Origin of the sequence: Alkalilimnicola ehrlichii (assembly GCF_003399765.1) — a bacterium.
Taxonomy (GTDB): Bacteria; Pseudomonadota; Gammaproteobacteria; order Nitrococcales; family AK92; genus AK92.
The window spans coordinates 171,798-225,891 of the sequence record NZ_NFZV01000001.1; the positions used below are offsets into that span (position 1 = coordinate 171,798).

60 protein-coding genes, 1 tRNA gene, 1 other RNA gene and 6 pseudogenes (2 of these 68 only partly in view) are annotated in these 54,094 nt (G+C 57.8%); 38 read left to right on the forward strand and 30 right to left on the reverse strand.

Annotated features, from left to right (window positions below; all coding sequences use genetic code 11):
• The 3 genes in view from gap to pyk are tightly spaced (at most 51 nt apart) and all read left to right on the forward strand, a layout consistent with a single transcriptional unit that may run on beyond the window.
• Positions 1 to 381: the final stretch of a type I glyceraldehyde-3-phosphate dehydrogenase gene (gene gap, locus CAI21_RS00795; protein WP_116300800.1), read on the forward strand. Its footprint begins 636 nt before the window's first position; 381 of the gene's 1,017 nt are visible here — the last part of the coding sequence; its start codon lies beyond the left edge, outside the window; the stop codon is at positions 379 to 381.
• 51 nt (positions 382 to 432) lie between these two features.
• Positions 433 to 1,626, forward strand: coding sequence for a phosphoglycerate kinase (locus tag CAI21_RS00800; protein WP_116300537.1), 1,194 nt, complete (start codon positions 433 to 435; stop codon positions 1,624 to 1,626).
• A gap of 26 nt (positions 1,627 to 1,652) precedes the next feature.
• The gene (pyk, locus tag CAI21_RS00805; protein ID WP_116300538.1) at positions 1,653 to 3,083 is read left to right on the forward strand and encodes a pyruvate kinase; all 1,431 of its coding nucleotides are present in this window, start codon (positions 1,653 to 1,655) and stop codon (positions 3,081 to 3,083) included.
• Positions 3,084 to 3,114: 31 nt separating this feature from the next.
• Here the strand turns inward: pyk and CAI21_RS00810 are convergent, their stop codons facing one another.
• Complete coding sequence (locus CAI21_RS00810; protein WP_220347707.1) at positions 3,115 to 4,011, reverse strand: phosphoribosylaminoimidazolesuccinocarboxamide synthase; 897 nt, start codon at positions 4,009 to 4,011, stop codon at positions 3,115 to 3,117.
• 1 nt (position 4,012) lies between these two features.
• Here CAI21_RS00810 and CAI21_RS00815 point away from each other — a divergent pair, with 1 nt between their 5' ends.
• From CAI21_RS00815 to trpC, 10 genes and pseudogenes are all read left to right on the forward strand, one after another.
• A complete protein-coding gene (locus CAI21_RS00815; RefSeq protein ID WP_116300540.1) occupies positions 4,013 to 4,375 on the forward strand; it encodes a metal-sensing transcriptional repressor in 363 nt (120 codons plus the stop codon).
• 189 nt (positions 4,376 to 4,564) lie between these two features.
• Positions 4,565 to 4,879: a TetR/AcrR family transcriptional regulator gene (locus tag CAI21_RS00820; RefSeq protein ID WP_181919204.1), complete on the forward strand. Its 315-nt coding sequence runs from the start codon at positions 4,565 to 4,567 to the stop codon at positions 4,877 to 4,879.
• Positions 4,843 to 5,160, forward strand: coding sequence for a TetR family transcriptional regulator C-terminal domain-containing protein (locus CAI21_RS00825; protein ID WP_147305011.1), 318 nt, complete (start codon positions 4,843 to 4,845; stop codon positions 5,158 to 5,160). Before CAI21_RS00820 ends, CAI21_RS00825 begins: the two co-directional genes overlap by 37 nt.
• Positions 5,161 to 5,408: 248 nt before the next feature.
• Positions 5,409 to 6,260 (forward strand): co-chaperone DjlA, encoded by an 852-nt coding sequence (gene djlA / locus CAI21_RS00830; RefSeq protein WP_220347708.1) that lies wholly within the window; start codon positions 5,409 to 5,411, stop codon positions 6,258 to 6,260.
• Positions 6,261 to 6,459: 199 nt separating this feature from the next.
• Positions 6,460 to 7,133, forward strand: a pseudogene (rpe, locus tag CAI21_RS00835) (ribulose-phosphate 3-epimerase).
• Positions 7,130 to 7,810 (forward strand): phosphoglycolate phosphatase, encoded by a 681-nt coding sequence (locus tag CAI21_RS00840; RefSeq protein ID WP_116300544.1) that lies wholly within the window; start codon positions 7,130 to 7,132, stop codon positions 7,808 to 7,810. The pseudogene rpe and the gene CAI21_RS00840 overlap by 4 nt, the downstream one beginning before the upstream one ends.
• 122 nt (positions 7,811 to 7,932) lie before the next feature.
• Positions 7,933 to 9,431 (forward strand): annotated as a pseudogene (gene trpE / locus CAI21_RS00845) (anthranilate synthase component I).
• Between the two features lie 19 nt (positions 9,432 to 9,450).
• Entirely contained in the window at positions 9,451 to 10,029 is a 579-nt protein-coding gene (locus CAI21_RS00850; RefSeq protein ID WP_116300801.1) for an anthranilate synthase component II, read from the forward strand.
• 125 nt (positions 10,030 to 10,154) lie between these two features.
• A pseudogene (gene trpD, locus CAI21_RS00855) lies at positions 10,155 to 11,188 on the forward strand (anthranilate phosphoribosyltransferase).
• A gap of 10 nt (positions 11,189 to 11,198) precedes the next feature.
• A complete protein-coding gene (trpC, locus tag CAI21_RS00860) occupies positions 11,199 to 11,999 on the forward strand; it encodes an indole-3-glycerol phosphate synthase TrpC (RefSeq protein ID WP_116300545.1) in 801 nt (266 codons plus the stop codon).
• 57 nt (positions 12,000 to 12,056) lie between these two features.
• Here trpC and crp read toward each other — a convergent pair whose 3' ends face one another.
• On the reverse strand, positions 12,057 to 12,695 hold the full coding sequence (gene crp / locus CAI21_RS00865) for a cAMP-activated global transcriptional regulator CRP (RefSeq protein ID WP_116300546.1): 639 nt from the start codon (positions 12,693 to 12,695) through the stop codon (positions 12,057 to 12,059).
• Positions 12,696 to 13,024: 329 nt separating this feature from the next.
• Between crp and CAI21_RS00870 the strand changes: the two genes are divergently transcribed.
• Complete coding sequence (locus CAI21_RS00870; RefSeq protein ID WP_116300547.1) at positions 13,025 to 13,441, forward strand: OsmC family protein; 417 nt, start codon at positions 13,025 to 13,027, stop codon at positions 13,439 to 13,441.
• A 150-nt stretch (positions 13,442 to 13,591) separates the two neighbouring features.
• Positions 13,592 to 14,407, forward strand: a complete 816-nt coding sequence (gene speD / locus CAI21_RS00875) for an adenosylmethionine decarboxylase (protein ID WP_258867935.1) — start codon at positions 13,592 to 13,594, stop codon at positions 14,405 to 14,407.
• 64 nt (positions 14,408 to 14,471) lie between these two features.
• Here speD and coq7 read toward each other — a convergent pair whose 3' ends face one another.
• From coq7 to CAI21_RS00890, 3 genes are read right to left on the reverse strand one after another with little or no spacing between them, the layout of a single operon-like run.
• Positions 14,472 to 15,116 carry a 2-polyprenyl-3-methyl-6-methoxy-1,4-benzoquinone monooxygenase gene (gene coq7 / locus CAI21_RS00880; RefSeq protein WP_116300549.1) on the reverse strand — a complete coding sequence of 215 codons (645 nt, stop codon included), beginning with the start codon at positions 15,114 to 15,116 and terminating at the stop codon, positions 14,472 to 14,474.
• 46 nt (positions 15,117 to 15,162) lie between these two features.
• Complete coding sequence (locus CAI21_RS23040) at positions 15,163 to 15,366, reverse strand: hypothetical protein (RefSeq protein ID WP_404840842.1); 204 nt, start codon at positions 15,364 to 15,366, stop codon at positions 15,163 to 15,165.
• Positions 15,309 to 16,433 (reverse strand): (Fe-S)-binding protein, encoded by a 1,125-nt coding sequence (locus CAI21_RS00890; RefSeq protein ID WP_116300551.1) that lies wholly within the window; start codon positions 16,431 to 16,433, stop codon positions 15,309 to 15,311. Before CAI21_RS00890 ends, CAI21_RS23040 begins: the two co-directional genes overlap by 58 nt.
• A 167-nt stretch (positions 16,434 to 16,600) precedes the next feature.
• Between CAI21_RS00890 and CAI21_RS00895 the strand changes: the two genes are divergently transcribed.
• From CAI21_RS00895 to CAI21_RS00910, 4 genes are all read left to right on the forward strand, one after another.
• A complete protein-coding gene (locus tag CAI21_RS00895; RefSeq protein WP_116300552.1) occupies positions 16,601 to 16,909 on the forward strand; it encodes a (2Fe-2S) ferredoxin domain-containing protein in 309 nt (102 codons plus the stop codon).
• A gap of 331 nt (positions 16,910 to 17,240) precedes the next feature.
• Positions 17,241 to 17,669, forward strand: a complete 429-nt coding sequence (gene rplM, locus CAI21_RS00900; protein WP_116300553.1) for a 50S ribosomal protein L13 — start codon at positions 17,241 to 17,243, stop codon at positions 17,667 to 17,669.
• A 41-nt stretch (positions 17,670 to 17,710) separates the two neighbouring features.
• Positions 17,711 to 18,100 (forward strand): 30S ribosomal protein S9, encoded by a 390-nt coding sequence (gene rpsI / locus CAI21_RS00905; RefSeq protein WP_116300554.1) that lies wholly within the window; start codon positions 17,711 to 17,713, stop codon positions 18,098 to 18,100.
• 30 nt (positions 18,101 to 18,130) lie between these two features.
• Positions 18,131 to 18,204 (forward strand) — tRNA-Gln (locus CAI21_RS00910).
• 124 nt (positions 18,205 to 18,328) lie between these two features.
• Here CAI21_RS00910 and CAI21_RS00915 read toward each other — a convergent pair.
• Positions 18,329 to 18,529 (reverse strand): DUF2905 domain-containing protein, encoded by a 201-nt coding sequence (locus tag CAI21_RS00915; RefSeq protein WP_116300555.1) that lies wholly within the window; start codon positions 18,527 to 18,529, stop codon positions 18,329 to 18,331.
• Positions 18,530 to 19,203: pseudogene (gene rpiA / locus CAI21_RS00920) on the reverse strand (ribose-5-phosphate isomerase RpiA).
• A gap of 294 nt (positions 19,204 to 19,497) precedes the next feature.
• On the opposite strand from rpiA, the pseudogene ilvA reads away from it, so the two are divergent.
• Positions 19,498 to 21,013, forward strand: a pseudogene (gene ilvA, locus CAI21_RS00925) (threonine ammonia-lyase, biosynthetic).
• Positions 21,014 to 21,113: 100 nt separating this feature from the next.
• Positions 21,114 to 21,326, forward strand: a complete 213-nt coding sequence (locus CAI21_RS00930) for a cold-shock protein (protein ID WP_116300802.1) — start codon at positions 21,114 to 21,116, stop codon at positions 21,324 to 21,326.
• A gap of 85 nt (positions 21,327 to 21,411) precedes the next feature.
• Here CAI21_RS00930 and CAI21_RS00935 read toward each other — a convergent pair whose 3' ends face one another.
• From CAI21_RS00935 to ccoN, 14 genes are all read right to left on the reverse strand, one after another.
• Positions 21,412 to 22,629 carry a pyridoxal phosphate-dependent aminotransferase gene (locus CAI21_RS00935; protein WP_116300556.1) on the reverse strand — a complete coding sequence of 406 codons (1,218 nt, stop codon included), beginning with the start codon at positions 22,627 to 22,629 and terminating at the stop codon, positions 21,412 to 21,414.
• 217 nt (positions 22,630 to 22,846) lie between these two features.
• Entirely contained in the window at positions 22,847 to 23,356 is a 510-nt protein-coding gene (locus CAI21_RS00940) for a DUF1269 domain-containing protein (RefSeq protein ID WP_116300557.1), read from the reverse strand.
• Between the two features lie 292 nt (positions 23,357 to 23,648).
• On the reverse strand, positions 23,649 to 24,398 hold the full coding sequence (locus tag CAI21_RS00945; RefSeq protein ID WP_116300558.1) for a sulfite exporter TauE/SafE family protein: 750 nt from the start codon (positions 24,396 to 24,398) through the stop codon (positions 23,649 to 23,651).
• Positions 24,395 to 24,574, reverse strand: coding sequence for a cbb3-type cytochrome oxidase assembly protein CcoS (gene ccoS / locus CAI21_RS00950; protein WP_116300559.1), 180 nt, complete (start codon positions 24,572 to 24,574; stop codon positions 24,395 to 24,397). The genes CAI21_RS00945 and ccoS overlap by 4 nt, the downstream gene beginning before the upstream one ends.
• On the reverse strand, positions 24,571 to 27,030 hold the full coding sequence (locus tag CAI21_RS00955; protein WP_116300560.1) for a heavy metal translocating P-type ATPase: 2,460 nt from the start codon (positions 27,028 to 27,030) through the stop codon (positions 24,571 to 24,573). Before CAI21_RS00955 ends, ccoS begins: the two co-directional genes overlap by 4 nt.
• Positions 27,031 to 27,054: 24 nt before the next feature.
• Entirely contained in the window at positions 27,055 to 27,297 is a 243-nt protein-coding gene (locus CAI21_RS25770; protein ID WP_116300803.1) for a FixH family protein, read from the reverse strand.
• Positions 27,207 to 27,554: a FixH family protein gene (locus CAI21_RS00965; RefSeq protein ID WP_116300561.1), complete on the reverse strand. Its 348-nt coding sequence runs from the start codon at positions 27,552 to 27,554 to the stop codon at positions 27,207 to 27,209. Before CAI21_RS00965 ends, CAI21_RS25770 begins: the two co-directional genes overlap by 91 nt.
• Position 27,555: 1 nt before the next feature.
• Positions 27,556 to 28,806 carry a cytochrome c oxidase accessory protein CcoG gene (ccoG, locus tag CAI21_RS00970; protein ID WP_309544932.1) on the reverse strand — a complete coding sequence of 417 codons (1,251 nt, stop codon included), beginning with the start codon at positions 28,804 to 28,806 and terminating at the stop codon, positions 27,556 to 27,558.
• The gene (locus tag CAI21_RS24450; RefSeq protein WP_258868873.1) at positions 28,704 to 28,958 is read right to left on the reverse strand and encodes a hypothetical protein; all 255 of its coding nucleotides are present in this window, start codon (positions 28,956 to 28,958) and stop codon (positions 28,704 to 28,706) included. The genes ccoG and CAI21_RS24450 overlap by 103 nt, the downstream gene beginning before the upstream one ends.
• The gene (locus CAI21_RS00975) at positions 28,955 to 29,245 is read right to left on the reverse strand and encodes a hypothetical protein (protein ID WP_116300562.1); all 291 of its coding nucleotides are present in this window, start codon (positions 29,243 to 29,245) and stop codon (positions 28,955 to 28,957) included. The genes CAI21_RS24450 and CAI21_RS00975 overlap by 4 nt, the downstream gene beginning before the upstream one ends.
• A 4-nt stretch (positions 29,246 to 29,249) precedes the next feature.
• Positions 29,250 to 30,158, reverse strand: coding sequence for a cytochrome-c oxidase, cbb3-type subunit III (gene ccoP, locus CAI21_RS00980; RefSeq protein WP_116300563.1), 909 nt, complete (start codon positions 30,156 to 30,158; stop codon positions 29,250 to 29,252).
• Positions 30,151 to 30,345: a cbb3-type cytochrome oxidase subunit 3 gene (locus tag CAI21_RS00985; RefSeq protein ID WP_116300564.1), complete on the reverse strand. Its 195-nt coding sequence runs from the start codon at positions 30,343 to 30,345 to the stop codon at positions 30,151 to 30,153. Before CAI21_RS00985 ends, ccoP begins: the two co-directional genes overlap by 8 nt.
• 4 nt (positions 30,346 to 30,349) lie before the next feature.
• A complete protein-coding gene (ccoO, locus tag CAI21_RS00990; RefSeq protein ID WP_116300565.1) occupies positions 30,350 to 30,961 on the reverse strand; it encodes a cytochrome-c oxidase, cbb3-type subunit II in 612 nt (203 codons plus the stop codon).
• An 11-nt stretch (positions 30,962 to 30,972) separates the two neighbouring features.
• Positions 30,973 to 32,391: a cytochrome-c oxidase, cbb3-type subunit I gene (gene ccoN, locus CAI21_RS00995; protein ID WP_116300566.1), complete on the reverse strand. Its 1,419-nt coding sequence runs from the start codon at positions 32,389 to 32,391 to the stop codon at positions 30,973 to 30,975.
• 243 nt (positions 32,392 to 32,634) lie between these two features.
• Here ccoN and CAI21_RS01000 point away from each other — a divergent pair, with 243 nt between their 5' ends.
• From CAI21_RS01000 to CAI21_RS24455, 3 genes are read left to right on the forward strand one after another with little or no spacing between them, the layout of a single operon-like run.
• A complete protein-coding gene (locus tag CAI21_RS01000; protein ID WP_116300567.1) occupies positions 32,635 to 32,838 on the forward strand; it encodes a SlyX family protein in 204 nt (67 codons plus the stop codon).
• A 20-nt stretch (positions 32,839 to 32,858) separates the two neighbouring features.
• On the forward strand, positions 32,859 to 33,500 hold the full coding sequence (locus CAI21_RS01005; protein WP_116300568.1) for a DUF1461 domain-containing protein: 642 nt from the start codon (positions 32,859 to 32,861) through the stop codon (positions 33,498 to 33,500).
• Positions 33,500 to 33,631, forward strand: a complete 132-nt coding sequence (locus tag CAI21_RS24455; protein WP_258868874.1) for a hypothetical protein — start codon at positions 33,500 to 33,502, stop codon at positions 33,629 to 33,631. Before CAI21_RS01005 ends, CAI21_RS24455 begins: the two co-directional genes overlap by 1 nt.
• Here CAI21_RS24455 and CAI21_RS01010 read toward each other — a convergent pair.
• The 5 genes from CAI21_RS01010 to CAI21_RS01030 all read right to left on the reverse strand — a co-directional run bounded on the left by CAI21_RS01010 (position 33,612) and on the right by CAI21_RS01030 (position 35,606).
• Positions 33,612 to 34,070, reverse strand: a complete 459-nt coding sequence (locus CAI21_RS01010) for an EVE domain-containing protein (RefSeq protein WP_116300569.1) — start codon at positions 34,068 to 34,070, stop codon at positions 33,612 to 33,614. The two genes, CAI21_RS24455 and CAI21_RS01010, sit on opposite strands and share 20 nt — an antisense overlap.
• Positions 34,071 to 34,093: 23 nt before the next feature.
• Positions 34,094 to 34,687 (reverse strand): 5-formyltetrahydrofolate cyclo-ligase, encoded by a 594-nt coding sequence (locus tag CAI21_RS01015; protein ID WP_116300570.1) that lies wholly within the window; start codon positions 34,685 to 34,687, stop codon positions 34,094 to 34,096.
• A gap of 32 nt (positions 34,688 to 34,719) precedes the next feature.
• A non-coding RNA gene (ssrS, locus tag CAI21_RS01020) (6S RNA) lies at positions 34,720 to 34,905 on the reverse strand.
• Between the two features lie 95 nt (positions 34,906 to 35,000).
• Positions 35,001 to 35,321 carry a cell division protein ZapA gene (locus CAI21_RS01025; RefSeq protein ID WP_116300571.1) on the reverse strand — a complete coding sequence of 107 codons (321 nt, stop codon included), beginning with the start codon at positions 35,319 to 35,321 and terminating at the stop codon, positions 35,001 to 35,003.
• Positions 35,322 to 35,390: 69 nt separating this feature from the next.
• A complete protein-coding gene (locus CAI21_RS01030) occupies positions 35,391 to 35,606 on the reverse strand; it encodes a TIGR02449 family protein (RefSeq protein ID WP_116300572.1) in 216 nt (71 codons plus the stop codon).
• A 216-nt stretch (positions 35,607 to 35,822) separates the two neighbouring features.
• On the opposite strand from CAI21_RS01030, the gene CAI21_RS01035 reads away from it, so the two are divergent.
• From CAI21_RS01035 to CAI21_RS01090, 12 genes and pseudogenes are all read left to right on the forward strand, one after another.
• Positions 35,823 to 36,398 (forward strand): UPF0149 family protein, encoded by a 576-nt coding sequence (locus tag CAI21_RS01035; protein ID WP_116300573.1) that lies wholly within the window; start codon positions 35,823 to 35,825, stop codon positions 36,396 to 36,398.
• Between the two features lie 110 nt (positions 36,399 to 36,508).
• Positions 36,509 to 37,816, forward strand: coding sequence for a Xaa-Pro aminopeptidase (gene pepP, locus CAI21_RS01040; RefSeq protein ID WP_116300574.1), 1,308 nt, complete (start codon positions 36,509 to 36,511; stop codon positions 37,814 to 37,816).
• A gap of 7 nt (positions 37,817 to 37,823) precedes the next feature.
• Positions 37,824 to 39,065: a 2-octaprenyl-6-methoxyphenyl hydroxylase gene (gene ubiH / locus CAI21_RS01045; RefSeq protein WP_116300575.1), complete on the forward strand. Its 1,242-nt coding sequence runs from the start codon at positions 37,824 to 37,826 to the stop codon at positions 39,063 to 39,065.
• Positions 39,062 to 40,276, forward strand: a complete 1,215-nt coding sequence (locus CAI21_RS01050) for a UbiH/UbiF/VisC/COQ6 family ubiquinone biosynthesis hydroxylase (RefSeq protein ID WP_116300576.1) — start codon at positions 39,062 to 39,064, stop codon at positions 40,274 to 40,276. The genes ubiH and CAI21_RS01050 overlap by 4 nt, the downstream gene beginning before the upstream one ends.
• A 110-nt stretch (positions 40,277 to 40,386) precedes the next feature.
• Positions 40,387 to 41,396, forward strand: a pseudogene (locus tag CAI21_RS01055) (Fe(3+) ABC transporter substrate-binding protein).
• Between the two features lie 51 nt (positions 41,397 to 41,447).
• A complete protein-coding gene (locus CAI21_RS01060; protein WP_116300577.1) occupies positions 41,448 to 43,100 on the forward strand; it encodes an ABC transporter permease in 1,653 nt (550 codons plus the stop codon).
• Positions 43,101 to 43,163: 63 nt separating this feature from the next.
• On the forward strand, positions 43,164 to 43,448 hold the full coding sequence (locus CAI21_RS01065; protein ID WP_116300578.1) for a DUF1244 domain-containing protein: 285 nt from the start codon (positions 43,164 to 43,166) through the stop codon (positions 43,446 to 43,448).
• Between the two features lie 85 nt (positions 43,449 to 43,533).
• On the forward strand, positions 43,534 to 44,616 hold the full coding sequence (gene gcvT, locus CAI21_RS01070) for a glycine cleavage system aminomethyltransferase GcvT (RefSeq protein ID WP_116300579.1): 1,083 nt from the start codon (positions 43,534 to 43,536) through the stop codon (positions 44,614 to 44,616).
• Between the two features lie 76 nt (positions 44,617 to 44,692).
• The gene (gene gcvH, locus CAI21_RS01075) at positions 44,693 to 45,085 is read left to right on the forward strand and encodes a glycine cleavage system protein GcvH (RefSeq protein WP_116300580.1); all 393 of its coding nucleotides are present in this window, start codon (positions 44,693 to 44,695) and stop codon (positions 45,083 to 45,085) included.
• A 128-nt stretch (positions 45,086 to 45,213) separates the two neighbouring features.
• Positions 45,214 to 46,575: an aminomethyl-transferring glycine dehydrogenase subunit GcvPA gene (gene gcvPA / locus CAI21_RS01080; RefSeq protein ID WP_116300581.1), complete on the forward strand. Its 1,362-nt coding sequence runs from the start codon at positions 45,214 to 45,216 to the stop codon at positions 46,573 to 46,575.
• 31 nt (positions 46,576 to 46,606) lie between these two features.
• Positions 46,607 to 48,070: an aminomethyl-transferring glycine dehydrogenase subunit GcvPB gene (gene gcvPB / locus CAI21_RS01085; RefSeq protein WP_116300582.1), complete on the forward strand. Its 1,464-nt coding sequence runs from the start codon at positions 46,607 to 46,609 to the stop codon at positions 48,068 to 48,070.
• 40 nt (positions 48,071 to 48,110) lie between these two features.
• Positions 48,111 to 49,043 carry a carbohydrate kinase family protein gene (locus CAI21_RS01090; RefSeq protein WP_116300583.1) on the forward strand — a complete coding sequence of 311 codons (933 nt, stop codon included), beginning with the start codon at positions 48,111 to 48,113 and terminating at the stop codon, positions 49,041 to 49,043.
• A gap of 29 nt (positions 49,044 to 49,072) precedes the next feature.
• Here CAI21_RS01090 and CAI21_RS01095 read toward each other — a convergent pair whose 3' ends face one another.
• Positions 49,073 to 49,939 (reverse strand): HDOD domain-containing protein, encoded by an 867-nt coding sequence (locus tag CAI21_RS01095; protein ID WP_116300584.1) that lies wholly within the window; start codon positions 49,937 to 49,939, stop codon positions 49,073 to 49,075.
• Positions 49,940 to 50,307: 368 nt separating this feature from the next.
• Here CAI21_RS01095 and ampD point away from each other — a divergent pair, with 368 nt between their 5' ends.
• Positions 50,308 to 50,862: a 1,6-anhydro-N-acetylmuramyl-L-alanine amidase AmpD gene (gene ampD, locus CAI21_RS01100; RefSeq protein ID WP_116300585.1), complete on the forward strand. Its 555-nt coding sequence runs from the start codon at positions 50,308 to 50,310 to the stop codon at positions 50,860 to 50,862.
• Positions 50,863 to 51,054: 192 nt separating this feature from the next.
• On the forward strand, positions 51,055 to 51,807 hold the full coding sequence (gene ampE / locus CAI21_RS01105) for a regulatory signaling modulator protein AmpE (protein WP_258868875.1): 753 nt from the start codon (positions 51,055 to 51,057) through the stop codon (positions 51,805 to 51,807).
• Between the two features lie 98 nt (positions 51,808 to 51,905).
• Here the strand turns inward: ampE and CAI21_RS01110 are convergent, their stop codons facing one another.
• The 3 genes from CAI21_RS01110 to tal form a co-directional block, all read right to left on the reverse strand.
• Positions 51,906 to 52,754: a symmetrical bis(5'-nucleosyl)-tetraphosphatase gene (locus tag CAI21_RS01110; RefSeq protein ID WP_116300587.1), complete on the reverse strand. Its 849-nt coding sequence runs from the start codon at positions 52,752 to 52,754 to the stop codon at positions 51,906 to 51,908.
• A gap of 32 nt (positions 52,755 to 52,786) precedes the next feature.
• Positions 52,787 to 53,170, reverse strand: a complete 384-nt coding sequence (gene apaG, locus CAI21_RS01115) for a Co2+/Mg2+ efflux protein ApaG (RefSeq protein WP_116300588.1) — start codon at positions 53,168 to 53,170, stop codon at positions 52,787 to 52,789.
• A 245-nt stretch (positions 53,171 to 53,415) separates the two neighbouring features.
• Positions 53,416 to 54,094 carry the 3' portion of a transaldolase gene (gene tal / locus CAI21_RS01120; protein ID WP_116300589.1) on the reverse strand. Its footprint extends 443 nt past the window's final position, so the window shows 679 of its 1,122 coding nt (coding positions 444–1,122); the start codon falls outside the window, past its right edge; it ends in the stop codon at positions 53,416 to 53,418.

Below are 54,094 nucleotides of genomic sequence, written 5' to 3' on the forward strand. Positions count from 1 at the left end.
ACAGGTGCCGCTGCGGCCGTTGGCTTGGTTTTGCCGGAGTTGCACGGCAAGCTGGATGGGTTCGCCGTCCGCGTACCGACAATTAATGTCTCGATGGTCGATTTAACTTTTACCGCCGGTCGCGAAACGTCGGCGGATGAGATTAACCAAGTAATGCAGTCTGCCTCGCAAGGCGTCATGAAAGGAATTGTCGAATATAACGATTTACCGTTGGTTTCGGTTGATTTTAACCATAACCCGGCTTCGTGTATTTTCGATTCGACGTTGACCAAGGTGGTCGGTGACGGGAGCTTGGTGAAAGTATGTGCTTGGTATGACAACGAGTGGGGTTTTTCCTGCCGAATGTTGGATGTCGCCGTTGCCTTGATGAATGCTCAGTAAACTTACAGAACCCGGCGGAGGCCGGGTTCTCGCTTTGTCAGGAATCAGCTCATGACCGTAATTAAAATGACCGATCTGGATCTTGCGGATAAGCGGGTGTTGATCCGCGAAGATCTTAACGTTCCCATAAAAAACGGCCGAATTACCGACGACACCCGCTTGCGTGCGTCCCTGCCGACGATTCGTCACGCGCTGGATGCCGGCGCACGGGTTATGTTAATGAGTCACCTGGGGCGGCCAAAGGAAGGTGTGTTCAGCGACGAGTTCTCGCTTGAGCCGGTGGCCGACTACTTGAGTAAAGCGCTGGGGCGCGAAGTACGTTTAGAGCGCGACTGGTTAGACGGCGTTGAGTTGGAGCCGGGCGATCTGGTGCTTTGCGAAAACGTTCGTTTCAACAAAGGCGAGAAGGCGGACGAAGAAGAGCTGGCGCGGACGATGGGCGGTCTATGCGATGTATTCGTGATGGACGCTTTTGGCACGGCCCATCGCGCGCAGGCCTCGACCCACGGTGTTGCCAAGTATGCGCCGATTGCCTGCGCTGGGCCGTTGCTAGCGGCCGAGCTGGACGCGCTCGGGAAGGCCCTAGAGCGGCCGGCGCGGCCGATGATCGCTATCGTCGGCGGTTCTAAAGTATCGACCAAGCTGACGGTGTTGGAGACCTTATCCCGCCAAGTCGATCAATTAATCGTTGGTGGCGGTATCGCAAATACCTTTATCGCTGCTGCCGGGCATCCGGTCGGTCGGTCTCTTTATGAACCCGACTTGGTGGACGACGCGAAGCGCTTGATCGAATCGGCGCGCGCTCAAGGGGCGGAAATTCCGGTGCCGACCGATGTTATCTGCGCCAAAGCGTTTGCCGAAGATGCCGATGCGTTTTGCCGGCGGGTGGAAGATGTCGAGGAGGACGACTTGATTCTCGATATCGGCCCGGAGACTTCGGAACGTTATGCCGCCTTATTGAAACAGGCAGGCACGATCGTCTGGAACGGCCCGGTCGGTGTGTTCGAATTCCATCAGTTTGGCGACGGTACCCGTAGCTTAGCGGAAGCGATTGCCGCAAGTTCCGCTTTTTCCATTGCCGGTGGCGGAGATACCTTGGCCGCGGTTGCCCAGTATGGCGTTGGCGATAAGATTTCCTACATTTCCACGGGCGGCGGGGCTTTTCTTGAGTTCTTGGAGGGTAAGATTCTGCCTGCCGTTGCCGTGCTCGAAGAGCGTGCGCAGGAGCAAACGGCCGCCGTTTAACTGCGGGAAATGCCTGGGAGGCACGGATGCCGAGGCGTACGAAGATCGTTGCTACTTTAGGGCCGGTGACCACGCAACCGGACGTGCTTGCCGAGATGCTGCGAGCCGGGTTGGACGTGGTCCGGCTCAACCTTTCCCACGGCGACAGAGTGGCGCATTGGCAGCAATTGCAGTTGCTGCGGGAAGCCGCGCAACGCGAAGCGCGTTGCGTCGGTATTATGCTCGATTTACAGGGGCCAAAGATCCGGATCGAGCGGTTTCGGGAAAAAGCGGTGGCCTTGAAAAAAGGCAACCGCTTTATCCTCGATGCCGAGCTCGCCACCGATGCGGGAGACGAGCGGCGGGTTGGCGTCTCTTATAAAGGTCTGCCCGGAGACGTTGCGCCGGGCGATATCTTACTGCTCGACGACGGCTTGTTACGGTTGCAGGTCGAGCGGGTCATCGGCTCTGAGATTCACACCGAAGTCTTAGTCGGCGGGCGGCTTGCCAACAGCAAAGGCATAAATCGCTTGGGTGGCGGTTTGTCGGTCGCCGCGTTGACGGCTAAGGATCGGGAAGACATCCGATTCGCTGCGGAAGCGGGGGCGGATTATCTCGCCGTTTCTTTTCCTCGTAACGCTGACGACATCCACGAGGCACGGCGCTTGTTGCGCGAGGCCGGCGGTCATGGCGGTATTGTGGCGAAGATCGAGCGGCGCGAAGCGCTGGATCATTTGGACGCTATTATCGACGCGTCGGACGCTGTCATGATCGCTCGCGGCGACCTGGCGGTGGAAATTGGCGATGCCGAACTGGCTGGTGTGCAAAAGGATCTATTGCAGAAAGCACAAACCAAGGATTGCGTCGTTATTACGGCCACCCAAATGATGCAATCGATGGTGCATAGCCCCCAGCCGACGCGGGCAGAGGTATTGGATGTCGCTAATGCGATATTGGATGGAACCGATGCCGTTATGTTGTCGGAAGAGACCGCTGCCGGCGAGCATCCTGTCGCGGTGGTTGAGGCCATGGCGCGGATATGTCAGGGTACCGAGCGTTATCAGCGCTTCCACCGAGGGCGAGAGCAGGGGCGAGGGTATCGCTATGTCGACGAAGCCATTGCGAAGGCCTCCATCGATACCGCTAATCGCTTACAAGTAAAGGCAATCGCCGCGTTCACCGAGTCGGGTTCTACGGCTCTTTGGATGTCCCGCATCGGGACCGAAGTGCCGATTTATGCCTTTACTCGCCATGACGCGACCCAACGGCGATTGAGCTTATACCGTGGCGTGTATCCGCGGCGGTTCGATATTACCGAAGCCGATCACTCGCAGGTTAATCGCGAAGTGGTCGGACAATTGGAGTCGGAGGGTGCGGTCGCAACGGGCGATTTGGTGATAATTACCAAAGGCGATCTTGCGGGTGTCGAAGGAGGCACCAACACAATGAAAATTGTCCGCGTTGGTGCCGTACCTTAATGGTGTTCGTGCGCTGTTCGTCGTTGCTTCTTCAATACTGGATCAAGCGCTCTTTGGCTTCGCGATATTTTGCTGCGGTCTGTTCGAGAATCGACTCGGGCAACCGTGGTCCAGGGGCTTTTTTATCCCAGTCCAGCGTTTCGAGGTAGTCGCGCACAAATTGCTTATCGAAGCTTGGCGGAGAGATGCCTTCTCGGTACTCGCTGGCGGGCCAGAACCTGGAGGAATCGGGCGTTAGCGCCTCGTCGATGAGAATCAGTTGGCCGCTTTCGTCGAGGCCAAACTCGAATTTCGTGTCGGCAATGATTATGCCTCGCGCTGCCGCATAGCGAGCGGCCTCTTGATACAGCTGAATGCTGATGTCGCGGATTCGGAAAGCGAGATCCGAGCCAATACTATCGACAACGTGGTCGAAGGCGATGTTCTCGTCATGGTCGCCGACAGCGGCTTTGGTCGACGGTGTAAAGATAGGCTCGGCCAGTTGTGCCGCCTGTTGCAAGCCGGAAGGAAGCTGGATGCCGCATACCGCGCCAGCGTTCTGATAGTCTTTCCAGCCGGACCCGATCAGGTAGCCGCGAACGATGGCTTCGACCGGTAAGGGAGACGCGCGGCGTGTGACAACGGCACGCCCGCGTACTCGCTCGCGCTCGGACGCGTCGGCGATGACGGCTTCCAACGGTACGTCGAGTAAATGATTGGGTACGATATGACTTAACCGTTTAAACCAGAAGCTCGAGACGGCGGTTAATACCGCACCTTTGCCGGGGACCGGATCGGGTAAGATAACATCGAAGGCGGATAGCCGATCGGTGGTAACGATCAACAGCCGTTGCTCGTCGATTGCGTAAACGTCTCTCACTTTGCCGCGATGGAGTAGCGGCAAGCTTTTTAGTTCAGACTCGTATAGGGCGCGGGGAGCTGTGGTCATCATGCTTCCTGTAAACTGCGGAGCTTCCGTTAGTTATAGCGTCAAGGGACTATTGTACTGCGTTCAATGGAGAGAATGTTATGGCTGCAATGCTGAGTCCAGCCGAAATTCAAAAAAAGCGCTGTTGGCGCGGTTGGCGCGGATTGAAGGACAGATCCGCGGAATACGAAGAATGATCGATGAAGACGAAAGCTGCGAAGCCGTAGCCCAGCAATTGGCCGCGTCGCGGAAAGCCTTGAATAAGGCGTTTTTTGAAATGATGGCGTGCGCGATGGAGCAAGGTATTGACCCTGACCGCGAGCTGCCGGGGGATTCCCGCGATACGCTGCATGAGCTGACGCGCTTGCTGGCCAAGTACGCTTAGCCGCTCTACGGCCGGCGGTTGCTGAGGACGACAAGCTTGCGGCATGGCGTGCTTCTCAACTTCTCACGCTTCGTATCGCCGGAGCGGTAAGGTCTTGCCGGTCCTGCGTCGAGGTCGTTCCGTAAACAATCTGCCTGACGCGGGTGGCGGTTCGTAGACGGTACCATTCTTAGTATAAGTGGAGCGCTTGTGGTTCGTTCGCGTAATACAAGACAGCAGATATTGGTAGCCGCCGAAGACTTATTACTCACGCGAGGCTTTCAAGGCTTTAGCTACCACCATATTGCCGAACGACTGGGTGTTCGCAATGCGGCTATTCATTACTATTTTCCTTCCAAGAACGACTTGGGCTTAGCCTTGTTGCGCCGCCACCGCGAGCACTTTCGCTGGTGGGCCTGGCAGTTGCAGAAGCAGAAGGCTTCGCCGATTAGTTGCTTAGAACGCTTTGTGGCCACTGAAAGGCGTTTTTGGAGGACGGCACCGCGTGCCCCTTGGGCGTGGTGACCGTTGAGCTGGAAGGTGTCTCGGCCGATATGCGCGCAGAGGCGCAAGGTTTGATGGCGGATGCCGCGCAATGGCTCTCCGGCGTATTAGATCTAGGGAGGCGGGAAGGCGATTTTCAGTTTGCTGGCGATGCCTATGCTCGCGCTTTGCTGATTCTTGCCGCTTTGCAAGGCGCGTTGCAGTTGTCCCGTTTAACGGAGCGGGCGGCGTTTGAGCGTGTTCTGCAACAAATCTGGGGCGATCTTGGAGTCGCTTTGCCTCGAACTTCGCCGGCAAAGTAAGTAGGCAGCGCTTGCTTACCCTGCTCGTAGGCCCCTTTCCAGGTTCCTTTCTGTGGGTAGATCGACCGCTAGGCGAGCTTTCCGCTTGCTCAAGGAAACTTCGAACCTGGCGCTATCTTAACGGGTGCCGCTCCATGGCCGCTCTTAACCTATGGCTGCAAGGGCATAATTCACACTCTGTCTGCCGCTTTCGTAGCATATTAGGCTTTTGTATACGGCTGTTAATGGTATAACGGATCTTTGTCTTCTTGAGTCGGCTTATAGTAAGTACGGGTTTCCTGTTGGCACGATCGATTACAAAACTAAAGGCATTGTTCGCGCCGCGCTGGGGCCGAATGCTTGCCGCTATTGTCGGTTGGCTGGTGGCGGGGCTGTGGGGCGCGATTATCGGCCTTGTTTTCGGTACTGCGTTCGATTATGCCCGGCTGTTGTGGCGGTTTGGCGATTACAGTTGGCGTTCGGCAGAACGTTCGCTGCGCGAACGACGGTATTTGATTGGACTATTCGCGGTTATGGGCCAGCTTGCCAAGGTGGATGGCCGCGTTAGCGAGTATGAGGTTGCCGCCGCCCGAGCGATTATGTCCGAGCTGGGGCTGAGCGAGGACGAACGCCGCCGGGCGGTTAATTTGTTTACCTGGGGAAAACGGCCAGGGCTGCCGTTACGGACCCTGGTTGTCTATACGCGCCGAAGTTGCGCCGACGGGGCCGATCGGGAGCGCTTTTTGAATTTACAGGTTCGGGTAGCTTTGGCAAATGGCTCCCCGGCGCCGGAGCAAGTGAAAGTGTTGAAGCGAATTTGTCGAGGATTGGGAATCAATCCGGTGCGCCTGGACCAATTGTTGCGACGGCAGCGTGGCGGTCAGGATGCGCCCCGCAAGGTTATCCGCCAGACGTTGCAGAAAGCGTACGATTTACTAGGGATTCCGGAAACCGCTACGGACCAAGAAGTAAAGCGTGCGTACCGGCGCTGCGTCAGCCGGCATCATCCGGACCGGATGGTGGCGCAGGGCTTAAGCGATAGCGAAGTGCAGGCCGCCGCGCGGCGGACCCATGAGATCCGCGAGGCGTACAATGAGATTCGGCGGGTGCGCAACCTGTAGGCTCTGAACCGGCAAAGCAAAAGGCGATCGGCCGCTTTTAGGCTGCTGAAAATGATTTTTCCGCAGCCTGACTAGGTGTTGCGGCTAATTGCCCATACAGGCTAAGGGAGCTGTTTAGTGCTTTCTTAAGGGCTGTAATCTAAAGGCTGCTGCGGTAAAGTCCGGCTCGAGCCCAGCCAATTAAGCTAGAGTAGGAACCATGCGGGATTACAAGATCGCTCCTTCGATTCTGTCAGCCGATTTTGCAAGCTTGGCGAAGAGGTGGAGGCTGTTTTGGCAGCCGGTGCCGACATCGTGCACTTCGATGTGATGGACAACCATTACGTGCCCAACCTCACGATCGGGCCGATGGTGTGCAAAGCGTTGCGCAATTATGGCATCACGGCGGATATCGATGTGCATCTGATGGTGAAGCCGGTCGATCGCATCATTCCCGATTTTGCCGCTGCGGGCGCCAACTATATTACTTTCCACCCCGAGGCGAGCGAACACGTCGATCGCAGTCTGCAATTGATTCGCGATCAAGGCTGTAAGTCGGGCCTCGTGTTTAACCCGGCAACGCCGCTCGATTACTTGAAGTACGTCATGGATAAAGTCGATATGATACTGCTCATGTCGGTGAATCCGGGCTTTGGCGGTCAAGCGTTCATTCCTGCTACGTTAGATAAGCTGCGTGAGGCGCGCCGCTTAATCGACGACAGCGGATACGATATTCGCCTTGAAGTAGACGGCGGTATTAAAGTAGATAATATTGCGGCGGTGGCCGAGGCCGGCGCCGATACGTTCGTTGCCGGCTCGGCTATTTTTGGCAAGCCTGATTACAAGGACGTTATTGCGCAGATGCGCAAGGAATTAGCAAAGGTGAGCGCATGAGCTTAGTCGGTATCCGCGGTTTCTTGTTCGACTTGGATGGCACATTGGTCGATAGCGTACCGGATCTGGCTGTGGCGATCGATCGCATGCTGGCCGACTTCCGGCGGGCGCCGGCAGGCGAGGAGAAGGTTCGTACCTGGGTCGGTAATGGATCGAAGAACCTCGTTAAGCGGGCGCTGTCCGGCGCCTTGGACGGCGAGGTGCCCACAGATTTGCTAGAAGATGCGCTAGCGCGCTTTTTTGTACATTATGAAGCAACGCTTTGCATTCATAGCCGGCTCTACGAAGGGGTGGCGGAAGGTGTAGCTCAGTTGCAGGCGGACGGCTATGCCATGGCGGTGGTGACGAATAAGCCGGCGCGTTTCGCCAAGCCGTTGCTCGAAGCGCTTGGCATTGATGGCTGTTTCTCGGCTATTATCGGAGGCGAATGCCTGCCGCAAAAGAAACCGCATCCGGCTCCTTTGTTGCACACGGCCGAATTAATTGGGTGCGTGCCGGCAGAAACGTTGATGGTGGGTGACTCGGTAAACGACATCGAAGCGGCCCGCCGGGCGAATATGCCGGTGGTATGCGTTCCCTATGGTTATAATCACGGCAAGGATATTCGTGATTTTAAGCCGGATGTCGTCATTAACGGAGTGCATGAGTTGCCGGCTCTGGTCAACGAAGCAGCGTGACATGTTAACGAAGGTCAATCACGGAATCATTGCGGCGCGGCAGGTTCGCCGGGGGCGATGGCGGAGCTAACGGAGATAAGCTCGGCGAAACCCTCTATTGTATTTTGATTTTGTGGTGACTTATGGATCAGCACGCATTCGATGCTCTGGCTGCTCAGGGCTATAACCGTATACCTTTAGTTCGCGAAATTCTGGCGGACCTCGATACCCCTCTAAGCACTTACCTGAAGCTTGCCAAAGGGCCGTACTCCTTTCTGTTCGAGTCCGTCCAGGGCGGGGAGAAATGGGGGCGTTACTCCATTATCGGTTTGCCTTGTCGGCAGATTCTCTCGGTGCGTGGTCATGCAGTCGAGTTACGATTCGACGGCGAGCTGATCGAGCAGGAGGAAGTGGCCGATCCGCTGGCCTGGATCGAGGCATTCCACGAGCGTTTTCGTGTCGCCCCCCGCCGGGGTTCCCGCAAATGCCCCGCTTCCTTGGCGGGCTGGTGGGGTATTTCGGCTATGATACGGTTCGTTATATAGAGCCTCGCCTGGGAGAGTGCCCTAACCCCGATCGTTTAGGTGTGCCGGACATTCAGTTCATGGTCGCCGACGAAGTGTTGGTGTTCGACAATCTTGCCGGAAAGCTATATCTGGTGGTTCATGTCGACCCGAGCGAGCCGGAGGCATTCGGCCGTGGTCAAACACGTTTGCGTGACTTGGCCGAACGTCTGCGGCAGTCTGACAGTGTCTACCGTGGTCAACGGCCGCCGCGGCAGGTGGCCGAGGCCGATTTTCGGTCCAGTTTCGGCCAAGCCGAGTTCGAAGCGGCGGTCGAGCGAATCAAAGATTACATTGTAGACGGCGATGTGATGCAAGTCGTGCCGTCTCAGCGTATGAGCGTACCGTATCCGGGCGAGCCGCTGGATCTTTATCGAGCGCTGCGTTCCACGAACCCGTCCCCGTATATGTTTTTTCTCGATATGGACGGGTTCCAGGTGGCCGGTTCGTCGCCGGAAATTCTCGTTCGTCTGGAAGAAGGCGAGGTGACGGTACGTCCGCTAGCGGGTACCCGTAAGCGTGGCGCCACTGCCGAGCAGGATGCCGATCTGGAGCGAGAGCTGCTGGGCGACCCTAAAGAAATAGCCGAGCACCTGATGCTGATCGACCTCGGGCGTAACGATATCGGCAGAGTTTGCGAGATCGGCTCGGTAACCGTCACCGACCAGATGGCGATCGAGCGTTACTCGCACGTGATGCATATCGTCTCGAACGTCAGCGGTCGCTTGCGCCCTGGTGTGGGGATGATGGATGTGCTGCGTGCGACCTTCCCGGCCGGTACGCTTAGCGGCGCACCGAAGATTCGCGCTATGGAAATCATCGACGAGGTCGAGCCCGTGAAACGGGGGATATACTCCGGCGCTGTCGGCTATCTGTCCTGGTCCGGCAATATGGACACGGCGATAGCGATTCGTACGGCAGTGATCAAAGATGGCGAAGTGCATGTGCAAGCCGGTGCCGGCGTGGTGGCGGACTCCGTACCGCGACTGGAATGGAAGGAAACCCTAAATAAGGGGCGAGCTTTATTCCGGGCGGTGGAAATCGCGGAGCGGGGTTTAGATAACCCGGATGATGAGTGAAGGGGCGGAGGCAACCAGCATGCTGTTAATGATCGACAATTACGACTCCTTCACCTACAACCTGGTGCAGTACTTCGGCGAATTGGGTGCGGAGGTCGTCGTCCACAGGAACGATGCTATCGGCATCGAAGATATCGAGGCGATGGCGCCCGAGCGTATCGTCATCTCGCCCGGCCCTTGCAGTCCCAACGAGGCGGGTATTTCTCTCGCCGTGGTCGAAAGGTTTGCCGGGCAAGTGCCTATCCTGGGTGTTTGTCTAGGGCATCAGACGATAGGGCAAGTGTTTGGCGGTAAGGTGGTTCGGGCCGGCCAAGTCATGCATGGCAAGACTTCGCAGGTCGTGCATCGTGGCGAAGGCGTATTCGCCGGCTTGCCAAACCCCTTGGTGGCTACGCGCTATCATTCTTTGGTGATTGACAAACGTAGCTTGCCGGAGTGCCTGGAGGTAACGGCGTGGACGAATAACGCCGAGGGCGAGTTGGAAGAAATTATGGGTGTGCGCCACCGCGATCTCGATGTCGAAGGCGTGCAGTTTCACCCGGAGTCGATTCTAACCGAGGCAGGCCATGACCTGCTGGCCAATTTTTTGCGGCGTTAGGCCTGTCTAACGGAAGCGCTGGATGTTGCTTGCCGCCTTGGGGGCAAGCGGCCTAATAGTATCTGCACGCCTTTGTGGCCTGCTTAGGACGAGCGGCGCTCAGCGTATCCTTAAGGGAGAAGCAAATGAATATCAAACAAGCCATTGCCACGGTGGTCGACCACATCGATTTGTCGACCGAGCAAATGCAGGCGGTCATGCGCGATGTTATGACTGGGCAGTGCACCGATGCCCAGATTGGCGCTTTCTTGATTGCCTTGCGTATGAAAAGCGAAAGCCTCGACGAAATCGTTGGCGCCGCCACGGTCATGCGAGAGCTGGCGACGCCGGTGGAGATCGATGTACCGCATTTGGTCGATATTGTCGGTACGGGGGGGACGGCGCCAACACGTTTAATGTTTCCACAGCCTCCTCTTTTGTTGCGGCAGCGGCAGGTGCGCAGGTTGCCAAGCACGGCAACCGGGCGGTTTCCAGTCGTAGCGGTAGTGCCGACCTGCTGGAAGCAGCCGGTGCAAGCCTGGATTTGAGCCCCGCTCAAGTGGCCGAGTGCGTGCAGGAGGTCGGGGTCGGTTTTATGTTTGCCGTGGCTCATCACAGCGCGATGCGGCATGCCATCGGGCCGCGTAAAGAGCTGGGGCTGCGGACGATTTTTAACATTCTCGGCCCTATGACCAACCCCGCTGGGGTGCGCCGACAGGTACTCGGGGTGTTTAACGGGGCTTTATGTCGGCCGTTGGCGGAGGTTCTTAACCGTCTGGGAAGCCAACACGTAATGATCGTGCATGCCGAGGACGGGTTGGACGAAATCAGCTTAGCGACGCAGACCCATGTTGCCGAATTGCGCGACGGCGGTATTACCGAGTACACCGTAAAGCCCGAGGATTTTGGCATCGAGAGCCAAAGCCTTATCGGCTTGGCGGTTGAGGGTCCGCAGGACTCTCTTGAGCTGATTAAAGAGGCGCTTGGCGGGAGCCCCACCGGCCGAGCCGCCAAAGCGGCGGATATGCTGGCCCTCAATGCAGGGGCGGCCGTTTATGTTGCAGGTGTCGCGGAGACATTGCCGGATGGTATCGCCAAAGCCCAAGCGGCGATTGCTTCGGGGCAGGCACTGCAACGCTTGCAGCGCTTTGTCGAATTCACCAACCGTTTTGCTGCGTGAGGCTGCCGCTATGACTCAGGAAACCCCCGATGTCTTGAAGAAAATTCTGCGTCGAAAAGCGGAGGAAGTCGGTGAGCGCAGTCTGGCCATCGATTACAAGACCTTGCAGGCGCGGGTGGCGGATCTGCCTCCGCCACGTGGCTTCGTGGCACAGTTGCAGCGCCATATCGCAGCGGGTCGCGCCGGTGTGATCGCCGAGATAAAGCGTGCCTCGCCAAGCAAAGGCTTGATCCGCGAACATTACGATCCGGCGGCGATTGCAAGAACATATGAGGCGGCCGGCGCGAGTTGCTTATCGGTATTAACCGATCGCGATTTCTTTCAAGGTTCCGATGAGCATTTGCAGGTAGCGCGAGAAGCTTGTTCGCTACCGGTATTACGTAAGGACTTCGTGATCGATCCTTACCAGATTTACGAAGCGCGGCTATTAGGCGCGGACTGCGTGCTGCTCATCGTTGCCGCCCTGGGCGATCCTTTGCTGAGGGAGCTTTACGAGATAGCCCGCAGTTTACAGCTGGATGTCTTGGTAGAGGTTCATGATGCCGAGGAAATGGCGCGTGCTTTGGCTTTGAACCCGCCGATGGTAGGGGTCAATAACCGTAATCTGCGGACCTTCGACACCGATATCAAAACGACCTTAGCGTTGCGGGGACAGGTGCCCGCCGGCGTGACCTTAATCACCGAAAGCGGCATTCACACCCGAGAAGAGGTCGAGTTAATGACCGAGAACGGCATCCACGGCTTCCTTATCGGAGAAAGCTTTATGCGTTCTAGCGATCCGGGCGAGAAGCTGCGGGAGCTGTTTTCCTGATAAGCAACGCGCTGCCACGACAAACGCTTGCCAAGGCAGCGCGGCTTATTCTTTGGTTTAGCGGGTATTGAAGACGACGATCGTCTTACCGCTAACCGAAATCAGCTCTTGCTCTTCTAGGTCTTTTAATACTCTGCCGACCATTTCCCGAGAGCACCCCACAATCCGGCCAAGCTCTTGGCGCGTAATGCGGATCTGCATGCCGTCCGGATGGGTCATCGCGTCTGGCTCCTTGCAGAGGTCCAGCAGCGTACGGGCAATTCGCCCCGTAACATCGAGAAATGCAAGATCGCCGACTTTCCGACTGGTTTTACGCAGGCGGTCGGCCATTTGCCCGACAACCGGGAACAAAATGTCCGGATCGGTTTTGGCGACTTGCCGGAATCGGCTGTAGCTGATTTCCGCCAGCTCGCACTGCGTTCGGGTACGAACCCAAGCGCTACGCGTGCTGCTTTCCCCGAATAAACCCATTTCCCCGAAAAACGCGCCCGCATTGAGGTAGGCCAGTACGATCTCGTGGCCGTTCTCGTCTTCCATCAATACGCTGACAGAGCCCTCAATAATATAATAGAGCGCGTCGGATTGATCTCCGGCATAGATGACGCCGGTTTTGGGGGGATAACGGCGGCGATGACAGTGCTGTAGGAGATTGTCGATCGACGTATTACCCGTCGGTTTCTGCGCTGGTTGTAGCATTCTCCGTCCTTTCCGTCGCGCGATTTATAACAGAATGCCTTCTGCTATCTTCTCTATTAGAACATCGTTTGCTATTTGGCAACACCCTTTAGCTCTATCGGCATGTTTGGAAAATCTTTAAGCGGCGACTTTCAGGGGCGGCACAGAAATAGCTATACTGCCCCGCCTAAATTTAGGTGAGGGTGTCTAAATGCACAGACAAGTCCTCACGGTAAGCGTTCAAAGGAAATGCTGCCGACGCTTGCGTTTCCTATCGGCACGATAGGTGAGCGCGGAGTCCGGCCTTTCCGTTATTTTCCACGCCAAATCGGACAACGTGTGGGGGCGGTATGCGGGCAACAGTAAAATGGGTAGAAGAAGCCACTTTTGAAGGCACCGCGGGGAGTGGGCATAAAGTGATCATGGACGGCCCTCCCGATGCGGGTGGCCGCGACCTCGGCGTTAGGCCAATGGAAATGCTGCTACTTGGTCTTGGGGGGTGTACGGCTTTTGATGTCGTTTATATTCTCAAGCGCGGACGCCACCCTGTAGAGGATTGCACGGTGGAAATCGAAGCGGAGCGAGCCGAGACGGAGCCTAAGGTATTTACTCGTATCCACCTTCACTACAAGGTGGCAGGGAACGGCTTGAAGGAGCCGGCTGTCAAACGAGCCGTCGAGCTGTCGGCGGAGAAGTACTGTTCCGCGTCGATCATGCTCGGCAAGGTGGCGACCGTTACTCATAGCTACGAGTTGGCCCCTGCGTAACGAAAATTGTTCACAAGTACTGGCGCCGCCAAGTGATTTGTGCATAATGGCGCGCCTCGGTTCAAACTCTCCGCTTGCATGTGTCGGGAGTCGGAGCGAGGAATCTCAATCCATTCAGAAGGTCGCTGTTCGACATTGGAGGGCGGGCATTTGGTTCAGCCAAGCAAGCTGAAGCTCCACGGTTTCAATAACCTCACCAAGTCGCTGAGCTTCAACATCTATGACGTGTGCTATGCGAAAACCGCCGAGCAGCGTCAGGCCTATATCGAATATATCGATGAGGTTTATAACGCCGAACGGTTGACGCAGATTCTCAGTCAGGTGGCGGATATCATTGGCGCGAATATTCTCAATATCGCGCGCCAGGATTATGAGCCGCAAGGGGCGAGCGTTACGATTCTGATCGCCGAAGAGGAGCTGGTCGAAGAGTCTGAGGTCGACGCCGACCCTGCGCCCGGTCCGCTGCCGGAGACGGTGCTTGCGCATTTGGATAAGAGCCATATCACCGTGCATACCTATCCGGAAAGCCACCCCGATCATGGCGTCAGTACCTTCCGGGCCGATATCGACGTGTCGACCTGCGGCGTCATTTCGCCGTTGAAAGCGCTGAATTATCTCATTCACAGCTTCGACTCCGACATCGTGACCGTGGATTATCGGGTGCGCGGATTTACCCGCGACGTCGAAGGGCGGAAGCACTTCATCGATCACGAGATCAATTCGATACAAAACTATATGTCGGAAGACACCAAGCAGCAGTATCGAATGATCGACGTGAACGTCTACCAAGAGCACCTCTTCCACACCAAGATGATGCTGAAAGAGTTGGAATTGGATAATTATTTATTCGGTGAAAGCTCTGAGAATCTGGCGCCGGAAGAGGAGCAGCATATCCTCAAGCAGTTGCGGCGCGAGATGGCGGAGATCTTTTACGGCCGCAATACGGAGCCCGGTCAGGAAGTTTAGGCGCTCCGCGACGTTTGCCGGAGCGGGCGCAATAGGGTCTTTGTCGCCCTGCTCCGGGATCTCCTTACATCCAGTAGGTCGTGCTTGTCATGACCCGAGAGCTTGCCGTCATCAGGTCCCGAATCGGGCGTGGCAGGTCGGCGGCTCCCGAAGCCACGGCCGCGCTAGCGTGCTCTCCCTCGTCTATTTTCATCTGCTCGACAATAGCCCGGCTTTTGGCATCGGCTTTTGGCAGGCGTTCGAGATGTCCTTCCAGGTGGCGTACGACTTGCCGCTCGGTTTCGGCCAGAAATCCTAAGCTCCAGCGATCCCCCGCAATACCGGCAGCCACCCCAATCGTCAACGAACCTAGATAGAAGAGCGGGTTTAGGTAGCTGGTGTGGCTGCCAAGCGCCGCAACGCGTTCCGCGCACCAGGCTAAGTGGTCGTTCTCCTCGGCGGCCGCGTGTTGCATCGTCTCGCGAATCGAATCGTCCCGGGCTGTTAGCGCTTGCCCTTGGTACAAGGCCTGCGCGCAGACTTCGCCGGTGTGGTTGATCCGCATGAGCCGTGCCGACTCTTTTTGTTCCGCGTCCGATAACGCGCCTTCCTCTGTCTGTGCCGCCGGATGGGCTCGCCCCGTTTGGGGAGGGCTGCCAAACAACGTGCGTAGCGCCGTGTCGAAATTCATGAGAATGCCATCTAATGGCGTGTAATCGCGTGCGCTCATAATCCTACCTTGTGATCCATGCTGAATATGCTGTTTGACCAAGAGCCTACTGTGTCGGATCGGGTTGGAGAGCCCGTGCCAAGAGGTCGATAGGGTGTATCGCCTCGATCGAGTGGCCGTTGGCGCGCAGGCCGGCGCTGAGATGCAACGCGCAACCGATGTTGGACGACAATAGATACTCGGTGTCTGTGTTCACGTGTGCCAGCGCAGCGGCGCGCAAGCGGTCAGCCATGTCTGGCTGTCGAAGCATGTAGCTCCCGGCCGCTCCGCAGCAGGTAGCTTTTTTAAAACCCGAATACGTAAGTCTGGAATGCGTTCCAAAAGTGCGTGCGTTGCCTCCGCTGCCCCGGCCGAATTGTGGAGACTGCAAGGGTGATGCAGTGTCGCCGTTGTCGGGAGAGGGTTAAGCTGCATTGCCTCCGGCCATGGCGTATCGGCTAGAAATCGGCCGATCTCTACGACTTTGACGCGAAAGCGTGCGCCGGCTTCGGGAGCTTCGTCGGACGCGTAGCTTTTCAGCTCCGCACCGCAGCCGCTAGCAAAGTGAATAATATGATCGATATCGGGTTCGGCAAATGCTGCAAGGTTGCGTCGTCTCAGCGCGGCTGCGGCGCCCGTTTGGCCTGCATGCGCGTTCAGCGCCCCGCAGCAGCCTTGCGACTGGGGAACGTGCACGTCATAGCCCAAACGCGTTAACAGCGTAATGGCACTGGCGAGCGTACCGGCGGCGAGCGCTTCGCCTGTGCAACCGGTAAAGAGTGCGACGCCGCCGCGCCTTTTGCCCCGTGCCGGGTGGAAGGGTTTGGGCTTCGTCGGCGCGAGCAGTGGTTGCGGCAAGTAGGTATCCGCTCGTGCCAGCCCCAATCGTTGCGGTAATCGTAGGCGTTTGGCTACGGTTTGCAAACCGCTGCGCTGGTAGGCAAACAAGGCCCAGCTTGCGCCTTTGAGAAGGCGGCGATGAGAAGGGAGCCGGTAGCCGAGGCGGCCTACCCAGGTCGGACGCAGTGCCCCCCGATCGGCGAGTTCGGCGCGTCCAAGCTGCAGAATCTCGCTATAGCGGACCTTCGCCGGGCAGGCAGCTTCGCAAGCGCGGCACCCCAGGCAGCGATCAATGTGCCCGGCCAGGGCGGGTGTCGGTTCCAGCGCGTTGAGCGCAAGCCCTTGCAACAACGAGATGCGCCCCCGCGGGCCTTCGCTCTCGTCTTCGGTCTCGCGGTAGGTCGGGCAATGCGGTAAGCATAAGCCGCATTTGACGCATTGATCGGCTAAAGCCATTAGCTGCTGGCTGCGGCTTTGGTGTGCTGGGCTATCGGACATGAGTGAACAAATGCCTGTCTCGGCTTGCCATGAGCGTCCTCATACTACTATTCTCGCGGACGTATCGGGTAGTCTCCCGTATTTGGAAGGCAGTATCGGCTCGGTGCCGACTCGCTTTCTGCCCTGTTGCACAGGGCGATCGAAAAAGTGAAGGATCGAATTGCCTCATGTCGTACTATCGCCATCACGTATTTTTCTGTACCAATAAGCGTGACGATGGTCGCGAATGCTGCCAGGATCACGATGCGAGCGGCGCCCGCGATTACGTCAAACAACGCATCAAAGCGCTAGGTCTGAGTGGAAAAGGCGCCATCCGTATTAACAATGCAGGCTGTCTGGATCGTTGCTCGGAGGGGCCGGTGTTAGTCGTGTACCCGGATGAAACCTGGTATACCTTCGTCGATCGCGACGACCTCGACGAAATCATCGAGGAGCATTTGGTGCACGGCAGAGTGGTGGAGCGCCTGCGGCTATAGTCGCAGGAAGCGGCGAAAACCGGCGGACCTTTGTATTGGCAATTGTGTGATGCCGGTTGACATTTGTCCCTTCGCGACAGACAATTAGGCGCGTCCGGCCGTTGTGGCGGCCGAGACCCCTCCATCCTCCTTTGGTGTTTTCTTGAGCGCGGCCCCTGTAAGGCCGCGTTTTTTCTTGGGTGGAGAGACGACGGCGCCCTTATTTATACAGTCGGATGGACGGGGTAAGTGCTCCGCCTCTTGGCGTTTGAGCCTATCACTTGTATGATGGCGCGCCTTCTTATATTATTTTCGCCCTTCTTATGGAAGCGAACGCTTCGGAGAGAGGTTCATGAAGACCTTCAGCGCAAAACCTGCTGACGTAAAACGGGATTGGTACATCGTTGATGCCGAAGATAAGACTTTGGGTCGTTTGGCGTCCGAGATCGCCCGTCGCTTGCGTGGCAAGCACAAGCCCGAGTACACCCCGCACGTAGACACCGGGGATTACATCGTCGTGGTGAATGCCGAGAAGGTGCGGGTAACCGGCCGTAAGGCAACCGATAAGGTTTACTATCACCACACCGGCTACATCGGTAACTTGAAGAGCATCAGCTTTGACAAACTGATCGAAAAGGCGCCTGAGCGCGTTATCGAAAAAGCCGTCAAAGGCATGTTGCCGAAGAACCCGCTGGGTCGCGCGATGTTCAAGAAGTTGAAGGTCTACGCGGGCACCGAACACAAGCATACCGCTCAGCAGCCGAAGCCGCTGGAGATCTGAGCGCTGCCCTTTTAGCGAATTGATAATCGGCGGATTTTAGAATGGCAGAACAATTCTACGGCACCGGTCGACGCAAAACTTCCGCGGCTCGCGTGTTCCTACGCGTAGGTAGCGGCCAGATTAAGGTTAACGGCAAGCCGCTGGATACCTACTTCGGTCGTGAAACGGCGCGCATGGTTGTCCGTCAGCCTCTGGAGTTGATGGAAATGACCGACAAGTTCGATATCGACGTCACCGTGCGCGGTGGCGGTTCCACCGGCCAGGCCGGTGCAATCCGCCACGGCATCACCCGTGCTCTGATGGAGTACGATAACGAAATGCGCGGCACGTTGCGGAAGGCCGGCTTCGTTACGCGCGATGCTCGTATGGTCGAACGTAAGAAAATCGGTCTGCACAAAGCCCGTCGGGCGACCCAGTACTCCAAGCGTTAATTGGAGCACTTGGCGCAGCCAAGGTTTTCTTGGGGGATCGTCTAGCGGTAGGACTACGGACTCTGACTCCGTCAACCCAGGTTCGAATCCTGGTCCCCCAGCCACTACTAACAAGGGGCTATGCCTGAAAGGCATAGCCCCTTGTTTTTTGGTTCTTCGCGCTTTAACGGATTATCGTTTGGGTGGCTGTTGCCGCTTACGCTAGCCAAGCGTGCGCACCCCGCGGGGTTACTTGCGGAAAAACCAGAACAGCAGTGTTAACAAAATACTGATGATGATCGACGTCATGATGGGGAAATAAAAGGTCATCCCCTCGCGTCGAATGAGAATGTCGCCGGGGAGTCGCCCCAGCCCTAGCTTCGATAGATAGGGCCAGAGCAAACCGACAACGATGAGAATAATGCCTAGGGTAACCAGTATCCGAGTCATTTAGCCTCGATCGTTCGCGGTAACGGTTTTCACACCTTCGCTGCCGCCTAACAGTAAGACATCGGCAGGGCGCATGGCGAATAGCCCGTTGCAGACAACGCCGGGGATATCGTTAAGCGTTGACTCCAGTTTGATCGGTTCCATGATTTGCAGGTCATGGATGTCCAGAATGATATTGCCGTTATCGGTCGTAAAACTTTGGCGCAATACCGGACGACCGCCGATCCGTTTGGTGATTTGGCGAGCGACGAGCCCACGCGCCATGGGGATGACTTCCACCGGCAGTGGAAAACTGCCCAAGGCCGGGACGAGTTTCGATTCGTCGGCGATGCAGACAAAGGTCCGGCTGGCGGAGGCGACGATCTTCTCGCGGGTGAGCGCGCCGCCTCCGCCTTTGATAAGTTGCAGAAAGCGATTGGCCTCATCGGCGCCATCGACGTAAATGGGAAGGTCGGAGACGCTGTTCAGATCCAGCACCTCAATGCCGTGTTGGCGCAGGCGCGCACTCGATGCCTCCGAACTCGACACGCGCCGGCAATATCGTCTCGCCGTTCCGCCAAGGCGTCGATGAAGTGGTTCACCGTAGAGCCGGTGCCGACGCCGACGACCATTCCAGGTTTAACGTAATCTAGCGCTGCTCGGCCGACAGCGCGCTTTTGTTCGTCCGCTGACATAAAGTGCTCCCGTGGTGGGGGTAATTTTCTCGTAATGATACGTACCCGCCGGTCGGGCGAAAAGCCTTTCCGAAACTTCCCTTCCCCCCTTACGACCACTAGCGCGCCTTCACGCCGAGATTTGCCGGTTTAGAATCCTTTTGCGGGTTCCAGGCCAGACGCGGCTCGTCGGCAATGGCCGGCAGTTGTAGCGCAAAAGCGGAATTTCGTATTTCCTTATGCGTAACGCATAGCATCCAGGGGCTATGTTTTCGTACACTGTGTGGTTCCCTCTGGAGAGCGAAAACATATTTCATGACAGCCGCATACCTTGAAAAGATCCTAACTGCTTGTGTCTATGACGTGGCCGAGCAGACGCCGCTTGATTACGCGCAGAACCTTTCCGTGCGTCTCGATAACGAGGTGCTGTTAAAGCGGGAAGATCTGCAGCCGGTTTTCTCGTTCAAGCTGCGTGGGGCTTATAACAAGATTTCCCAATTGCCGGCCGAGGCGATGGCACGCGGTGTCATTTGCGCGTCCGCCGGCAATCATGCCCAAGGGGTTGCACTGGCCGCACAACGGCTTGGGATTAAGGCCACCATCGTTATGCCGAAGACGACGCCGCAAATTAAGGTGCAGGCAGTGCGTAATCGCGGCGGTCGGGTGGTATTGCATGGCGACAGCTACGACGACGCGGCCGAGCACGCGCAGAAGCTGGTGGCGGAGAAGGATATGACGTATATCCCGCCGTACGACGACGACGCAGTGATTGCGGGTCAGGGTACCGTAGGCATGGAGATACTCCACCAGCACCAGCGCAAGCTGCACGCAATTTTCGTCCCGGTCGGCGGTGGTGGTTTGATCGCTGGAGTGGCTGTCTATGTCAAACAGCTCCGGCCCGATATCAAGATTATCGGTGTCGAGCCCGAGGATGCACCAAGCCTTCATCATGCATTGGCCCGCGGGCGCCGTATCGTCTTAGATCAGGTTGGCTTGTTTGCCGATGGGGTGGCGGTTCGTCAAATCGGTAAAGAGCCGTTTCGTATTGCGCGTAAACACGTCGACGAAGTCGTTTTAGTATCGACTGACGAGATTTGTGCGTCGATCAAGGATATCTTCGATGACACTCGGTCCATCGTTGAACCGGCCGTGCCTTGGCGGTGGCCGGTCTGAAAAATATGTCGAGCGCGAAGGCGTGCGCGGCGAGAGCTTAGTCGCCATCAATAGCGGCGCCAATATGAATTTTGGCCGCTTAGCGCATGTGGCGGAGCGGGCCGAGTTGGGGGAGTCGCAGGAGGCCGTCTTGGCCGTTACCATTCCCGAGCGGCCGGGCAGCTTTCGGCGATTCTGCCAAGCCCTCGGACATCGCCAGATTACTGAGTTCAATTATCGGTTTGCGGATCCGCAGGAGGCCCATGTTTTTGTCGGCATCCAGCTCAATAACGGCGCGACAGAAAAGGACGAGGTAATCGAAGAGCTCAGGCAGCAAGGTTATCCCGTGCTGGATCTTACCGACGACGAAATGGCCAAGGTGCATGTGCGCCATATGGTTGGCGGCCGCGGTCACGATCGCGTCGAGAACGAAATCATTTACCGGTTCGAGTTTCCCGAGCGGCCGGGAGCCTTGCTGAAGTTCTTAACTCGCATGGGCATGCGTTGGAATATCAGTCTCTTTCACTATCGGAATCACGGCGCTGCCTATGGTCGGGTTTTGGTCGGTGTCCAGGTTCCAGAAAAGCAGCAGGTGCGGTTTCGCGAATTTCTCGATAAGGTTGGCTTTCGTTTCGTCGAGGAAACGGATAATCCTGCGTATCGCCTGTTTTTGAGTTGACCGGAGTTGGCCGCCTCGGGGCCGGCCGCTACTCTTTCGCTTGCCGTACTCAGGATTTAGGCTATGTTTACAGCGGATACTTTTTTTGAGGTTGTTGACAGTGGCAGAGCGTGAGACTGGTACGGTTAAGTGGTTTGATAACGCAAAAGGTTACGGATTCATTTGTCGCGAACAAGGAGAGGACGTTTTCGTCCACTTCCGGTCGATTCGAGGCGATGGCTTTAAAACGCTTGAAGAAGGCCAGCGCGTTGAGTTTAGCGTGACAAAAGGGCAAAAAGGTTGGCAGGCGGATGACGTCGCGCCAATGGCTTAACGCACATCTTAATCCCCTTGTGGATGCGTTCAGAGGCCTGTTGGGCGGCACTTAGCTCGTGCCGCCTGTCGCCAAGCCGACAGTGTTACTGCTCGTAATGTTGCAGGAAATGATGCAATTTCCCGATCGCTTGCTCTAACGTTTCTACCCAGGGTAGAAATACCATCCGTAGATGGTCGGGGCGCGGCCAGTTAAATGCAGTGCCTTCGACTAGCAGCAGGTGCTCTTGTCGTAGTAAGTCGAGCACCAGTTGGCGGTCGCTTGCAATGGGGTAGACCTTAGGGTCTAGGCGCATGAATAAATACAGCGCCCCCCGGGGTTTGACGCAGGACACGCCGGGGATTTGATTGACTAACTCCCAGGCGCGGTCGCGTTGCTCGCGGAGGCGGCCGCCGGAAGCGATCAGTTCGTTGATGCTTTGATAGCCGCCGAGGGCGGTTTGTACCGCGTGCTGCGAGGGCACATTTGCGCATAAGCGCATGGACGAGAGGATATTCAGGCCTTCGATATAGTCTTCGGCCTGGTGCTTGGCGCCGCTGATGATCATCCAACCCGAGCGAAACCCTGCGACTCGATAGACTTTCGATAAGCCGCTGAAGGTGATGCAGAGCGCATCTTCGGTCAACGATGCGATAGGAATGTGTTGGGCGTCTTCGTAGAGAATCTTGTCGTAGATCTCGTCGGCAAACAGAATTAAATCGTGCTTTTCCGCTAAGCGGGCAATGCCTTCCAGCGTCTCCTTGGAATAGACGGCTCCGGTCGGATTGTTCGGGTTAATAATGACGATGCCGCGGGTGCGATCCGTGATCTTGGCTTCCATATCGGCCAAGTCCGGCTCCCAGTCTGATTGCTCGTCGCAGAGGTAGTGCACCGGCTTACCGCCGGAAAGACTGACGGCGGCGGTCCATAACGGATAATCCGGCGCCGGAATGAGCATTTCGTCGCCGTTATTAAGCAGCGCCTGCATCGTCATGACGATGAGTTCGCTAACGCCGTTACCGAGGTAGATATCTTCCAGGTCTACATTCGCAATGCCGCGTTGTTGGCACTGCTGCATGATGGCTTTGCGCGCCGAGAAAATCCCTTTCGAGTCGCAGTACCCTTGTGCGGTGGGCAGGTTCAGCAAGACATCCTGCAGAATCTCTTCCGGTGCTTCGAAACCGAACGGTGCAGGGTTGCCGATATTGAGTTTTAGTATTCGGTGCCCTTCTTCTTCCAGCCGCTTGGCTTCTTCCAACACAGGGCCTCGAATGTCGTAACAGACATCGGCTAGCTTATCGGATTTGCGGATTATTTGCTTCATATACCTCAGGCTCGCCCGAAGAGTGGTTGTTATCAGGCTGGCGAAATTGCCCGTTTCAGGACCGTCTAAGCAAAGGCAGAAATAGCCGCAGGCTGTTTCGGTACCTATGGCCTGAGTATATCAGCAGCGGATCTAGCAGGTTGCTGAAAAAGTCCATTCATGGCGTTTTTCAGCTCGCGGGCTCCCGGCGCCAGGAGAGATCCTGGCGCGGCGGAGATTACGGAAAGACCGGTTTATCGGGTTCGGTACCCGCAATATCGGCTTCGGGGTGGTGTTTTTTAATCATGTCCTCGATTTCGTGAATGCGGTCTTTAGGAACGTCGACCAGCATGAGGAGCTGACCTTTTTCGATGTCGTCTTGAAACTGAGTCAGTTGGGAATTGGGGGTGGAGATGCCTTGTAGGCTGGAGGCCCAAGCACCTACCCCGCCGCCCAAGGCGGTGAGTGCTAGTACGGTGCCGCCGCCAACGACGAGGCCCAAGCCCGGTAGGGCGACAGCGGCCAAGCCAGCCAGAGCACCGGTGGCGCCCCCGATAGCGGCTCCTCGCTCCAGTGCGGGTATTAGATCGCTGCTTTCTCGCAGGCGGGCTTCCGGCAAATCTTCCAGTGGCGTTCCTTCTTTCGCTATGACATGAATTTTTTCTTCCGGCACGTGATTAAGCAGTAGCTCTGTAACAATCGCTTTTGCGCTCTCCACGCTCGGAACCAGAAAGTATAGGCGTCTCATCGTAACCTCCCGCGCTGACGTCCCTTGGCCGAATCAGCGCTCGCTTGTCCGGAAACGCTGACAACCGTCTTCGCATTCAGCGAATGCCGGTATCGATAGCGTTGCGCCCAACCTATTCCTTCGTCCTCTCCCGTAAAGGGTGTGAAGGAAATTCAGCGTTTCGTCCTAGGACATGAGGGAGGCTGCGGATTTTTTCCAGCCGCGTGGGTAATGAGCGAACTTCTCGCTTAAGCAACGCTGCTGTCCGTATCCCGTCGCTGCTCGCCCTGCCGGAGGCATGAGTTATGACGTGCTATTGATGCAGATCGTGGTGCGACGGCTCGCGGCACTGAAATGTCGCTTCCGACGAATGCGCATGTGCGTGCGGTTGTACGAGGTGGGCGATGGGGCTGGCGAGCGTCCAGGTGCCGTAGAGAAGGATGGCGCCGCCGGCTAGCCGTTTGAGCGGTTGGCGCGGCAGCCGCCCGAGTAAGCCGCTGCCGGTGGCAACCGCGAGCATAGCCGGGGCGGTGCCGAGTCCAAAAGCGAGCATGACCAGGGCGCCTTGAAGCGGGCTGCCGCTGGCGGCCGCTGCCAGCAGGACGGAATAAACCAAGCCGCAAGGCAGCCACCCCCACAGCGCACCTAAGGCGGTTGCGTGCCAGGCACTGCGAACCGGTAGCAGGCGGCGGGCAAGTGGTGCCAGACGTTGCCAGAGGCGCCCGCCGATACTTTCTAAACGGCGAATGCCTTGCCAATCGATAAGCAAATGTAAACCAATCGCGAGCATTAAAATGCCCAAGGCTAGCCGTAGGCCCAGGCTCAGCCCCAGTAAATCCAAGCCGCTGCCGAGCCACAGGCCGACGGTGCCGGCCAGAAGCCCGGCAAAGGTGTAGCTGCTTATGCGGCCGAGGTTGTAGGCCACGGCCTTTGCCGTGAGCCCGCCGCCTGGCTTGCTGCCGCTCATTAGCGCCGCGCTGATTCCGCCGCACATAGCGAGGCAGTGCGTGCTGCCGAGAAAGCCCAGCAAAAAAGCGGCGGCCATTGTCAGTTCCGCGTTCACGCGCTGTCGTCCTTTTGGTCGTTGCTAGGCTCTTCGTTTTCCTCTTCCATGAGCACGCTGTAAGCCGGGCTATCCAAGTCGTCGTATTGGCCGCTGTTAACGGCCCAGAAGAAAGCAACGATCGCCAGCCCGACCAGCAGAATGCTGAAGGGAATGGATACCAGAATAATGTTCATGCCCGAGCCTCCTGAGGGGGTGTAGGTAGCGGTAAAGGGCAGCTTTGTTCTGTCAGCGCGCGACGTCGATGAAGGCGGCTGGCATTCATGACCACGACTAAAGAGCTTAATGTCATGCCAATGGCCGCAGCCCACGGCGGCAGAATGCCAAGGGCGGCGAGCGGCAACACGGAGGCGTTGTAGCTGACCGAAATCAGCATGTTCTGTCGCATGATACGCAAGGTACGGCGAGCCCCGTCGATGCCTTCGGTGAGAGGATTGAGCGTTTCGGCTAGCAGTACCATCGAAGCCGAGGTTTGTGCCAGCGCCGTGCCGCTGTTCATGGCGACGGAAACGTTGGCGCCGGCTAACACGGGCGCATCGTTAATGCCATCGCCTACCATCGCGACGACATGGCCCTCTTGTTGTAACTGGCGCAAGTGAGCGAGCTTGTCGGCGGGCGTCTGACGGCCGCGCCAGTTCTCGATACCGAGATCGTCCGCGAGGCTGGCCACTACCTGCGGGTCGTCGCCGCTGGCTAGCGAAACGCCGATGCCTTGCGCTTGCAGGCGCTCGATGACGGTATTTAGGCCGGGGCGTAGGCGGTCCTGCAAGCGGAACAAAGCTAAACCGCCTTTCGTATCGCCCAGGGCAATCCAGCTGCCGATCTCGTCGGGCGTCTGCAACGATGTGGCGCTTAAGGCTCCGACAAATGCTGGCGTGCCCACGCGATAGCGTTCGCCGTTGACGACTCCCTCGATCCCTTCGCCAGGGACGGTCGTAACTTCGGTTGCATCGAGCTCTCGGCCGCGGTCCTTGAACGCCAAGGCGATGGGGTGTTCGGAGTGGCGCTCTAGCGCTCCTGCAAGCTCAAGGCAGTCGTCTTTGTCGAGACGGTTCAGGGGTAGGCAGCGTTCGAGGCTCAGTTCGCCATAGGTAAGCGTTCCCGTTTTATCGAAGACCACGTGAGAAACGCGATCTAGCGTTTCCAACGTGTCGGGGCGAGTAATCAGCAATCCGTTAGAGGCTAACCGATTAGTGCCTGCCGCTAAGGCGGTGGGGGTTGCCAGCGAAAGCGCGCAAGGGCAAGTGGCGATTAAAACAGCCAGAGTGATCGGGAATGCCTGTGCCGGATCGATGTGCCACCAAACGGAGAACACGACGGCGGAAACGATAAGGATGACCGTTACAAAACGGGCACCGACCTTTTGCGCTAATTGGGCAAGGCGCGGCCGTTCGGCCTGCGCCCGCTCCAGCAGTTGGCTGATCTGGGACAAGATGCTTTCCTGTCCCAGCCGCTCAACGCGGATTTTGACGGCGCCGCTGAGGTTTAGGGTTCCGCCGATAACCGCATCGTTGCAACGGCGTCGCTGCGGCATCGACTCGCCGGTTAACATAGCCTCGTTAATGTTCGTTTCGCCCCAGACGATGGTGCCGTCGGCGGGTATGGTTTCGCCGGGCTTGACTAACAGGAGGTCGCCTTCTTGCAATTCCGTCACGGCGACTTGAGTCTCCGTGTTTCCATCCAAGCGGGTGGCGGTGGCAGGTAGCAGCCGGGCCAGCGCGTCGGTGGTCTCATTGGCCTTGTGGCGCGAGGACATTTCAACAAAGCGGGCCACTAGCAGGAAGAAGGCGAACATCGTGATGGAGTCGAAGTAAACGTGCTCGCCATCGGTAATGGTAAACCACACACTGGCGAAATAGCCGCCAAAGATAGCCAGGCTAACCGGCACATCCATGCCTGGGCGAGCATTGCGCAGGTCGCGCACGGCGCCTTGGAGAATAGGAAGCGCGGCGTATAACACGACCGGGGTGGCGACCAGCAAGCTGACGACACGCAGGAATTGCTGATGCAGCGGCTCCATGTCCTGGTAATAGCCAAGGTAGAGTGCAACGCCGAACATCATCGTTTGCATCATCCCTAGGCCTGCAACCACTAGCCGTCGTAGCGCGGCTCGGCGTTCCCGCATGACTGCCGATTGCGCCTCTGCGGATTGAACCGGAAATGGACGGTAACCGAGTTGAGCGAGGGTACGTAAGAGGTGGCTCAGGGGAACGCGGTCGCTATCCCAGCTGATCAGGGCACGGCCTGTGGCGGGGTTGACACGGATATCGAGGACGCCCTCGATTCGTTGCAGGCAGTGTTCGATCAACCACCCGCAAGCGGCGCAGTATAGGTTCTCGAAGAGAAAAGAAGCTTCGCGGCGATTATCGGTGCCGCGGACGAATTCCCGTTGCACTTCGGGGCGATCGTAGGCGGCCCATTGATCGCGGTTGTCTTCCGTCTCATCCTCCGGCCGTGCCCCGGGCCCGGTGCGAAAACGATAAAAGGCTTCTAACCCATTACCCAGGATTAAGCCGACTACCGCTTCGCAGCCGGCGCAGCAGACTGGCCTTTTTGCTCCGTTTACTTCAACGCTCCGATTCTCCCCTTCGGGTATCGGTTCGCCGCAGTGAAAACAGCAGGTATCCGTCATGGCGTAGCCCTCGTGCGGTAAACGTCAGCGCCCAGCTCGGAGGTTAAGTTCTTGCCGTTCCGGGTCCATCTGACCGACCAAGCGCCATTCGCGGCTTTCCGGCTCCAGGGAAATATACCAACGGCCGGGTTGCCACCGCTCGTACTCGCTGCGGTAAACGCCGGCGGCGTTTTGCTCTAAGGTGAGTGCGATGTCGCGCTCGGCATGGGTCGGATGGGAGAGCAGCAGGTGAATACGGGTAGGTGGTGTTTCCAGCCCCTGAACGATGGCGCTAGCGCGGCCTCATCCAGGTACAAACGGGCAGAGACGCCCAGATCGGCGGCGAGTTCGTCGCGGGCTAAGTACTTGTGCATCGCCCGCCCGACTTTGGCGTAGTCGTCCACCACCATACTGTCGCTATGTATAACGGAAGCGACAATCAGACTGCCGCCGGCAAAGAAAGAGGCGATCGGCGGCGCCATGACCAGCCAGAACCAGAACTGGCGGTACCAGGGGCGGTTATCTTCGGTGTTGTGAGGTGCCATCTTAGGGTCTCCGCAGTGGGCCGTGGAAGCGGGTTTGAGTTTCGGTCGAGACGGCCGGATCGTCGGCTTTGCTTAAGCGGAACAGAATGTCGGCGCCCGGCCGCTGTAGCGCGTCGGCTTCAACGCGTACCCACGCTGTAGCAGTGGCAACTTGGCCGGCGGCGACTCGCAGTTCGTTGGGGCGGGTCGTGACTTCCAGGCCTGGAATGCCGCTGGCTGTTAAGGTGAAAACGCTGTCCTGCTGACCTTTGTTCATGATGGTCAGCGTGTAGATGTTTTCGATACGGCCATCGTTGAGCTCGCGGAAGAGCACGTTTCGATCGCCCTGGACTTCCAGATTGATCGGGCTGCGCAAGGCGATCGAGACGACAAAGGCGCTCGATAGTGCCAGTAGCAACAGAGCGTAGACGATGACGCGGGGGCGCAGCAGGCGAACCGCCCGGCCCTGGAGTGCGTTTTCGCTGGTGTAGCGAATGAGCCCCGGCTGATAGCCCATTTTATCCATGACGCTGTCGCAGGCGTCGACGCAGGCGGCACAGGCAATGCACTCGTATTGCAGCCCTTGGCGGATGTCGATACCGGTCGGGCAGGCCTGCACGCAGAGATTGCAGTCGATGCAGTCGCCAAGCCCGCGACTGGCTGGATCGATACCGCGCTTACGCCCGCCCCGCGGTTCGCCGCGGCCGGCATCGTACGAAATAATAAGCGAGTTCTTATCGAACATGACGCTTTGAAAGCGTGCGTAGGGGCACATGTAAAGGCATACCTGCTCGCGCAGATAACCGGCATTGCCGTAGGTGGCCAAGCCATAGAATATGCCCCAGAACCACTCCCAAGGGCCGAGCTGGAGCGTGATTAAGCCCTGCCAGAGTTGATCTACTGGCACGAAGTAGCCGACGAAGACGAAACCGGTAAAGCCGGCAAACCCGATCCACAATGTTTGTTTCGCGGTTTTGCGCAGTAGCTTCTCTCGCGTCCAGGGGCTTTCGTCAAGTTTGATGCGTTTATGGCGCGGACCTTCGGTAATACGTTCCAGCCACAGAAATACTTCCGTCCAGACCGTTTGCGGACAGGCATAGCCACACCAGAGGCGGCCGGCCAAGGCGGTAAAGAAGAATAAAGCCAGGGCAGCGATAATCAGTAGCAGGGCTAGGTAGAAAAAATCCTGCGGCCAAAAATCAGGCCAAATACATAGAACTTGCGTGCCGGCAGATCGAACAGTACGGCTTGCCGGTCGTCCCAGCTTAGCCAGGGTAAGACGTAGAACAGGCCCAGTAAGGCAAACACAGCCAGCGTACGTAGGCGTTGAAAGCGCCCTTGCACTTCTCGCGGGTAGATCTTTTGCTGCGAGGCGTAGAGCGAGCCGTCGTTATCTGCCGCCGCTTGCCGGCGTCGTTTACTCATGCGGCGTTCCTATCGTTGTCGGGGGGAGCAGCATCCGCAGGCGCCGGCTTTTGCAGTAACAGCAAGGTCAGGGCGCTGGAGAAGGCGGTGGCGCCCCAAAACATAAAAAAGCCGACGGCATAGCCGGCCATCCGGCTGATCTCCCAGCTTGGCACGGTGGCGGCGCGTAAGGTTTCCGGGTCGATATTAGCGAAAAAAATGCCCGCCGCGACCCCTGCACTGAGAAACGAAGGCCAGAGGACGCTGCCTAGTCGTTGGACCAATGAGGGGTGCGGTTGGATGGACATGGCGTTACTCCTGCTCTGTGTCGCGCTCGGCCGACAGGCTGTACACGTAGGCGGCTAACAGGTGCACGCGATCCTCGCCGAGCAAGGCCTGTTGGCCAGGCATATCGCCGCTGCGGCCATCGCGAATGCTGGCGCGGATAGCCTCTAGCGAGCCGCCGTAAACCCAGTTCTCGGTGGTCAGGTTAGGCGCACCGAGTGCTTTGTTGCCGGTGCCGTCGGCGGCATGGCAAACCGCGCAGTGTTGCTGGAACTTGGCGCGGCCAGCGTTCACCAGGCGGTCGGGCGCACTGCGGCCGTTGAGGCTATAGACGTAGGTGGCGATCTCGTCGACTCCGCGCTCTCCGAGCACGCCGCCCATCGGCGGCATAAAGCCTTGCCGGCCGTGCATGATGCTGTGTTTTATCGCTTCCGGGCTGCCGCCGTACAACCACTCGTTGTTGGTTAAGCTCGGAAAGCCGGGGGCGCCGCCGCCGTCGGCGCCGTGACAAACGGCACAGTTATTGCCGAATAGGCGATGGGCGGTTTGCATGGCTTCGCGATCCGTTGCCAGCTCCGTGATCTCGCGCTCGGCATACGCGGCGAACAAGGGCGCGTAGCGTGTTTCGGCTTGTTCTCGCTCCGTCGCGTAAGCGGTTTCGGCGGACCAGTTCAGGACGCCGGGATAACGGCCTAAGCCCGGGTAGAGAATAAGATAAATCAAGCTGAAAACGATGCTGATGTAGAACATCCACAGCCACCAGCGAGGCATGGGCTTGTTGTACTCGCTTAAGTTCTCGTCCCACACATGGCCGGTGGTTTCATCTTGAGCTGCCTCTCCGGGCCGCGGTTTAGCCGTCCAGCGGATAAGCCACCAACAGGCAAGGATGTTCGCCACCACAATGATGGTGATGTACCAGCTCCAGAAGCTATTCATGGTCTTTGCCCTCCCCGCCGTGACGACGCTCGGCCGGCTCTTGCTTTGATTCGTTCTCGTCCAACGGTAGTCGCGCCGCTTCATCGAAGTCCGATTTGCGCCGGCTGCTGTAGGCCCATAGCACGATACCGATGAAGATAACCATCAGTACCACCGTGATCAGGCCGCGAAAGGTGTTGATATCCATCGGCTTATCTCCGCTCCGGTAGGACGGTTCCCAGCCCTTGCAGGTAGGCGATCAGCGCCTGCATTTCGGTGACGCCGTCGAGTTTGGCCGGTGCTTCGGCGATTTGTTCGTCGCTGTAGGGCACGCCGAGAAAACGCTGTTTTGCACGCATACTGCGGGCTACGCGTTCGCCGTTGACATAGCGCTCGTCGAGCCAGGGGTAGGCCGGCATATTGGATTCAGGCACCACCTCGCGCGGATTCATCAGGTGCACGTAGTGCCAAAGATCCGTATAGCGGCCGCCAACGCGCGCCAGGTCCGGCCCCGTACGCTTTGAGCCCCACTGGAAAGGACGGTCATAAACAAATTCGCCGGCTACCGAATAATGGCCGTAGCGTTCCGTCTCGGCGCGAAAAGGCCGAATCATCTGCGAATGACAGGCGTAGCAGCCTTCACGCACATAGACGTCTCGCCCGGCTAAACGGATCGCGTCGTAAGGTTCGATGCCCGGTAGCGGTTTGGTGGCTTCGGCCTGGAAGAACAGCGGTACGATCTGTACCAGGCCGGCGACACTGATCACGATGGCAATCAGGATTGCCATCAGCCCGATGTTTTTCTCAACGACTTCATGACTCATGGCGGGCTCCTTTAAGCGGCCTGAGCGGCGGCTTTGGCTACGGGCTCTTGTTCAGGCAAGGCTGTGCGCCAGACGTTGTAGGCCATCATCAGCATGCCGACGAAGAACAGAATCCCGCCGACCAAGCGGACGATGTAGTACGGATAGGTCGCGCTCAGTACTTCGATGAAGGTGTAGGTTAGCGTTCCGTCGTCGTTGACGGCGCGCCACATCAGGCCCTGCATAACGCCGGCGATCCACATCGAAGCGATATAGAGAACGACGCCGAGCGTGGCGATCCAGAAATGTGCTTCGATGAGCTTTACGCTATGCATTTGCTTCTTGCCGTACAGGGGCGGGATGAGGAAATAGATCGCCCCGAAGGTGATGAAGGCAACCCAACCCAAGGCGCCGGCGTGTACGTGACCGATGGTCCACTCGGTGTAATGCGACAACGCGTTGACGGTCTTGATCGACATCATCGAGCCTTCGAAAGTGGCCATGCCGTAGAACGAAAGGGATACGACCAGGAATTTCAGGATCGGGTCGGTGCGGAGCTTGTGCCAGGCACCCGAGAGCGTCATGATGCCGTTGATCATGCCGCCCCAGCTCGGTGCGAGCAGGATGAGCGAGAAGACCATGCCGAGCGACTGTGCCCACTCCGGTAATGCGGTGTAGTGCAAGTGGTGAGGCCCGGCCCACATGTAAATGGAGATCAAGGCCCAGAAATGGACGACCGAGAGTCGGTATGAGTAGATCGGGCGCTCGGCTTGCTTCGGTACGAAGTAGTACATCATGCCGAGGAAGCCGGCCGTTAAGAAGAAGCCGACGGCGTTGTGGCCATACCACCACTGCGCCATGGCATCGACGGCACCGGCATAGACCGGATACGAGTGGGTCCAGCCCACCGGGATCGCTAGGTTGTTCACCACGTGGAGTAACGCTACAGCGATGATAAAGGCACCGTAGAACCAGTTAGCCACGTAAATATGCTTGGTCTTACGTTTGGCAATGGTACCGAAGAAGACATACGCATAGGTGAGCCAGACCGCTGTGATCAGAACCGCGATCGGCCACTCCAGCTCCGCATACTCTTTGCCTTGAGTAATGCCGAGGGGCAAGGTAATTGCTGCCAGCACGATCACCAGTTGCCAGCCCCAGAAGGTGAAGGCAGCCGCTTTATTGGATATTAGCGGGACTTGGCAGGTGCGCTGCACGACCCAGTATGAAGTGGCTATTAGGGCGCAGCCGCCAAAGGCGAAGATGACCGCATTAGTGTGCAGAGGGCGTAGGCGGCCGTAGGATAACCAGGGGACATCGAAGTTGAGGGCGGGCCAGATCAACTGTGCGGCGATGATAACGCCGACCAGCATCCCGACCACGCCCCAAACGACGGTCATGACAGCGAACTGTCGAACGACTTTCTCATTGTAGGCGGTTGTGGCGCTCATAATTTTGATCCGCTGGGTGGCTGTATCCTGCCGTCCTCCCGCCGTGGCTGCGGAGCCGAGTTAGGGAGGCGGAGACAGGCGGTAAATACGCGGGGTGGCTCCGCATGATGCGTTCCGCCGAGGGCGTGCAGTCGTTGCCGCCTTCGCGGGTAAGAAAATTTTCGGCTGCTGCGGCAGCGTGTGTCTTGATGTAGATCAACTCGCTACCTTTTTTATTGTGCAAAGCGGCATGAGAGGTGTCTTATGGATGATCGCTTGGTCGATTTGGAGACGCGGATTGCGTTTCAAGAGCAGGGAATACAAGATTTAGAGGCAGTAATTTTGCGTCAGCAAAAGGAAATCGAAGCGCTGACGCGGCGTTTGGAAGCGGCCGAGCAACGGCTGCGGGCGGTGACACCGTCGAACCTGGCCGATCTGTCCGAGGAGACGCCGCCACCGCACTATTGATTTTATGGAGAGCGAGCGAGATGACACAGCAAGCGGCGGCGCCAACGATACCGGATAAGGCGTTGGCTTCGTGTGTCGGGCTGGCGGCGATTAAAGTGGTTTTTGTCGTCAGCCTGATCTGGACGGCTTTATACCTTGCCTGGGGTAGCCTAAGTAGCGCGAATTTTTTGTTTCCGGTTTGGTATGAGGTCCTCGATATCGGCGAGCACATCGACCATTACGGTCCGCAGAACTATTACAAGCCGGATTTCGCTAGCACCGACCGCGCTCAACGACTGGCCCTATTCGGCGAGATTGTCGAAGCCATTAACCGTAGCGGCGAAGGCTTGGGGGAGATTCGTTACCGCACCGAGGCGGGGAGAGAGATCGTTCTGCTACGTGATCCGGAGCGCATCCATTTGGAATCGGTGGGACGCATCATCGACCGGTTACGTCTTGTCTCTTACGTCATGTTGGGGGTGCTTGCCGCAACGGGCTTTGCCTTGTGGCGAGCGGCGGCCGAACCGCCGCGGCCGTCGCGGGTGTTGTTATGGAGTATGGTCGTGACGGTGACGAGCGCCGTCGCGATCGTCGCTTACGGTGCCGAGGAGGTTTTCAACTTCGCCCATGAGGTCATCTTCCCCCCGGCGAGCAATGGTTTTTCTACTATCAGGAGTCGTTAATGACGACCCTGATGAAAGCGCCGGATTTATTTGCGGCGCTTGCTGTGCTGCTGGTGCTGGCTACGCTGTTATGGTTCGCCGTCTTGCTGGCTGCGGCCAAATGGGGTTTGGCTATTCGAGCCCGACAATAAATGCCCATTGCTCCGCGGTGACCGGCATGATCGATAGCCGGTTGCCCTTCCGGACCAGGGGCATATCTTCCAATTCCGGATGCTCTTTAAGCTCGGTGAGGGAGATGGTGCGTTTGAATGTCTGTTTGAATTTCACGTCGACCAAGTACCAGCGCGGCTTGTCCGGATTGCTCTTGGGGTCGTAATACTTCGTTTCCGGGTCGAACTGCGTCGGATCGGGATAGCCCGCGCGGACGATTTCCATGACGCCGACGATGCCCGGAACTTTGCAGTTAGAGTGGTAGAAAAACGCTAGATCCCCTTCCTGCATCTGGTCTCGCATCATGTTCCGCGCTTGATAATTGCGGACGCCGTCCCAGGGCTCGGTTTGGTTCGGCCGTTGTTGTAAGTGTTCGATGCCGAATACGTCGGGTTCCGATTTCATTAACCAGTAGTTCATTCTTGTTCACTCGTCTTATCGTGTTATCCGCGCCGGAAGCGGCGTAGCCCGGCTTCCGTCGCGCAGCCCCAGAGTCCGACGTCCCAGGGTTCCGCGGGCAGTTCCGGTACTTCCTGAAACGCATAGGCCGTGCCGACGATGCGCGGTTGACGCCATGCCCGGCGCTTGCCGAGAAAGGCAAAGGTACGGTCGTAAAAGCCGCCGCCCATGCCTAAGCGATTACCTTGGCGGTCGAAAGCGAGTAGCGGCGCCAGCACGAGGTCCAGTTGCTTAGCGGAAATGCGCTCGCCCCTAGTCGGCTCGTCGATGCCGAACCGGTTAGGGCTCATCGGCTCTTTGCAGCCACGGTAGCGGCGGAACCAAAGCCTGCCCGGTCCGAATCCGGCCAAGCAGGGGAGATAAACCCGTTTGCCTTGCCGTAGAGCTTGCTCGATAAGCGGGGTTACGTCCATCTCGCCGTCGACCGGCCAATAAGCAGCAATCCGGTGGCTACGTCGGAACAAAGCACTTTGCCCCAACCGTTTGCACAGTGCTTGCGAGGCTTGATGCCGTTGCCGGAGACTGAGGGCGCGCCGTCGTTGGCGCAGGTGTCGGCGCAGTTCGAACTTGGAACTCATGGGGGTCGCTGGATCGTTCTGATATTAAAGAGACATCCCCCGCCTGTGCCGTGCGGGCTTCGCCCTTGAACCCTATGGTTCAGGTGGGGAAGCCAGTCGAAGTCTTAGGCTTTCCGCTGCGTGGCGGACTTGCACACCGAACTTCGGCGTAGGCGTCCCCTGGCGAATAATTTGAGGCTCAAGAATACTCGGCCCGCTCTCGTACACCGCAGGGGATGTCCGTAACCTGATGATGCCGCACTTGCTTAGGCGGCGTCCAGCGCGTTACAGCTACAGGCTAGTGCTTTCGGCGCATAATTAAAAGCGAAGATGATCACACTCGGTGCGATTTTTCCGCTTCCGGCCGATCGACGTCGGCCAGTGCGGTATCGAGTTTCGCCGTCAGTTGCGCCAACCGGGAGCGAGTTTCCTCCAAAACCGGATCCTGCTCCCGTGCGGAGAGAAGCTCATGGGTGATGTTCAGCGCAGCCATGACCGCAATGCGATCCATGCCGATCACCTTGCCGCTATCTCGAATTTCCCGCATTCGGCGGTTAAGGTAGCTGGCCGATTGAAGCAGTTCGGATTTCTCGTCGTCCGGGCAGGCGACGAGAAATTCCTTATCCAGGATGTGAACCTTCACCGGGGTGACCATGGCTGCTGCTCCGTAGGCTACTTAACGTGGTGTCGTCAGAATATGGGCTCGTTCGAGCGGGGTGTTTCCTTAGCTCTGTTCCATGGCTTTAAGCCGGGCGATCATGGCTTCGATGCGGGTTCGGGCCTGCTCGTTCTTCTCTTGCAGGCCTGTTCGTTCCGCGGCAAGCGCTTCCTGCGAGGCCCGGAGCATATCGTTTTCCGCCTGTAAACGGGCGCAGTGCTGTAACAGCGCGTCGACACGCTGTTCTAGGAGCAATACCTGTTCGGTAATGGAATCAGCCACTTGCAATTACCCGTGAAAGACGTTTCTAGCATGTTAGAGCGGTGGAAGGAAAGGGTCAATCGTCCATGCTGCTCATTGCGCAATATGTCTTGGAATATGATCTAAGTCATTGCTATCCGGTTCAGGCCCTGCAAAGGCTCGAAACGCATGCCGGTAGGCATCGACAATGATAGGATAGTTTGTCCAATGGAGATGTGTCAGCGGGTATGAACGACTATGCAAGGCAATGATGCGTTCGAACGAGTGGAACGTGCTCTGGCTGGCGTGGACGCGGAATTCGATGCAGCACAGAGTCACGGTATGCTGTGCGGTATGCTGAGTGCGCCGAATTCCGTGAAACCCGCGGCCTGGATCGCTCAGGTGTTGGTGAACACGGAACCGAAAGGTGAACCGGCTCAGTTTTGTCTGACGGAATTGGCGGCGCTGTTTGAGCGAACGGTCGCCGAGATGGACGATGCTAATTTAGAATTTCAATTATTGTTACCGGACGACAGTGCGCCTATCACGGCCCGGGCCAGTGCGCTTGGCAATTGGTGCGATGGCTTTCTGTACGGAATGGGAATGAGTTCGCTAAAGCCGGATATGCAGTTGCCGCGCGAGGTTAGCGAAGCGCTGCGGGATATGGGCGAGATCGCGCAGGTAGAGATCAACCCGGACGCCGAAGAAGAGAACGAGCAGGCCTATGCGCAGTTGGTCGAGTACGTTCGGGTTGCCGCCTTATTGATTATGGAAACCCTACGACCGACGGCGAAACCGACGGTGCAGCCGAAAAACGATCGAACCCTGCACTAGCGGTCGATCGTTTTTTCGATTTGCCGGTCCAGCGCTGCCGCCAGCGGCTATGGCCGCTGGCCGGCAGCGCTGGACCGGCGGCTTACCCCAGATCACAGCGGAGCGAGCGAATGGAGCAAGCGGAATTCAGTAAGCGGCGCGCCGAGCTGATGCGGATGATAGGCGAACAGAGTATTGCCGTTGTGCCGGCGGCGCCGGAGCGGCCGCGAAGTCGCGATACCTTATATCCCTATCGGCAGGATAGCGATTTTCAGTATCTCACCGGCTTTCCGGAGCCGGAGGCCGTCGTTGTTTTGGCTCCTGGGCGGGAGCATGGAGAGTATATCCTCTTTTGTCGCGAGCGCGATCCGGAGCGAGAGCTGTGGGACGGGCTGCGTGCCGGGCAGGAGGGTGCGTGTCGCGATTACGGCGCCGACGATTCCTTTCCCATCGACGATATCGACGAAATTCTGCCTGGTTTGTTGGAAGGCCGGGATAAGCTCTACTACACGATGGGCGTGGATTTCGAGTTTGATCAACGGGTGATCGGTTGGGTGAATCATATCCGTTCCCAAGCCCGCGGCGGAGCGCGGCCGCCCAGCGAATTCGTCTCGCTCGAGCATCTATTGCATGAGATGCGGTTAATTAAAAGTGCAAGCGAGATTGCGGTTATGCGCAAAGCCGCCGAGCTGTCGGCCGAGGCGCATCGGCGGGCGATGGCGATTTGCCGTCCGGGGCTCTACGAGTATGAGATCGAAGCGGAATTCCAGGGTCTGTACCGGCGCCATAACGGCTGGCCGGCGTATCCGCCGATCGTCGGCGGCGGCGCGAATGCCTGTATCTTGCACTACATCGAGAATAACGCGCCGTTACGCGACGGCGACTTACTGTTGATCGATGCCGGCATGGAACTCGATTGTTACGCCGCCGACATTACTCGGACGTTTCCGGTTAACGGTCGTTTCAGCGATGCCCAGCGTGCCGTCTACGAAATTGTCTTGGCCGCGCAGAATGCGGCGATTGAGGCCACCCGCCCCGGAAACCACTGGAATCGGCCGCATGAGGTTGCGACAGAGGTGCTAACCCAGGGGCTGGTGGATTTAGGCATTCTGCACGGCTCGGTGTCGGAGCTTATGGAGAAGGGCGAATACCGCCGCTTCTTTATGCACCGGACGGGGCATTGGCTGGGTATGGATGTCCACGACGTCGGCGACTATAAGATCGACGGCGAATGGCGTTTGCTCGAACCCGGCATGGTCACCACCGTCGAGCCTGGGCTTTATATCCCCGCCGGCAGCGAGGGCGTGGACGAGCGCTGGTGGAACATCGGCATCAGGATCGAAGACGATGTGCTGGTAACGCGCGACGGCAACGAGGTGCTCAGCGCCGGCGCGCCGAAAGCCATGGCCGATATCGAACAACTGATGCGCGGCGGCTGAACGAAGCATGACGGACTACGACCTTCTTATTGTTGGTGGCGGCTTAGTCGGTGCAAGCCTGGCTTGTGCCTTAGGCAATAACTCATTGCGGATCGGAGTTGTCGAGGCCGTGGCGGTTGGCGATCCGCAGCAGCCGAGCTACGACGACCGTTCTACCGCGCTTGCACCGACAAGCCGGCGCATTTTCGAGGCCTTGGAACTCTGGGATGAGTTGCAGGGGCATTACACCCCGATCCAAGAGATTCACGTGTCCGAGCGCGGCCGCTTTGGGTTCGCCCGCCTGCGCGCGGAGGAGGAAGGCTTACCGGCGCTTGGCTACGTCGTCAGTAATCGGCAGCTCGGCGAGGTGCTGCCTGAGCGAGCCGCGGCGGCCTCCAACGTCGACTACCTTTGTCCTGCTCAGGTTGAGGCGGCGGCGGTAACGGACACAGAGGCTACTGTGGATATTCGCTGCGACGACGGCGGTATCCGTACCGTCAGTGCGAAATTGCTCGTCGTCGCCGACGGGGCTCGTTCGCGCACGCGAGCGTTGCTGGGTATGGAGGTTGCGGTTCGCGACTACCGGCAGGTTGCGATTGTGGCTAATTTAACGCCGGAAAGGTCGCATAACGGGCGTGCTTTCGAGCGGTTTACGCGGTGTGGGCCGATGGCTTTGTTGCCGGCCGAAGGCGGTCGCTGCGGACTCATTTGGAGTGTGCCGGCGGCAAAAGCAGAGCAGGTTCTGGCTATGGACGATGACGCCTTTCGCGAGCGGGTTCAGCGTCTATTCGGTTATCGTTTGGGCCGCTTTTTGCGGGTGGGCACGCGCTTAGCCTATCCATTGGTGCACATGAGTGCCGAGCGCTATACGGGGCAGCGGACGGTTGTGATGGGTAATGCCGCGCATACGCTGCATCCGGTGGCCGGACAAGGCTTCAACCTGGCGTTGCGGGATGTCGCTACGTTGGCGGAGCTTGTCCACGATGCAGCGCTGAAGGGGGATGATCCGGGCAGAGCCGGTTTGCTGGATAGTTACGATGCCATGCGGCGGCAAGACTACCGCCGAGTGGCGAGCCTTACCGACAGCTTGTTACACGTCTTCGGCAACGCTCTGCCGGGCGTTGTCGGTGCGCGCAATGTCGGCTTACTGGGCTTTGACTTGCTGCCTTTGATAAAGCCGTTTTTCGTGCGCCAGGCAAGCGGCTATGCATTCGCTCTGCCGCGATTGGCGCGGGGGCTTACGTTGCGTAGCGAAGGAGAAGCCAAATGAGCGATGTGCAATACGACATCGTCATTCAAGGTGCGGGTATGGCCGGGCTGTTGCTTGCGGCCGCCCTGATTCCTAGCGATTTGAAAGTTGCCGTGGTCGAAGCGCAAAAGCCGCAGCGCTGGCGTGAAAAAGCCGAACCAAGCTTGCGGGTTTCGGCGCTTACGGTTGCCTCCGAGCGTATGTTGCGGGCGGTCGGTTGTTGGGAGGCGATGTCGAGTCGGCGGGTAAGCCCTTTCGATGCGATTGAAGTGCGCGATAGCGAATCGGGCGCCCAGCTGCATTTCGATGGCGCGGCCATCGGGGCTGCGCATCTGGGGCATATCGTCGAAAACTCGCTGACACAGACGGTGCTGTACGACCGTGTCGCCGCCGCCGGCAATATTGAATTGATCGTTCCCGGTGCTGTGGAGCGGGTTCGCCACCGCAGCGACGAGCGGCTGGCTTTAATGCTGGAAGACGGCCGCACGCTGCTGACGCGCTTATTGGTAGGGGCCGACGGTGCTGCCTCGAAAGTCCGGGTCTTGGCTGGTATCGAATGCGAGCAGGTCAGCTACGGCCAAGTTGGCATTGTGGGCTCGATTGCTACCGAGCGCGTGCACGGCGAAGTGGCCCGGCAGCGTTTTTTGCCGGGCGGCCCGCTTGCTTTCCTGCCGCTCGCCGACGGTCGTTGCTCCATCGTTTGGTCGGTGCCCGAGGCGGAGCGCGACCGGTTGTTGGCATTAACGCCGGACGCTTTCTGCGCCGAGTTAACGGAAGCGTCGGGAGAGATGTTGGGGGCTGTCCAATCCGTTGGCGAGCGAGCCGCCTTCCCACTGCGGAAACAGCACGCTAAGCGTTATGTCGATGACCGAATCGCTTTGATTGGCGATGCTGCGCACGTTATTCACCCGTTAGCGGGTCAAGGTATCAATCTCGGCTTTTTGGACGCTGCGAGTTTGGCCGAAGTGGTATCGGATGCTGCCAAGCGCGGGCGCGATATCGGCGGGTTGGCCGTATTGCGCCGCTACGAGCGTTGGCGCAAAGGCGATAACCTGCTAATGCAGCGGGCCATGGACGGTTTCCACTTGTTGTTCGGCACGCGGAACCCGCTGGTTGTCGGTATGCGAGGGCTTGGTCTGGAGCTTACCGAGCGATTGCCGCCGGCGAAGAGCTTGTACATGCGCCATGCAATGGGTTTGGGCGGCGATCTGCCCGCCTTGGCCAAGGTGTGACGGTCGTCATGCCTGGAAGCAACTTCATCAGGAAATGGCTAGCAAAAGAAAATAGTAATGATTATCATTGAGCGCAGTGTTTGGCTCCTCTTACGCAATACAGGTCGCCTATGTTTTCTACCAAGCTAGCCCGCGTTTCGATAGTCCTTTTGCTGACTTTGTGTCTCGGAGTGCCGGTCGCCGCCGCCGACGTGGTTACCGTGTATTCCTCTCGCAACGAGCATTTGATTCGGCCGCTGTTTGAGCGGTTCACGGAGGAGACGGGTACCCAGGTTCGTTACGTGACCGACAACGAGGGGCCGTTGATGGCTCGCTTGCGCGCCGAGGGTCGGAATACGCCGGCCGATGTACTGATGACGGTCGATGCGGGCAACCTCTGGCAGGCTACCGAAATGGGGCTGCTGCGCCCAACCGATTCCGACGTGCTGGAGAACAATATCCCAGAGCATTTGCGCGATCCGGAAGGCCGTTGGTTCGGTTTGTCGGTGCGGGCGCGGACGATCATCTATAGCACCGAGCGAGTCGACCCGGACGAGCTGTCGACATACGCCGATTTGGCCGATCCGAAGTGGGAAGGCCGTCTTTGCTTGCGGACCTCCAATAAGGTCTACAACCAATCCTTGGTAGCGACCATGATTGCTCACCATGGGGCCGAGCGCGCCGAAGAAATTGTACGCGGTTGGGTTAACAATCTTGCTGTCCGTCCGTTCTCCGACGACACGGCAACCATGAGGGCCGTTGCTGCCGGGCAGTGTGATGTGGCCATCGTTAACACGTATTACTTCGGTCGCTTGCAGCGGGAAAACCCGGACATCCCGCTAGCCTTGTATTGGGCTAATCAGGAGGCCGAGGGCGTGCATGTGAATGTATCCGGTGCCGGCATTACCCGCCATGCGAAAAATCCCGAGGCGCGCGCCAGTTGCTAGAATGGTTGTCTTCGGAGAAGGCGCAGGAGCTGTTTGCCGGCTTGAACTTGGAATACCCGGCCAACCCAGGGGTCGAGCTGGATCCGATCGTAGCTGCCTGGGGCGAATTCGAAGCCGATCAGATTAATGTCTCGGAAGCCGGACGTTTACAGGTGGAAGCTGTTATGCTGATGGACCGAGCCAGGTACCGCTAGACGATAGATGCGCGAAGCCGTTGCAATTTCGCAAAATGCCGAATTACGCCGATGGCGGCCCAGTGGGGCCGCCATTTGGCGTTCTGTTGCCCTTTTTTAGCCGTTCTTATCCTTATTCCCCTCTTGCTGATCTTTTTTTCTTGGCTAGAGCCGGAATGGAACTTATGGCGTCATGTCGCCGATACCCAGTTGCGGGAGCTTTTCCTGAATACCGCGATTCTGGTGGTCGGCGTCGGTGCCGGGACGTTAGTGTTAGGCGTGGGTTTGGCCTGGTTAACCGCTATGTGCGAGTTTCCCGGGCGGAGACTATTTGACTGGGCGCTCATGCTGCCTTTAGCGGTACCTACTTACGTTTTGGCTTTCGTGTTTGTCGGTTTGTTCGATTATGCGGGGCCAGTGCAGAGCTGGATGCGCAGCGTCCTGGGGCCGGATGCAGGGCTTCCGCCTATAAGAAGCGCCGGCGGTGTCGTTTTTGTGATGACCTTAGTGCTGTATCCCTACGTGTATATGCTGACTCGGGCGGCATTCCTGCGTCAGGGGCGGGTGCCGATGGAGGCCGCGCGTATGCAGGGGCTTACCGCATGGCAAGCGTTCTTTCGGGTAACCTTGCCGATGGCTCGGCCGGCGATCGTGGCCGGTGTGTCGCTGGCGTTGATGGAAGCCTTGGCCGATTTTGGTGCAGTTGCCGTTTTTAACTTCAATACCTTTACGGTCGCGATTTATCGGGCCTGGTTTAGCTATTTCAGCATGCCGCTTGCGGCTCAGTTGGCCTCTTTACTGCTGATATTGGTCGTTGTGGCGTTAGTACTGGAACGTTTGGCGCGGGGAAAGGCGAAGTTTTTTCAGAACACCGGTCGTGGATTATCCGACCGTATCCGGCTGCACGGTGGAAGGGCTTGGGCAGCCACAGCGGTCGCGGGGCTGGTATTGGCGTTAGGCTTTATTCTACCCCTGCTGCAGTTAGTGTTCTGGGCGATAAGCTCCGGCGATGTTGTGGATGCTCGCTTCTGGAGCTTACTGCTGCGTACGGTAACGCTGGGGGCGATTGCGGCGGTTGTCGTAGTAGCGCTTGCCTTGCTGTTGGCCTATGCCAAACGGTTACGGCCCGACTGGTTTACCCGTAAGGCCGTTTTTGCCGCAACCCTCGGCTACGCGCTACCCGGCTCGGTGTTGGCGGTGGGGATTATGCTGACCTTTGCGTGGGTAGACCGCGGCATCGCAGCCGTCTTAATGCCGATTGCACCGGATATTTACGGGCCCTGGTTAAGCGGCTCCGTCGTCGCATTGATATTTGCTTATGTCACTCGGTTTATGGCGGTGGGCTTTGGTGCGGTGGATAGCGCGTTGGAGCAGGTGCGGCCAAGTTTGGCCGAGGCTGCCCATAGCTTGGGTGCTAGCCATTTCGAGGTGGTGCGCCGGGTGTACATCCCGATGCTGAGCCCCGGCCTGTTGACGGGAGCGCTGCTGGTTTGTGTCGATGTGATGAAAGAAATGCCGGCAACCTTGTTACTACGGCCGTTCGGGTGGGATACCCTTGCCGTTAGAATTTTCGAGTTCACCTCCGAAGGCGAATGGGAGCGCGCGGCTTTGCCGGCGGTTGTATTAGTGCTAGCGGGGCTTTTGCCGGTTATTTTACTGGTGACTCGCTCGGCGGCACCGACTTCTAAGCGAACGTTACCAACGGATGCAGGGGCACCTTCTTAACGCTTTGCTCCCGAGCATTGATAGGATGGTTGTGCCTGTAAGCCAACGTAGGATGGAGATGGTATGGATCGGCAAACTGAAATCGAAGCGGCGGTATTTCGCCGTTTACTGCAGCATCTGGATGAGCGTAAGGATGTTCAGAACATCGACTTAATGAATTTGGCGGGTTTTTGCCGTAATTGTTTGTCGAAATGGTATGTGGCCGCAGCCGAGGAGCGGGGTCTAGAGATTGACTACGAGGCGGCGCGCGAGCGCGTCTACGGCGAGCCGTACGCCGAGTGGAAAGCTAAATATCAAAAGGAAGCCACGCCGGAGCAGTTGAAGAAGTTCTCTGAAACGCATAAGTAATAGCTACAGGTCTTGTTGCCTTCCTCCTTAATATTTCTTCCGACTTCGTTGCCTATTCGCTCATTAGCGAGAAGATGAGGCTGCTATGGCTAAGCAAACTCCCCTGTATGGGGCGCACGAAGCTGCCGGTGCCAAATTCGTCGATTTTGCCGGCTGGACGATGCCGCTGCATTATGGCTCCCAGCTAGACGAGCACCGCGCCGTCAGAGAGCATTGCGGGATCTTCGATGTCTCGCACATGGGCTCGGTCGATATCGAGGGGGCGCAGGCTGAGGCTTTCCTGCGCCGCTTATTGGCGAACGACGTCGCTAAGCTCAGCGACGGTAAAGCCCTGTACAGTTGCTTGCTGAATCAAGCTGGCGGAGTATTGGACGACCTCATTGTCTATTTGCGGCGAACGGGCGAGTATCGTCTTGTCGTCAATGCCGCCACGCGCGAGGCCGATGTCGATTGGTTCAACGAACAGCTTGGCGATGAGGCGGTAACGATCAAGCCCCGTCCGGATTTAGCCATGCTTGCTCTGCAAGGGCCGGCTGCGGCGGATCTTCTCGCTAGCGCCCTGCCGCTGGAGTTGGCGGCGGCTGCGCGTCGCTTGAGTCCCTTTTGCTCCATTGAGCGCGACGGCTATTTTATAGGCCGAACGGGCTACACCGGCGAAGACGGTTTTGAGTTGATAATGGCTTCGGAAAGCGCGCAAGCCTGTTGGAGTGCCTGGATAGCGGCCGGTGTCGCGCCGTGCGGATTAGGAGCACGGGATAGTTTACGGCTCGAGGCTGGATTGAACCTTTACGGGCAGGATATGGATACGGACACGACGCCGTTGGAGTCGGGTCTGGGCTGGACGGTGAGCTGGGGGCCGGAAGAGCGGGATTTTATCGGCCGCGAGGCGCTACTTACTCAGCGTGAAAGCGGGGTGAAGCGGCGGCTTGTGGGGTTGGTTCTGGAGGCCCGAGGGGTGATGCGAGCCGGTCAGCCCGTCTACCTTGACGGCGGGCAAGGTACGGTGACCAGTGGCGGCTTTTCGCCGATATTAGGATGCTCGATAGCATTAGCGCGGATTCCTGCCGGGGCGGTAACGCAGGCGTGCGAAATCGAATTACGTGGCCGCCGATTACCGGCACGGATCGTCAAACCGCCGTTTGTTCGGTACGGTAAGGCCAAAGTTTAGGGCCTGTTGGCGGCTATTCCGATAAGAGCCGGGACATATCGTAGTTGATAGTATTCGACGTTATAGGAAGAAGAACATGAGCAATTTGCCCAGCGATTTAAAATACGCCGATACCCACGAATGGGCGCGCTTGGACGATGATGGACTGGTTACCGTTGGGATTACCGACTATGCGCAGGAATCGTTGGGAGACCTGGTATTTGTCGAAACGCCAGTGGTAGGCAACCAAGTATCGGCGAAAGATGCCTGTGCGGTTGTGGAGTCGGTAAAGGCGGCGTCCGATATTTATGCGCCGGTCAGCGGCGAGATCGTCGACGCTAACGCCCTCCTAAACGACAGCCCGGAGCTGATTAACAGCGATCCTTACGGGGATGGCTGGATTATGCGCATTCGGCCTGATGAAACTGCGGAACTGGACGAATTGCTAAGCGCCGAAGAATACGAAGCGCAGGTCAGCGCGGACGAGTAGCTCCAGACCGTGCGGATGTTTGCCTCTTGGCTTGACGCATGCCGCACGGATAACGGATCGGAAAGAGAACACGGAATGTTATGTAGCGCCGTCCGCTTCGGGCGACATCCAGCAAGGTAGGTGGTGACATGCCGTTTATCCCTCACACCGAGCAAGATATCCGCGAGATGTTGGCCGCGATCGGTGCCGATAGCGTCGATGCGCTGTTCGACGAAATCCCCGCCTCCTTGCAAAGCCGGCCTTTGGAAGGGGTTCCCGCGGGGCTTACGGAGATGGAGGTTGCGCGCCTGATGCAGGCGCGCGCCGCCAGCGACGGTCAGCCGCTGTGTTTTCTTGGCGCAGGCGCCTACGAGCATCACATTCCGGCTGCTGTCTGGGAGATTACTACGCGCGGCGAATTCTATAGCGCTTACACGCCGTATCAGGCCGAAGCCTCGCAAGGAACGCTTCAGGTCGTCTACGAATACCAGACTATGCTGGCAAGTCTAACTGGGCTGGACGTTGCCAATGCGTCGCTTTACGACGGTGCCTCCGCATTAGCCGAAGCTGTGTTGATGGCGGTGCGGGCTAACCGACGGACTGCCTCCCGCCGTATTCTGGTGCCGCGAAGCATCCACCCGCTTTATCGCCGCACGGTCGATAGTATCGTTCGTCATCAAGGTATCGAGTTGGTCGAGGTCGGCTATGTGCCGGAGAGCGGACGGGTGGATCGCGCGGCGTTAGAGGCTGCCGCAGAAGTCGGCTTCGCTGCGCTCGTTATCCCTCAGCCGAATGTTTTCGGTGTTTTGGAAGAAGCTGGCGAGCTTTGCGATTGGGCACACGAGAAAGGTGCCTTGGCGATCGGGCTTGTTAACCCAACCGCCTTGGCGCTGCTGCAACCGCCGGGAGAATGGGGAGAAGCGGGTGCCGATATCGCTTGCGGCGAAGGGCAGCCGCTCGGGGTTCCGCTGGCTGCCGGCGGCCCTTATTTTGGCTTCATGAGCTGTCGGCAATCCCATGTTCGACAAATGCCGGGGCGTATTGTCGGCGCCACGCTCGATAGCGAGGGGCGACGCGGTTTTACGTTGACCCTGCAACCGCGAGAGCAGCATATTCGTCGCTCCAAGGCCACGTCGAACATCTGTACCAACCAAGGTTTGATGGTAACGGCGGCTACGATGTATTTGGCGTTGCTCGGACCGCAGGGGTTGGAGCGGGTCGCCGCCGCTTGCCACGCTAACACACGGGCATTGCGAGACGCGCTAGCGGCTGTCGGCGACGATATCGATGTTGTCTTTCAAAGCCCTTTCTTCCATGAGCTAGTCGTTCGCCTGCCGCAGCCGGTTGCCCCTGTTCTCGATGCGTTGGCGGATAAAGGCATTCTCGGCGGTTGGGACATCGGCGAACATTATCCCGAACTCGGTAACGCTTTGTTGGTTTGTGCGACCGAAACCCGTACGGCGGACGATATCCGCGCTTACGCGGACGCCCTGCGAGAAGTGTTGCAGTAATGGCTATCGACCTGAGTGACGAGGGAGCCCTATGTTGATTTTCGAACATAGCCGCGAGGGCCGGACGGCGCAGGCGCAGATGCCGGCCGCGCTCGACTCGGCGGACGATATACCTGCGCATTTACGCCGCCAGTCGGCGCCGCAGTTGCCCGAGGTGTCGGAGCTTCAGGTCGTCCGCCATTATACGCGTCTATCGCAACGCAATTTCTCGATCGACACGCATTTTTACCCGCTCGGGTCGTGCACGATGAAGTACAACCCGCGGGCCTGTAACCAGCTGGCGATGCAATCGCCTTTTTTGGCTCGCCATCCGTTGGCGCCGGAGCGCTTCGGGCAAGGTTTTATGGCCTGTTTATTTGAGTTGCAAGAAATGTTGGCGGCAGTCACCGGTATGCGTGCCGTCAGCTTAACGCCAATGGCCGGCGCCCAAGGCGAATTCGCGGGTGTGGCTATGATTCGCGCTTATCACGACGCCCGCGAGGACCTGGCGCGCACGGAAATCATCGTGCCCGACGCCGCCCACGGTACCAATCCGGCTACGGCGGTGATGTGTGGTTATAAAGTGCGGGAGATTCCCACCGCCGACGACGGCGACGTCGATGTCGACGCCTTACGGGCTGCGGTGGGGCCGCAAACCGCCGGCATTATGTTAACCAACCCCTCTACGCTGGGTGTGTTTGAGCGGCGCATCGAGGAGATTGCCGCCATCGTTCACTCGGCCGGCGGCTTGTTGTACTACGACGGGGCGAATCTAAACGCTATTCTCGGCAAGGTTCGCCCCGGCGATATGGGTTTCGACGTTATCCATGTCAACTTGCACAAAACATTTTCCACGCCGCATGGCGGGGGCGGTCCGGGAGCCGGTGCAATCGGTGTGAGCGAGCGCTTATTGCCTTTCCTGCCGGTTCCCGTCGTCGGGCGGCGAGAAGATCGTTACTACTGGCAAACCGAACGCGATTATCCCCAGAGCATTGGGCGCTTATCGGCGTTTATGGGGAATGCCGGCGTCTTGTTGCGGGCTTATATCTATTCGCGCATGTTAGGCTGCGGGGGCATGGAGCGGGTGGCGGAGTTTGCCGCGCTTAATGCCAATTATTTGATGCACCGCTTACGGGATGCTGGGTTCGAACTGGCTTATCCGGCACGGCGGGCAAGTCATGAGTTTTTAATTACGCTCCGGCGCGAGGCGAAAGCTTACGGTGTGACGGCGATGGATTTTGCCAAACGCCTTCTCGATTACGGATTTCATGCTCCCACGACGTACTTTCCTCTACTTGTTCCCGAGTGCTTATTAATCGAGCCGACAGAAACCGAAACGAAAGAAAGCCTGGACGGTTTTGTCGAGGCGATGTGTCGTATTCGCGCTGAAGCCGAGTCGGACCCGGAGTACGTGAAAAATGCCCCCTACACCCTACCGGTTCGGCGCCTGGACGAGGTTCGGGCCGCGCGTCAGTTAGATCTGCGATGGACGCCGACGGGTGCGGTAGAGGATTAGCCGGGCCTCCGGCATCACAAATTCCAGAAAAGGAGCTGCCATGACTGCTTTAATCAGTGGGTCCGTCGCTTACGACACCATTATGGTGTTCAACGATCGGTTCCGGAATCACATCCTGCCGGAGCAGGTCCACATTCTGAACGTTTCGTTCATTGTTCCGGAGTTGAGGAAGGAGTTCGGCGGTTGTGCCGGCAATATCGCCTATAACCTGAAGTTGTTGGGCGAGCAGCCGTTGCCGATGGCGACTGCCGGGGCGGATTTCGAACCTTACGCGGAGTGGTTGGCGGAACAGCAAATTCCGAGCGATTTTATTCGAGTCATGCACGATGCGTATACGGCCCAAGCCTACATCACTACCGATGCCGACGATAATCAGATAACCGCCTTCCATCCTGGGGCTATGAACGAAGCGCATCGGTTGGAAGTGCCGACCGACGTGGGGGCGAAGATTGGTATTGTCGCTCCCAATGGCCGGGATGGGATGCTACAACATGCCGCGCAGTTCAAGGCGGCTGGTATTCCCTTCATTTTCGATCCAGGCCAGGGTATGCCGATGTTCGATGGCAAGGACTTGCTTGATTTTGTCGAACAGGCAACCTGGGTAGCCGTCAATGACTATGAGTCGCAGTTGTTGCAGGAGCGTACCGGCCTTTCCCTGGGGAGTCTGGCGGAAAAAGTCGACGCGCTGATCGTTACCCTCGCAGGCGAGGGGTCGCAGATCTTTACCGCAGGCAGATGCATCGATATCCCGGCCGTGGCGCCGTCCGCCGTAGTGGACCCGACCGGCTGCGGCGATGCTTATCGGGCCGGTCTATTGTATGGCTTGTTAAACGATCTGGATTGGGATACGACAGGTCGGATCGCCTCGCTTATGGGCTCGATTAAAGTCGCTCATCATGGAACCCAAAATCATCGTTTCGAGATGGATGAGTTCCGGGAGCGCTACCGCGAGGCGTTCGGAAGCGACTTCTGAACCGCTCGGATACCGCCGTGCCCGGTAAGTTAACGCGGCACGGCAGCGCCTGAAAACAGGTTTGAGAAAATGTCGATGGATTGGACATCGGCTTCCAATTGCAGCTCGGCAATTTCTTCCGCCGCTAACTTCACGTGCTCGGCCACGCTCGGGTGTAGGTCGAGGCGGCTATCGGCCGGTGGCCAGCGCTTATAGCCGGGTTCGACAAGTTTGCTGAGCGCATTGGCAACGTGCACGATGTTCGCTTCGGTGCAATAGTCGGCGCAGAGATTTGGCGTGTGATGGTGGGCGACTACTTCCGTATAGACTTCGGGTAGATCCCAACTCTTTAATAGAGCGGCGCCGACGGCCGCATGGTCAAAACCGAGGATCTCCTGTTCCACTTGATAGGCGGGTCGGCGGGACAAATTAACCTCACGCAATATTTTGCTGGCGGCCAGTGGCTGTTGGCGGTAAATCACCAGTTTGCCCAGGTCGTGGAGTAAGCCTGCGGTGAACAGGCGTCCTTCATTGGCTATGCCAAGCCGCTTACCGATTAAGCGAGCCAGAATGCCGCAGTAAATGCTGTGGTGCCAGAAATCTTGAACATCGACCAGTTGACTGTTGATATCGGAGAACACGCTGGCGACCGAGGTTGCCAACAGCACGTCGTGGAGGCTGCGTGTGCCCAGCACGGCGATCGCTGTGGCGATGTTTTCGACCTTCTTAGGCTGTCGGTAGGGAGCACTGTTGACGACTTTGAGGACGCGCGCCGTGAGGGCCGGGTCGTGATTGATGACCCGGCCGATCTCAGCCGCGGTAAAGCGCGGGTCATCGAGCATTTCGCTCACCCGATGATAGGTTCGTGGTAACGAGACGAGTCCGCCTGCGTTAGCCACCAACGCTTCAGGTGTCATGTTCTTCTCTCTTGATTCTCATTCTGACCAGCCTACTTCACGTGCCCCCATCGAACTGTGTGCCGGTTCAAGAATGTCCTTGGCGTGTGCGACGGACGTGAGGAAATATCATGTTTATGTCTATCGGCGTCGATCGATGGGGCTAAAGTGCCGCATTTTGGGGACGTGACGAGGTCGGCGAAAATGCTTGTCGGAAGAGGTGCCAAAAGTCTTCTTTGCGTTTTAGCGGGCACGCTCTTGCAGCGATGGGCTCAAGTTTTTATCCAAAGATGCGGATATTTCCGTCAGCATACACATTACGGTAGCGTTCGTTCTATAGGGCGGCGAGGTGATAGGGTAATTGTCTCGGCGTGTCTAGAGGTGGCTAGATGATCGACTTAAAGACAGGACAAGTTGCAGCAGCGCGACAACGGCCCTCGCCGAATTACGACGAGCGACCTGAGAATATTGCCATCGACCTGCTTGTTATACACAACATCAGCTTGCCGCCGAATGAGTTCGGTGGCCCTTATATCGACGCCTTGTTCACTAACGCTCTGGACTGCGAGTTGCACCCGTTTTTCGATCAGCTTCGCGGCCTAAAGGTATCGGCTCACCTGTTGATCCGGCGCGACGGCGAGTTGCTGCAATATGTGCCGCTGCATAAGCGTGCTTGGCATGCGGGAGTGTCTTGCTTCGACGGCCGTGAGCGGTGTAACGATTTCTCAATCGGAATTGAGCTGGAAGGCTGTGACGATCAAAGGTTTACCGAAGCGCAGTATGGCTGTTTATTGCCGTTATGTAGCGCGTTGATGGACGCTTACCCAGGCATCACGCCCGAGCGAATCGTCGGTCATAGCGATATTGCCCCCGGCCGTAAGACCGATCCGGGGCCTCATTTCGACTGGAATAGACTCCGAACGGTATTATCGAGTGTCTCGTAACCGTGTGCCAAGTTGTTGTGCGCCGGGTAGCGTTTCACGATAGCCTTGGGGCAAACAAACTACTCATAAGGACTCCAACATGCGTCTGATAGCGATTCTTATCAGTCTTTGGCTGAACCGTTACCCGGAGCGTTTCGACCGGTGGCGTCGTAGTGAATCGTTTTTGGTTATGCCGATTGGCTTCGGCTGAAGGTGCTGGGGCCAAACCGTTGGCAGGGCGCTTTCGGCGTGTTCGCTTTTCTGTTGCCGCCGGTTCTTTTAGTTGCGCTGGTTCAGTGGTGGCTCGGCGGTTGGTTCTTGGGTTTAGTGCTGGGTGTGGCGGCGCTGGTTTTTGCCCACGGGCCATCGCGGGTTGACGATGATCTCGATGAGTTCCTCGCCTCTTGGGAGCAAGAAGACGTCGCCCGCGCGCGCCGTGCCGCCTCCGAGTTGAGCGGCGAGGAGGAATCGCCGGCCGCTATGGATGCCCTCCCGGAAGAGGCTGTTCGCGGTTTGTTTTGGCAGAGCTACGAGCGCTTGTTGGGGCCGATTTTCTGGTTTGTTTTGTTGGGGGCCTGGGGGGTAGTGCTATTCCGTTTGGCATATGTGGCTAAGGAGTATGCGGAAAGCCGGGACGAAAGCAGCGAGAGTTTTGGCGAAGCGGCTAACTTGCTTGTCTACGTGCTCGACTGGATACCGACTCGTTTGGCCGCACTGGCTTATGGTCTCGCAGGTAGTTTTGTGCATTCCATGGAGGAATGGAAGCAAGCCGCGGAGGGGCGCTTCGCCGGTAACCGGGTGGGCTTTGTCGGTGCAGCCATGGGGGCGCTTAATCTCTCGCTCAGAGAACAAGCGCCGGAGGCTGTCCGCTCGACGGCCCGCGAGGCGCGCTCCTTGGTAACGCGCGCCGTTCTGTGCTGGCTAGCCGTGATTGCCCTGTTAACGATTGCCGGCTGGTTAGGTTAACGCGGCGACTGGGGCGGATCGGTTGCTGTGAGCGGTCACAGGCGAAGCTGCTGCGCCCCGCCTTGCAGCGAGATGCCGCGAATTTATGGGGCAGGGTATTAGTAGTGGTGAGGGTCGCTGCCGACTTTCATGGCAACCGGGCATTCGAGCGAGATGCGCTCGAAGGGGCCGTCTAGACGGGCGGCCGTCAGTTGACCGCCCCATAGGCAGCCGGTGTCAAGCGAGATAACGCCGTCTTCCTGGCGAAAGCCGAGCGTCGACCAATGGCCGAATACGATCCGATCGCCCGCCGTATGCTTGCGGCCGGGTACTTTATACCAGGGAAGGTAGCCTTTCGGACGGTCGGCGGGCGCGCCTTTGAAGTCCATGAGCAAGCGCCCGTTCGGAGCGCAGTAGCGCATACGCGTGAAGGTGTTAATGATAAAGCGTAAGCGGTCCCAGCCGTGGAGCGCGGGGTCCCATTGTGCCGGCTCGTCGCCGTATAGGTGCGCCATGAATTCGGGAAAGCGTTCTCCGCGTAACGCTTCTTCCGCCTCTGCTGCGTAGCGTCGCCCTTCTTCTAAACTCCAGTGCGGGAATAAGCCCGCATGCACCATCGCTGCTTTTAAATCAGGGTCGTGATGTAATAGCGGCCGCGTGCGAAGCCAATCCATTAGCTCGTTGGCGTCGGGAGCGTCGAGGATCTGCTGTAGGCTGTCGTTACGCTTTAGCTTGGACTGTCCGGCCGCAACCGCTAGCAGGTGAATGTCGTGATTACCGAGCACCGTTATGGCGCGGTCGCCCAAGCTGCGAGCGAGTCGTAATACCTCTAGCGAGGAGGGGCCTCGGTTGACAAGATCGCCTGTCAGCCAGAGGTGGTCTTGCGCAGGGTCGAACCGGAGCCGTTCCAACAATCGCTCCAGGGGTTCCAGGCAGCCTTGAATGTCACCTATGGCATATACGGCCACGTGTTATCCTCTGCTTGCTGTAGGTCCTCTAGCTAATGCAAGGTGCGGGGAATCGCAAGCGTAAACACCGGAATCTCGGCATCGAATAGCATGCCGTCTTCGGCCAACATCTGATACCTACCCCGCATGCTGCCGACCGGCGTTTCCAGTACCGCGCCGCTGGTGTAGCGAAAGTGCTTGCCGGGATCGAGCAGCGGCTGTTCTCCGACCACACCATCACCCTCGATTTGACGCTCCTTGCCATTGGCATCGGCAATGATCCAGTGGCGACGAAGCAGCCGTGCTGCCTGCTCGCCATGATTACGAATCGTTACGGTATAGGCGAAAACATAACGATCCTCGGACGGTACCGATTGGTCCTCTAAGTAGGTGGGCTCTACATCCACCTGAATAGCGTACTTTGTCTCGTTTTCCATGTAATCAAGTTTAGGGCGTGTTAACAAGCGTTGGCTAGGAAAAGGTGAGGCATCTTCCTAAAAGACGCCGATTGTTTTGTTCGCCTGATACTAAAGCGGAGCAGGCCGTCGCTTTGTTGGGGTGTTATTCCGGCAAGTTGGGTATCTTTTTGCCGGTGCTTATCAACGCATCTTTACGCGTAGGATAGGGAGGTGGGCCACTTGCTGCGGCCCACCATTAGGTATCTTCGATACCCGCAAGCACTTTAGGAAGCGGCTTCCCGAGTCGAAATGGCAGCACGTTTTTCTTCCAAAGCGGATAGCAAGTTCCGATAGGATTCGACAAAAGCTTCGACGCCTTGGACTTCCAACGCTTTGGTTACTGCCGCCAGATCGACGCCAGCACGGGAGAGTTGCTGCAGGGTCGTTTCTGCCGCTTCAATCCCCGCTACAAGGCGCGCTTTCGGTTCGCCGTGGTCTTTATAGGCGTCGTAAGTGGCAGGCGGGAGCGTGGTTACCGTGCGCTCGGCAATCAGCTCTTCGACGTAAAGCACATCGCTATAGGCTGGGTTTTTGGTGCCGGTGCTGGCCCACAATAGGCGCTGTACCTGTGCACCTTGTTCCCGTAGCGCTTGAAAACGATCGCCGTCGAACACGTTTAGGAAGTGTTTATAAGCAATTCGTGCGTTAGCGATAGCGGCCTTACCCGCTAACGGGGCGTGATCGCCTGCGGCCACTTGTTTATCGACAGCGCTGTCGACACGACTGACGAAGAAACTCGCTACCGAGGCAATGCCGCTGACGGGTTTCCCTGCCCGCAGGCGTTGTTCCAAGCCGCGGATATAGGCTTCGACAACTTCCCGATAGCGTTCGAGAGAGAAGAGCAAGGTGACATTGACGTGAATACCCTCGCTAATGAGGGTTTCGATCGCCGGCAGTCCTTCC

Excerpts from the sequence above, each read along its gene's own strand:
- CAI21_RS01050 (WP_116300576.1), top strand. The coding sequence starts at position 39,062 with ATGAGCGATGTGCAATACGACATCGTCATTCAAGGTGCGGGTATGGCC.
- ccoN (WP_116300566.1), bottom strand. The coding sequence starts at position 32,391 with ATGAGCGCCACAACCGCCTACAATGAGAAAGTCGTTCGACAGTTCGCT.
- CAI21_RS00840 (WP_116300544.1), top strand. The coding sequence starts at position 7,130 with ATGAGCTTAGTCGGTATCCGCGGTTTCTTGTTCGACTTGGATGGCACA.
- CAI21_RS01035 (WP_116300573.1), top strand. The coding sequence starts at position 35,823 with ATGCAAGGCAATGATGCGTTCGAACGAGTGGAACGTGCTCTGGCTGGC.
- CAI21_RS00955 (WP_116300560.1), bottom strand. The coding sequence starts at position 27,030 with ATGACGGATACCTGCTGTTTTCACTGCGGCGAACCGATACCCGAAGGG.
- CAI21_RS01090 (WP_116300583.1), top strand. The coding sequence starts at position 48,111 with ATGACTGCTTTAATCAGTGGGTCCGTCGCTTACGACACCATTATGGTG.
- gcvT (WP_116300579.1), top strand. The coding sequence starts at position 43,534 with ATGGCTAAGCAAACTCCCCTGTATGGGGCGCACGAAGCTGCCGGTGCC.
- ccoP (WP_116300563.1), bottom strand. The coding sequence starts at position 30,158 with ATGAATAGCTTCTGGAGCTGGTACATCACCATCATTGTGGTGGCGAAC.
- gcvH (WP_116300580.1), top strand. The coding sequence starts at position 44,693 with ATGAGCAATTTGCCCAGCGATTTAAAATACGCCGATACCCACGAATGG.
- apaG (WP_116300588.1), bottom strand. The coding sequence starts at position 53,170 with ATGGAAAACGAGACAAAGTACGCTATTCAGGTGGATGTAGAGCCCACC.
- CAI21_RS01095 (WP_116300584.1), bottom strand. The coding sequence starts at position 49,939 with ATGACACCTGAAGCGTTGGTGGCTAACGCAGGCGGACTCGTCTCGTTA.
- ubiH (WP_116300575.1), top strand. The coding sequence starts at position 37,824 with ATGACGGACTACGACCTTCTTATTGTTGGTGGCGGCTTAGTCGGTGCA.
- gcvPB (WP_116300582.1), top strand. The coding sequence starts at position 46,607 with ATGTTGATTTTCGAACATAGCCGCGAGGGCCGGACGGCGCAGGCGCAG.
- CAI21_RS01005 (WP_116300568.1), top strand. The coding sequence starts at position 32,859 with ATGACACAGCAAGCGGCGGCGCCAACGATACCGGATAAGGCGTTGGCT.
- CAI21_RS24455 (WP_258868874.1), top strand. The coding sequence starts at position 33,500 with ATGACGACCCTGATGAAAGCGCCGGATTTATTTGCGGCGCTTGCTGTG.
- crp (WP_116300546.1), bottom strand. The coding sequence starts at position 12,695 with ATGCTACAACCAGCGCAGAAACCGACGGGTAATACGTCGATCGACAAT.
- CAI21_RS01010 (WP_116300569.1), bottom strand. The coding sequence starts at position 34,070 with ATGAACTACTGGTTAATGAAATCGGAACCCGACGTATTCGGCATCGAA.
- CAI21_RS00850 (WP_116300801.1), top strand. The coding sequence starts at position 9,451 with ATGCTGTTAATGATCGACAATTACGACTCCTTCACCTACAACCTGGTG.
- CAI21_RS00915 (WP_116300555.1), bottom strand. The coding sequence starts at position 18,529 with ATGACTCGGATACTGGTTACCCTAGGCATTATTCTCATCGTTGTCGGT.
- ccoO (WP_116300565.1), bottom strand. The coding sequence starts at position 30,961 with ATGAGTCATGAAGTCGTTGAGAAAAACATCGGGCTGATGGCAATCCTG.
- CAI21_RS01015 (WP_116300570.1), bottom strand. The coding sequence starts at position 34,687 with ATGAGTTCCAAGTTCGAACTGCGCCGACACCTGCGCCAACGACGGCGC.
- CAI21_RS00975 (WP_116300562.1), bottom strand. The coding sequence starts at position 29,245 with ATGTCCATCCAACCGCACCCCTCATTGGTCCAACGACTAGGCAGCGTC.
- CAI21_RS00810 (WP_220347707.1), bottom strand. The coding sequence starts at position 4,011 with ATGACCACAGCTCCCCGCGCCCTATACGAGTCTGAACTAAAAAGCTTG.
- pyk (WP_116300538.1), top strand. The coding sequence starts at position 1,653 with ATGCCGAGGCGTACGAAGATCGTTGCTACTTTAGGGCCGGTGACCACG.
- CAI21_RS00965 (WP_116300561.1), bottom strand. The coding sequence starts at position 27,554 with ATGGCACCTCACAACACCGAAGATAACCGCCCCTGGTACCGCCAGTTC.
- CAI21_RS01065 (WP_116300578.1), top strand. The coding sequence starts at position 43,164 with ATGGATCGGCAAACTGAAATCGAAGCGGCGGTATTTCGCCGTTTACTG.
- pepP (WP_116300574.1), top strand. The coding sequence starts at position 36,509 with ATGGAGCAAGCGGAATTCAGTAAGCGGCGCGCCGAGCTGATGCGGATG.
- CAI21_RS00895 (WP_116300552.1), top strand. The coding sequence starts at position 16,601 with ATGTCGTACTATCGCCATCACGTATTTTTCTGTACCAATAAGCGTGAC.
- rpsI (WP_116300554.1), top strand. The coding sequence starts at position 17,711 with ATGGCAGAACAATTCTACGGCACCGGTCGACGCAAAACTTCCGCGGCT.
- ccoS (WP_116300559.1), bottom strand. The coding sequence starts at position 24,574 with ATGAACATTATTCTGGTATCCATTCCCTTCAGCATTCTGCTGGTCGGG.
- coq7 (WP_116300549.1), bottom strand. The coding sequence starts at position 15,116 with ATGAGCGCACGCGATTACACGCCATTAGATGGCATTCTCATGAATTTC.
- CAI21_RS01060 (WP_116300577.1), top strand. The coding sequence starts at position 41,448 with ATGGCGGCCCAGTGGGGCCGCCATTTGGCGTTCTGTTGCCCTTTTTTA.
- CAI21_RS00985 (WP_116300564.1), bottom strand. The coding sequence starts at position 30,345 with ATGGATATCAACACCTTTCGCGGCCTGATCACGGTGGTACTGATGGTT.
- gcvPA (WP_116300581.1), top strand. The coding sequence starts at position 45,214 with ATGCCGTTTATCCCTCACACCGAGCAAGATATCCGCGAGATGTTGGCC.
- CAI21_RS00800 (WP_116300537.1), top strand. The coding sequence starts at position 433 with ATGACCGTAATTAAAATGACCGATCTGGATCTTGCGGATAAGCGGGTG.
- CAI21_RS00940 (WP_116300557.1), bottom strand. The coding sequence starts at position 23,356 with ATGAGACGCCTATACTTTCTGGTTCCGAGCGTGGAGAGCGCAAAAGCG.
- CAI21_RS00815 (WP_116300540.1), top strand. The coding sequence starts at position 4,013 with ATGCTTCCTGTAAACTGCGGAGCTTCCGTTAGTTATAGCGTCAAGGGA.
- CAI21_RS24450 (WP_258868873.1), bottom strand. The coding sequence starts at position 28,958 with ATGAGTAAACGACGCCGGCAAGCGGCGGCAGATAACGACGGCTCGCTC.
- ampD (WP_116300585.1), top strand. The coding sequence starts at position 50,308 with ATGATCGACTTAAAGACAGGACAAGTTGCAGCAGCGCGACAACGGCCC.
- CAI21_RS01000 (WP_116300567.1), top strand. The coding sequence starts at position 32,635 with ATGGATGATCGCTTGGTCGATTTGGAGACGCGGATTGCGTTTCAAGAG.
- CAI21_RS00935 (WP_116300556.1), bottom strand. The coding sequence starts at position 22,629 with ATGAAGCAAATAATCCGCAAATCCGATAAGCTAGCCGATGTCTGTTAC.
- CAI21_RS23040 (WP_404840842.1), bottom strand. The coding sequence starts at position 15,366 with ATGCTTCGACAGCCAGACATGGCTGACCGCTTGCGCGCCGCTGCGCTG.
- trpC (WP_116300545.1), top strand. The coding sequence starts at position 11,199 with ATGACTCAGGAAACCCCCGATGTCTTGAAGAAAATTCTGCGTCGAAAA.
- CAI21_RS00890 (WP_116300551.1), bottom strand. The coding sequence starts at position 16,433 with ATGTCCGATAGCCCAGCACACCAAAGCCGCAGCCAGCAGCTAATGGCT.
- CAI21_RS01025 (WP_116300571.1), bottom strand. The coding sequence starts at position 35,321 with ATGGTCACCCCGGTGAAGGTTCACATCCTGGATAAGGAATTTCTCGTC.
- CAI21_RS00870 (WP_116300547.1), top strand. The coding sequence starts at position 13,025 with ATGCGGGCAACAGTAAAATGGGTAGAAGAAGCCACTTTTGAAGGCACC.
- rplM (WP_116300553.1), top strand. The coding sequence starts at position 17,241 with ATGAAGACCTTCAGCGCAAAACCTGCTGACGTAAAACGGGATTGGTAC.